At 62.8% G+C, this 57,671-nt stretch carries 53 protein-coding genes (2 of these 53 cut by a window edge); 19 read left to right on the top strand and 34 right to left on the bottom strand.

From position 1 onward, the window contains the following. From AC1L34_RS18155 to AC1L34_RS18125, 7 genes are all read left to right on the top strand, one after another. On the top strand, window positions 1–1,019 hold the end of the coding sequence (locus tag AC1L34_RS18155; protein ID WP_424323143.1) for a nitrate reductase subunit alpha. It extends 2,686 nt beyond the left edge of the window; only the last 1,019 of its 3,705 coding nucleotides appear in the window; the start codon falls outside the window, past its left edge; its stop codon occupies window positions 1,017–1,019. Beyond that, window positions 1,019–2,728, top strand: a complete 1,710-nt coding sequence (narH, locus tag AC1L34_RS18150; protein ID WP_424296189.1) for a nitrate reductase subunit beta — start codon at window positions 1,019–1,021, stop codon at window positions 2,726–2,728. The genes AC1L34_RS18155 and narH overlap by 1 nt, the downstream gene beginning before the upstream one ends. Continuing rightward, window positions 2,725–3,420: a nitrate reductase molybdenum cofactor assembly chaperone gene (gene narJ / locus AC1L34_RS18145; RefSeq protein WP_480034994.1), complete on the top strand. Its 696-nt coding sequence runs from the start codon at window positions 2,725–2,727 to the stop codon at window positions 3,418–3,420. The genes narH and narJ overlap by 4 nt, the downstream gene beginning before the upstream one ends. Beyond that, the gene (gene narI / locus AC1L34_RS18140) at window positions 3,417–4,163 is read left to right on the top strand and encodes a respiratory nitrate reductase subunit gamma (RefSeq protein ID WP_424296191.1); all 747 of its coding nucleotides are present in this window, start codon (window positions 3,417–3,419) and stop codon (window positions 4,161–4,163) included. The genes narJ and narI overlap by 4 nt, the downstream gene beginning before the upstream one ends. Further along, a complete protein-coding gene (locus AC1L34_RS18135) occupies window positions 4,163–5,410 on the top strand; it encodes an MFS transporter (protein WP_480034993.1) in 1,248 nt (415 codons plus the stop codon). Before narI ends, AC1L34_RS18135 begins: the two co-directional genes overlap by 1 nt. Further along, window positions 5,407–5,739, top strand: coding sequence for a cupin domain-containing protein (locus AC1L34_RS18130; protein WP_424296195.1), 333 nt, complete (start codon window positions 5,407–5,409; stop codon window positions 5,737–5,739). The genes AC1L34_RS18135 and AC1L34_RS18130 overlap by 4 nt, the downstream gene beginning before the upstream one ends. 239 nt (window positions 5,740–5,978) lie before the next feature. Continuing rightward, the gene (locus tag AC1L34_RS18125) at window positions 5,979–6,350 is read left to right on the top strand and encodes a DoxX family protein (RefSeq protein ID WP_424293867.1); all 372 of its coding nucleotides are present in this window, start codon (window positions 5,979–5,981) and stop codon (window positions 6,348–6,350) included. A gap of 69 nt (window positions 6,351–6,419) precedes the next feature. Here AC1L34_RS18125 and AC1L34_RS18120 read toward each other — a convergent pair whose 3' ends face one another. From AC1L34_RS18120 to AC1L34_RS18065, 12 genes are all read right to left on the bottom strand, one after another. Beyond that, window positions 6,420–8,123 carry a purine-cytosine permease family protein gene (locus AC1L34_RS18120; protein ID WP_424323562.1) on the bottom strand — a complete coding sequence of 568 codons (1,704 nt, stop codon included), beginning with the start codon at window positions 8,121–8,123 and terminating at the stop codon, window positions 6,420–6,422. Window positions 8,124–8,231: 108 nt separating this feature from the next. After that, window positions 8,232–9,251, bottom strand: coding sequence for a HoxN/HupN/NixA family nickel/cobalt transporter (locus AC1L34_RS18115; RefSeq protein WP_480034992.1), 1,020 nt, complete (start codon window positions 9,249–9,251; stop codon window positions 8,232–8,234). After that, the gene (locus AC1L34_RS18110; RefSeq protein WP_424293870.1) at window positions 9,212–9,835 is read right to left on the bottom strand and encodes an urease accessory protein UreD; all 624 of its coding nucleotides are present in this window, start codon (window positions 9,833–9,835) and stop codon (window positions 9,212–9,214) included. Before AC1L34_RS18110 ends, AC1L34_RS18115 begins: the two co-directional genes overlap by 40 nt. Window positions 9,836–9,921: 86 nt before the next feature. Further along, complete coding sequence (ureG, locus tag AC1L34_RS18105; RefSeq protein WP_424293871.1) at window positions 9,922–10,653, bottom strand: urease accessory protein UreG; 732 nt, start codon at window positions 10,651–10,653, stop codon at window positions 9,922–9,924. Further along, window positions 10,646–11,296 (bottom strand): urease accessory protein UreF, encoded by a 651-nt coding sequence (locus tag AC1L34_RS18100; RefSeq protein ID WP_424293872.1) that lies wholly within the window; start codon window positions 11,294–11,296, stop codon window positions 10,646–10,648. Before AC1L34_RS18100 ends, ureG begins: the two co-directional genes overlap by 8 nt. Beyond that, a complete protein-coding gene (locus AC1L34_RS18095) occupies window positions 11,296–12,993 on the bottom strand; it encodes an urease subunit alpha (RefSeq protein WP_424325274.1) in 1,698 nt (565 codons plus the stop codon). Before AC1L34_RS18095 ends, AC1L34_RS18100 begins: the two co-directional genes overlap by 1 nt. Next, window positions 12,993–13,322 (bottom strand): urease subunit beta, encoded by a 330-nt coding sequence (gene ureB / locus AC1L34_RS18090; RefSeq protein WP_480034991.1) that lies wholly within the window; start codon window positions 13,320–13,322, stop codon window positions 12,993–12,995. The genes AC1L34_RS18095 and ureB overlap by 1 nt, the downstream gene beginning before the upstream one ends. An 8-nt stretch (window positions 13,323–13,330) precedes the next feature. Next, window positions 13,331–13,633 carry an urease subunit gamma gene (locus AC1L34_RS18085; RefSeq protein ID WP_424293875.1) on the bottom strand — a complete coding sequence of 101 codons (303 nt, stop codon included), beginning with the start codon at window positions 13,631–13,633 and terminating at the stop codon, window positions 13,331–13,333. Between the two features lie 122 nt (window positions 13,634–13,755). Continuing rightward, complete coding sequence (locus AC1L34_RS18080) at window positions 13,756–14,781, bottom strand: sulfate/molybdate ABC transporter ATP-binding protein (RefSeq protein WP_480034990.1); 1,026 nt, start codon at window positions 14,779–14,781, stop codon at window positions 13,756–13,758. After that, entirely contained in the window at window positions 14,778–15,584 is an 807-nt protein-coding gene (locus AC1L34_RS18075; RefSeq protein ID WP_424293877.1) for an ABC transporter permease, read from the bottom strand. Before AC1L34_RS18075 ends, AC1L34_RS18080 begins: the two co-directional genes overlap by 4 nt. Further along, on the bottom strand, window positions 15,581–16,339 hold the full coding sequence (modA, locus tag AC1L34_RS18070) for a molybdate ABC transporter substrate-binding protein (RefSeq protein WP_480034989.1): 759 nt from the start codon (window positions 16,337–16,339) through the stop codon (window positions 15,581–15,583). The genes AC1L34_RS18075 and modA overlap by 4 nt, the downstream gene beginning before the upstream one ends. Continuing rightward, window positions 16,336–16,743 carry a TOBE domain-containing protein gene (locus AC1L34_RS18065; protein ID WP_480034988.1) on the bottom strand — a complete coding sequence of 136 codons (408 nt, stop codon included), beginning with the start codon at window positions 16,741–16,743 and terminating at the stop codon, window positions 16,336–16,338. Before AC1L34_RS18065 ends, modA begins: the two co-directional genes overlap by 4 nt. 180 nt (window positions 16,744–16,923) lie before the next feature. Here AC1L34_RS18065 and AC1L34_RS18060 point away from each other — a divergent pair, with 180 nt between their 5' ends. From AC1L34_RS18060 to AC1L34_RS18040, 5 genes are read left to right on the top strand one after another with little or no spacing between them, the layout of a single operon-like run. Then, a complete protein-coding gene (locus AC1L34_RS18060; protein ID WP_424293880.1) occupies window positions 16,924–18,123 on the top strand; it encodes a molybdopterin molybdotransferase MoeA in 1,200 nt (399 codons plus the stop codon). After that, window positions 18,120–18,596: a cyclic pyranopterin monophosphate synthase MoaC gene (gene moaC / locus AC1L34_RS18055; RefSeq protein WP_480034987.1), complete on the top strand. Its 477-nt coding sequence runs from the start codon at window positions 18,120–18,122 to the stop codon at window positions 18,594–18,596. The genes AC1L34_RS18060 and moaC overlap by 4 nt, the downstream gene beginning before the upstream one ends. Further along, on the top strand, window positions 18,593–19,174 hold the full coding sequence (gene mobA, locus AC1L34_RS18050; RefSeq protein ID WP_424323145.1) for a molybdenum cofactor guanylyltransferase: 582 nt from the start codon (window positions 18,593–18,595) through the stop codon (window positions 19,172–19,174). The genes moaC and mobA overlap by 4 nt, the downstream gene beginning before the upstream one ends. Then, on the top strand, window positions 19,171–19,425 hold the full coding sequence (locus AC1L34_RS18045; RefSeq protein WP_424323568.1) for a DUF6457 domain-containing protein: 255 nt from the start codon (window positions 19,171–19,173) through the stop codon (window positions 19,423–19,425). The genes mobA and AC1L34_RS18045 overlap by 4 nt, the downstream gene beginning before the upstream one ends. Further along, window positions 19,422–19,658 carry a MoaD/ThiS family protein gene (locus AC1L34_RS18040; RefSeq protein ID WP_424293884.1) on the top strand — a complete coding sequence of 79 codons (237 nt, stop codon included), beginning with the start codon at window positions 19,422–19,424 and terminating at the stop codon, window positions 19,656–19,658. Before AC1L34_RS18045 ends, AC1L34_RS18040 begins: the two co-directional genes overlap by 4 nt. Window positions 19,659–19,670: 12 nt before the next feature. On the opposite strand, the gene moaA is transcribed toward AC1L34_RS18040, so the two are convergent. From moaA to AC1L34_RS18025, 3 genes are read right to left on the bottom strand one after another with little or no spacing between them, the layout of a single operon-like run. Beyond that, window positions 19,671–20,675: a GTP 3',8-cyclase MoaA gene (moaA, locus tag AC1L34_RS18035; protein ID WP_424293885.1), complete on the bottom strand. Its 1,005-nt coding sequence runs from the start codon at window positions 20,673–20,675 to the stop codon at window positions 19,671–19,673. Further along, window positions 20,672–21,100 (bottom strand): molybdenum cofactor biosynthesis protein MoaE, encoded by a 429-nt coding sequence (locus AC1L34_RS18030; RefSeq protein WP_424293886.1) that lies wholly within the window; start codon window positions 21,098–21,100, stop codon window positions 20,672–20,674. The genes moaA and AC1L34_RS18030 overlap by 4 nt, the downstream gene beginning before the upstream one ends. Beyond that, a complete protein-coding gene (locus AC1L34_RS18025; RefSeq protein WP_480034986.1) occupies window positions 21,100–21,582 on the bottom strand; it encodes a MogA/MoaB family molybdenum cofactor biosynthesis protein in 483 nt (160 codons plus the stop codon). The genes AC1L34_RS18030 and AC1L34_RS18025 overlap by 1 nt, the downstream gene beginning before the upstream one ends. Window positions 21,583–21,863: 281 nt before the next feature. On the opposite strand from AC1L34_RS18025, the gene AC1L34_RS18020 reads away from it, so the two are divergent. The 4 genes from AC1L34_RS18020 to AC1L34_RS18005 all read left to right on the top strand — a co-directional run bounded on the left by AC1L34_RS18020 (window position 21,864) and on the right by AC1L34_RS18005 (window position 28,385). Beyond that, window positions 21,864–24,032 (top strand): glycosyltransferase family 2 protein, encoded by a 2,169-nt coding sequence (locus AC1L34_RS18020; protein ID WP_480034985.1) that lies wholly within the window; start codon window positions 21,864–21,866, stop codon window positions 24,030–24,032. A 58-nt stretch (window positions 24,033–24,090) separates the two neighbouring features. Beyond that, window positions 24,091–26,046: a radical copper oxidase GlxA gene (glxA, locus tag AC1L34_RS18015; RefSeq protein WP_424323572.1), complete on the top strand. Its 1,956-nt coding sequence runs from the start codon at window positions 24,091–24,093 to the stop codon at window positions 26,044–26,046. Beyond that, a complete protein-coding gene (locus AC1L34_RS18010) occupies window positions 26,028–27,077 on the top strand; it encodes a glycoside hydrolase family 6 protein (protein WP_424294270.1) in 1,050 nt (349 codons plus the stop codon). The genes glxA and AC1L34_RS18010 overlap by 19 nt, the downstream gene beginning before the upstream one ends. A 129-nt stretch (window positions 27,078–27,206) precedes the next feature. After that, window positions 27,207–28,385, top strand: coding sequence for a glycoside hydrolase family 6 protein (locus tag AC1L34_RS18005; protein ID WP_424294271.1), 1,179 nt, complete (start codon window positions 27,207–27,209; stop codon window positions 28,383–28,385). A gap of 37 nt (window positions 28,386–28,422) precedes the next feature. On the opposite strand, the gene AC1L34_RS18000 is transcribed toward AC1L34_RS18005, so the two are convergent. Then, on the bottom strand, window positions 28,423–29,130 hold the full coding sequence (locus AC1L34_RS18000; RefSeq protein WP_424294272.1) for a trimeric intracellular cation channel family protein: 708 nt from the start codon (window positions 29,128–29,130) through the stop codon (window positions 28,423–28,425). Between the two features lie 126 nt (window positions 29,131–29,256). Between AC1L34_RS18000 and AC1L34_RS17995 the strand changes: the two genes are divergently transcribed. Next, window positions 29,257–29,496 carry a hypothetical protein gene (locus AC1L34_RS17995; RefSeq protein ID WP_424294273.1) on the top strand — a complete coding sequence of 80 codons (240 nt, stop codon included), beginning with the start codon at window positions 29,257–29,259 and terminating at the stop codon, window positions 29,494–29,496. Window positions 29,497–29,522: 26 nt separating this feature from the next. On the opposite strand, the gene AC1L34_RS17990 is transcribed toward AC1L34_RS17995, so the two are convergent. The 11 genes from AC1L34_RS17990 to AC1L34_RS17940 form a co-directional block, all read right to left on the bottom strand. Continuing rightward, a complete protein-coding gene (locus AC1L34_RS17990) occupies window positions 29,523–30,206 on the bottom strand; it encodes a DUF6629 family protein (protein WP_424294274.1) in 684 nt (227 codons plus the stop codon). A 214-nt stretch (window positions 30,207–30,420) separates the two neighbouring features. Continuing rightward, window positions 30,421–30,606 (bottom strand): type Z 30S ribosomal protein S14, encoded by a 186-nt coding sequence (locus AC1L34_RS17985; protein WP_424294275.1) that lies wholly within the window; start codon window positions 30,604–30,606, stop codon window positions 30,421–30,423. A 17-nt stretch (window positions 30,607–30,623) separates the two neighbouring features. Next, complete coding sequence (gene rplE / locus AC1L34_RS17980; protein WP_424294276.1) at window positions 30,624–31,202, bottom strand: 50S ribosomal protein L5; 579 nt, start codon at window positions 31,200–31,202, stop codon at window positions 30,624–30,626. 1 nt (window position 31,203) lies between these two features. Continuing rightward, window positions 31,204–31,521, bottom strand: coding sequence for a 50S ribosomal protein L24 (gene rplX / locus AC1L34_RS17975; RefSeq protein WP_424294277.1), 318 nt, complete (start codon window positions 31,519–31,521; stop codon window positions 31,204–31,206). Window positions 31,522–31,524: 3 nt separating this feature from the next. Next, window positions 31,525–31,893 carry a 50S ribosomal protein L14 gene (gene rplN / locus AC1L34_RS17970; RefSeq protein WP_424294278.1) on the bottom strand — a complete coding sequence of 123 codons (369 nt, stop codon included), beginning with the start codon at window positions 31,891–31,893 and terminating at the stop codon, window positions 31,525–31,527. Window positions 31,894–32,138: 245 nt separating this feature from the next. Further along, window positions 32,139–33,191 (bottom strand): hypothetical protein, encoded by a 1,053-nt coding sequence (locus tag AC1L34_RS17965; protein ID WP_424324592.1) that lies wholly within the window; start codon window positions 33,189–33,191, stop codon window positions 32,139–32,141. Continuing rightward, window positions 33,188–34,462: an ATP-binding protein gene (locus AC1L34_RS17960; RefSeq protein ID WP_480034984.1), complete on the bottom strand. Its 1,275-nt coding sequence runs from the start codon at window positions 34,460–34,462 to the stop codon at window positions 33,188–33,190. Before AC1L34_RS17960 ends, AC1L34_RS17965 begins: the two co-directional genes overlap by 4 nt. After that, window positions 34,459–34,752, bottom strand: coding sequence for a response regulator transcription factor (locus tag AC1L34_RS17955; RefSeq protein WP_424294289.1), 294 nt, complete (start codon window positions 34,750–34,752; stop codon window positions 34,459–34,461). The genes AC1L34_RS17960 and AC1L34_RS17955 overlap by 4 nt, the downstream gene beginning before the upstream one ends. A 345-nt stretch (window positions 34,753–35,097) precedes the next feature. Continuing rightward, window positions 35,098–36,150, bottom strand: coding sequence for a hypothetical protein (locus tag AC1L34_RS17950; RefSeq protein WP_480034983.1), 1,053 nt, complete (start codon window positions 36,148–36,150; stop codon window positions 35,098–35,100). Beyond that, window positions 36,147–37,382 carry a sensor histidine kinase gene (locus AC1L34_RS17945; protein ID WP_424294282.1) on the bottom strand — a complete coding sequence of 412 codons (1,236 nt, stop codon included), beginning with the start codon at window positions 37,380–37,382 and terminating at the stop codon, window positions 36,147–36,149. Before AC1L34_RS17945 ends, AC1L34_RS17950 begins: the two co-directional genes overlap by 4 nt. 20 nt (window positions 37,383–37,402) lie before the next feature. After that, window positions 37,403–38,098 (bottom strand): response regulator, encoded by a 696-nt coding sequence (locus AC1L34_RS17940; protein WP_424294283.1) that lies wholly within the window; start codon window positions 38,096–38,098, stop codon window positions 37,403–37,405. A 237-nt stretch (window positions 38,099–38,335) separates the two neighbouring features. On the opposite strand from AC1L34_RS17940, the gene AC1L34_RS17935 reads away from it, so the two are divergent. Together AC1L34_RS17935 and AC1L34_RS17930 are read left to right on the top strand one after the other, a co-directional pair. Next, on the top strand, window positions 38,336–39,043 hold the full coding sequence (locus AC1L34_RS17935) for an acetoacetate decarboxylase family protein (protein ID WP_424294290.1): 708 nt from the start codon (window positions 38,336–38,338) through the stop codon (window positions 39,041–39,043). Between the two features lie 102 nt (window positions 39,044–39,145). Continuing rightward, on the top strand, window positions 39,146–39,655 hold the full coding sequence (locus AC1L34_RS17930) for an MTB12 C-terminal domain-containing protein (protein WP_424294284.1): 510 nt from the start codon (window positions 39,146–39,148) through the stop codon (window positions 39,653–39,655). A 40-nt stretch (window positions 39,656–39,695) separates the two neighbouring features. On the opposite strand, the gene AC1L34_RS17925 is transcribed toward AC1L34_RS17930, so the two are convergent. The 7 genes from AC1L34_RS17925 to AC1L34_RS17895 all read right to left on the bottom strand — a co-directional run. Beyond that, window positions 39,696–40,805, bottom strand: coding sequence for a hypothetical protein (locus AC1L34_RS17925; RefSeq protein WP_480034982.1), 1,110 nt, complete (start codon window positions 40,803–40,805; stop codon window positions 39,696–39,698). Further along, window positions 40,802–41,980 (bottom strand): sensor histidine kinase, encoded by a 1,179-nt coding sequence (locus AC1L34_RS17920; RefSeq protein ID WP_424294286.1) that lies wholly within the window; start codon window positions 41,978–41,980, stop codon window positions 40,802–40,804. The genes AC1L34_RS17925 and AC1L34_RS17920 overlap by 4 nt, the downstream gene beginning before the upstream one ends. Next, window positions 41,977–43,086, bottom strand: coding sequence for a hypothetical protein (locus AC1L34_RS17915; protein ID WP_480034981.1), 1,110 nt, complete (start codon window positions 43,084–43,086; stop codon window positions 41,977–41,979). Before AC1L34_RS17915 ends, AC1L34_RS17920 begins: the two co-directional genes overlap by 4 nt. Then, a complete protein-coding gene (locus AC1L34_RS17910) occupies window positions 43,083–44,282 on the bottom strand; it encodes a sensor histidine kinase (RefSeq protein ID WP_480034980.1) in 1,200 nt (399 codons plus the stop codon). Before AC1L34_RS17910 ends, AC1L34_RS17915 begins: the two co-directional genes overlap by 4 nt. A 54-nt stretch (window positions 44,283–44,336) precedes the next feature. Further along, on the bottom strand, window positions 44,337–44,750 hold the full coding sequence (locus AC1L34_RS17905; RefSeq protein WP_480034979.1) for a hypothetical protein: 414 nt from the start codon (window positions 44,748–44,750) through the stop codon (window positions 44,337–44,339). Window positions 44,751–44,968: 218 nt separating this feature from the next. After that, a complete protein-coding gene (locus AC1L34_RS17900; RefSeq protein ID WP_424323153.1) occupies window positions 44,969–45,196 on the bottom strand; it encodes an MbtH family protein in 228 nt (75 codons plus the stop codon). Between the two features lie 53 nt (window positions 45,197–45,249). Next, window positions 45,250–57,671 carry the 3' portion of a non-ribosomal peptide synthase/polyketide synthase gene (locus AC1L34_RS17895; protein WP_480034978.1) on the bottom strand. It continues 19,099 nt past the right edge of the window, so the window shows 12,422 of its 31,521 coding nt (coding positions 19,100–31,521); its start codon lies beyond the right edge, outside the window — the gene reads right to left on this strand; its stop codon occupies window positions 45,250–45,252.

The raw sequence follows: 57,671 nt of genomic DNA, 5'->3' as shown, positions 1-57,671 counted from the left end.
ACAAGCTCGCCTCGGTTGGTCCGCTGGCCGACAAGGCTGGCTTCACCGTCAAGAACATCACCTACGACATCGCCTCGCAGATCCCGAAGCTGGCGGCGGCAAACGGGGTAATGCCACCGGGCACCGGGGCCGCCTCGGGAAGGCCCGCCATCGACACCGACGCGAAGCTGGCCGAGGCCATCCTGATGTTCTCGGGAACCACCAACGGGGAACTGGCGGTCGACGGGTTCAAGAAGCTGGAGCGCCGCGTCGGTAAGAAGCTCGTCGACTTGGCCGAGGGGTCCGAAGAAAAGCGCATCACCTTTGCGGACACCCAGGCCGGACCGGTGCCCGTCATCACATCGCCGGAGTGGTCCGGTTCGGAGACCGGTGGTCGACGGTACGCACCGTTCACCGTGAACATCGAACGAGACAAACCGTTCCACACCCTGACCGGGCGGCTGCACTTCTATCTCGATCACGACTGGATGCTCGACATCGGTGAGGCCCTACCGATTTACCGGCCGCCGCTCGACATGCACAAACTGTTCGGTGAACCCAAGCTCGGGCCCGACGGCAGCAAACAGATCACCGTCCGGTACCTGACACCGCACAACAAGTGGTCCATCCACTCCGAGTACCAGGACAACTTGTTCATGTTGTCCCTCTCGCGCGGTGGCCCCACAGCGTGGCTGTCGCCGGAAGACGCCGAGTCGATCGACGTGCGCGACAACGATTGGATTGAGTGCACCAACGCCAACGGCGTCTACGTTGCTCGCGCAGTCGTCAGTCACCGCATGCCAGCCGGGGTTTGCTACGTGCACCACGCACAGGAGCGCACCATCGACGTGCCGAAGTCGGAGGCCACCGGCCGCCGCGGCGGCATCCACAACTCGGCGACGCGCCTGCTGGTGAAGCCGTCGCACCTGATCGGCGGGTACGCGCAGTTGTCGTACGCGTTCAACTACCTCGGACCCACAGGTAACCAGCGCGACATTGTCGCGACCATCCGTAAGCGGAGCCAGGAGGTGACGTACTGATGCGAGTCATGGCGCAAGTCGCGATGGTGATGAACCTCGACAAATGCATCGGTTGCCACACATGTTCGGTGACCTGCAAGCAGGCGTGGACCAACCGCGCGGGCACCGAGTACGTGTGGTTCAACAATGTGGAAACGCGGCCCGGGCAGGGCTATCCGCGACGGTACGAAGATCAAGACGAATGGCAGGGCGGCTGGCACCTCAATAAGAAGGGCAAGCTGCGCCTGCGTACCGGCGGTCGCCTGCAGAAGCTGTTCACCATTTTCCACAGCCCGGTGCAGCCCACGCTCGACGACTACTACGAGCCCTGGACGTACGACTACGAAACCCTCATCAACGCTCCGCTCGGCGACGACTTCCCGGTCGCCCGACCGAAGTCGTTGATCACCGGTGAGGACACCAAGGTCACGTGGTCGGCCAACTGGGACGACAACCTCGGCGGGTCTATGGAGCACGGCGACCTCGATCCGATTGTCGCCAAGATCCGCAAGGAGTCGGCCGACAAGATCAAGTTCGAGTTCGAGCAGACGTTCATGTTCTACCTGCCACGAATCTGCGAACACTGCCTCAACCCCTCGTGCATGGCGTCGTGCCCGTCGGGCGCGATTTACAAGCGCGAGGAAGACGGCATTGTCCTCGTCGATCAGGACCGGTGCCGCGGTTGGCGTCAGTGCATCACCGGCTGCCCGTACAAGAAGATCTATTTCAATCACCGGTCGGGCAAGGCTGAGAAATGTACGTTCTGTTACCCCCGCATTGAGGTCGGGCAACCCACGGTCTGCGCTGAGACCTGCGTTGGGCGGCTCCGCTACATTGGCATCTTCCTCTACGACGCGGACGCGGTTACCGAGGCTGCGGCCACACCCAACGAACAGGACCTTTACGAGGCCCAGTTGGAATTGATGCTCGACCCCGACGATCCCGAAGTCATCAGGCAAGCACGCGCCAACGGCATCCCCGAGGAGTGGCTGACCGCCGCCCGCCGGTCGCCGGTGTACGCGCTGGCCAAGAAGTACAAGGTGGCGTTGCCGCTGCATCCGGAATACCGCACGATGCCCATGGTTTGGTACATCCCACCGCTGTCGCCGATCGTCGACCTGCTGACCGAGCAGGGGCACGACGGAGAGAACCGCGACAACCTCTTCGGCGCCATCGAATCGCTACGCATTCCGGTGGAATACCTAGCGGAGATGTTTACCGCGGGCGATACCGACCTCATCGAATTCGTGTTGCAGAAGCTGGCCTCGATGCGGTCGTACATGCGGGATGTGAACCTCGGAAGAGAGACGAATCCGTTAATCCCCGCCAGCGTGGGAATGTCCGAAGAGGAAATGTACGAGATGTATCGCCTGCTGGCGATCGCCAAGTACGACGACCGCTACGTGATTCCGACCGCACATCACGAGCAGGCCCACAAGCTCGAAGAGACGGCCTGCCCCGTCGACTACGACAACGAGTTCGAGAACTACGGGTCGAGTGTGTTCGGTGAGGCGAGCGGTCGACCCGTGCCGGTGTCGGTGGAAACCTACGAGGCATTAAAGCAAAGACAGACCACCGACATTCCGGCGGGTGAGTTCACCTTGCGGGGCCGAACCAACCTGCTCAACTGGGACGGCAACGGCATGCCCGACGGGATGTTCCCCGGCGACGGTGATATTTCGGGCGGCGATATTTCAGGCGGCGATATTTCAAGCGGAGGCAAATCATGAGGCTCGGTGTTCGCAAACGCACGCCCACCAAATCCGACGGCCGCGTGGTGCATCAGATTGCCGCCTGGTGCCTCGGCTATCCAGATAGCCAGGTCTTCGACCGTTTTCCCCTGATGCGGGCCGCGCTCGACGAGCAACCCGACAGCGACGCCACCCGGGCGTTACTGAAATTCCTCGATCACGTCGACCGCACCGATCACGCCGAACTGGCACAGCACTACACCGACACCTTCGACCTCTCACGCAAACGAACGCTGTACCTGTCGTACTGGTCGGCCGGGGATACGCGACAGCGCGGTTCGGTGCTCACCGAGTTCAAGCAGTTGTATCGGGACACCGGATTCCTAGTGGACCTGCACGGGGAACTCCCCGACTATCTGCCGGTGGTGTTGGAGTTCGCGGCTCTCGCCGACCCGGTCCGTGGCCGCGAGGTACTGGGCGACAATCGAGCCGCAATCGAACTGATCCGATTTGCCCTACTCGACGAAACCTCCCCCTATGCCGATGTACTGGCTGCGGTCTGTGCGACGTTGCCCGGGCAGGCCCCACCCGATCGTGCCACCGCCCTCGCGATGGCCGCACCGAGCAGGGCCGTCGAAACCGTCGGTTTGGACCCCTACGATTCGCGCCTACTCCCCTTGTTCACAGGTGCCGAGGCCGGCACCCGCCAACCAGACGGGATGTTTCGATGAAAATTTTCCTGTGGGGCGTCCTGCCCTATATCGCCCTGCTGAGCGTGATCGGCGGAACCATCTGGCGCTACCGGTACGACAAGTTCGGGTGGACTACACGCTCGTCGGAACTGTACGAGTCGCGACTCCTCCGCATCGGTGGCCCGCTGTTTCACTACGGCATCTTCGCCGTGATCGCCGGGCATGCGATCGGCTTGGTGATCCCAGAATCGTGGACCAACAAGGTCGGTATCAGCGAGACCATGTACCACTGGGTCGCTGCCGTCGGCGGCATCATCGCCGCGATTGCCACCCTGGTGGGAGTCGCGATCTTGATCTACCGGCGCCGCACCGTCGGCCCGGTGTTCATGGCAACAACCCGCAACGACAAGCTGATGTACGCCGTGCTGCTCGCGGCTCTCATCGCCGGCACCTACATCACGATCGTCGGAATGATCGATCCCCACGGCGAGGGCGTCAATTACCGCGAGACCGTCTCACCGTGGTTCCGGTCGGTCTTCTACTTCCAACCCGATATCGACGCGATGAATGCGGCTCCCATCCGCTTCCAGATTCACATTGTGATCGGCATGGTCATGTTTATGCTGGTGCCGTTTACCCGCCTGGTGCACATGTTCACGGCACCCATCCACTATCTGTTCCGCCCCTACATCGTTTACCGCAGTAAGGACACCCGCCCCGCCCCCGGCAATGCTCCGCATCGTCGTGGCTGGGAACCGATCGGAGTGAAGGACCGCAACTGATGACGCAACAGACAACGGCCGCAGCACGTACCACCAAAGCCGATCAGACTCGCAACCTCATCCTCGCGACTCTCGCGTTCGCGATGACGTTCTGGGCGTGGAACTTGATCGCGCCGCTCGGGGTTTTCTACGCCGGGCCAAACGAACTCAATCTAGATTCGACCCAAAAGTCCATCCTGATTGCCGTACCGATCTTGGTCGGATCGCTGGGCCGGATTGTCGTCGGAGTCCTGACGCCCCGCTATGGCGGCCGGGTCATGTTCACCGCCTTGTCGCTGGTCTCAGCCCCGTTCGTGATCTTTGTGGCCATCGCAGGCGAGGTGAAGTCGTACCCGCTGATGTTGGTCGCCGGCTTCTTCCTCGGCATTGCAGGCACCAGCTTTGCCGCAGGTATTCCGTTCTTGAACAGCTGGTACGAAGCCTCGCGCCGCGGTTTCGCGACCGGTGTCTTCGGCGCAGGCATGGGCGGTACCGCCCTGTCGGCGTTCTTTACCCCGCGCTTCCGCGAATGGTTCGGCTACTTCCCCACGCACGTCATCATGGCCGTCGCCCTCGTTGTCGTTGCCGCGGTGTGCTGGATTCTTATGCGTGACGCACCGTCGTGGACTCCGAACACCGAGCCCTCCGTGCCGAAGCTCGTCAGTGCTATGAAGCTGCCGATCACCTGGCAGATGTCGTTCCTGTACGCGGCAGCATTCGGCGGCTTCGTTGCCTTCTCCACCTACCTGCCGACCTACCTGAACGACGTCTACGACATCACCGACCTAAAGTCGGCCGGTGCTCGTACTGCGGGCTTTGCGATCGCCGCCGTTATTGCTCGGCCGATCGGCGGCATCCTGTCGGACAAGTTCGGTCCACGTCTCATCACTGCGATCTCGTGTGGCGGTGCCGCACTCCTCGCTGTCTGGATGATTACAAAACCGAGCCTGGGTTCCGGTCTGGCTGCGGTCGACTTCATCCTCATGGCAGTGATGATGGGCATGGGTGCCGGTGCCGTCTTCGCTTGGGTGGCCGTCGCTTCGCCGCCCGCCCGGGTTGGTGCCGTTACCGGCATCGTTGGTGCGGCCGGAGGCCTTGGTGGCTTCTTCCCGCCGCTGGTGATGGGTGCCACGTACAACGCTGATACCCACTCGTACACCATCGGTTTGGCGTTGCTGGTGGCCTTCGCCGCCGTCGCCTGCCTGTTCACATTGTTCGGTATCCCCCGGAATGCCGACGAATCGCCGAAGAAGAAGGTGGCTGCATGACCGACGTCGACCTGTCAGAACTCGTGATCGAACTGCTCGCCGAGGCGCGCCAGGCGCATTCCGGACGGGCGGCCCGCACCGTTCGCGGCCAGTCCGAGCACCGTCTCCGTCTGACAGTGATCGGACTGCGCGCCGGCGCCGAACTGTCCGATCATGAGAGCCCCGGCGAAGCGACGCTGCAGGTGTTGTCCGGTCACGTCCGCATGACTTGTGCCGACGGCGACTGGGTTGGTTCCGCCGGTGCCCTCGTCGATATCCCTCCGGTAAGGCACGGGCTGAAGGCCGAGGAGGACTCGGTCGTGATGCTGACGGTGGCGCTGAGCACGTAGACCGTCACCCCACCCGAGGTTGGCCCCGCCGGAGCATTTCCCGGCGGGGCCAACGTCTGTCTAGGTCTGCTAGCCGACCCACTTCTGGGATCCGGCATACGACTTCAGCCGCGGACATAGCAGCCACATGCGCGAAAATGCCTGGAGCACGGCTATCGGTGCGCTGATTTAAGGCAGCATGGCTCCGATCGCTAAGGTGCATCTGCATCGGGCAGCTGCCAATCAGCTAGGAGACACCCATGAACATTGTCCTTTGGATCGTCGCGGTGGTCCTCGCCGTCATCTTCGGTGGTGCGGGAACGTTGAAGGCCACCCAACCGAAGGCAAAGTTGGCCGAAAGCATGGGTTGGGTCAACGACTTCAGCTCCAACGCGGTAAAGACGATCGGTGGACTGGAGATTCTCGCCGCCATCGGACTGATCCTCCCGGCAGTGACGAGAATTGCGCCCGTACTGGTCCCCCTTTCCGCGTCCGGCCTGGCGATTGTGATGGCTGGGGCGATAGCCGTGCACGCGCGACGCAACGAATCCCAAATGATCATGGTGAACTTTGTTCTTCTCGTCCTGGCCGTATTTGTTGCGTGGGGCCGATTCGGGCCGTACGCACTCTGACGGTCACGTCCCACCTCTAATAACTGTGTGCCTTTGCCCCGCGCGGGGCAAAGGCACACAGTTGTTGCGCTACTGCTGCTCAGGCAATACGTGCGCGCCGGTCTTATCGCAGGCGAGCGCGAGCGAGGAGATGTACTGCTTGGACCCATCAGCCGCAGGTAGGGCCGATGCCAGCATGTCCGGGCGCTCGAACTCCATCCCGCTGACACAGCACAGAAGCTTGGCATCGCTAGGATTGCCGAAGTCGTCATACATGGGCAGGTCGATGCCGTCGTCAGTGCGACGCAGGTAGTAACGCCCACTTGTGGCGATTGCCAAGATCGGCGGCAGGACAAACGCCAGAACGGCCGCAACCATCGGCGAGTACGGTGCGACGGTGTCACCGAACACCCCGAAGAACACCAGAATCGAACCACCGGCGGCGACGATCAGCGACACGAAGCCAACTGGATTCACCGCGTAGAGCATTCCTCGACGAAACTCCGGTGCCTTGGGGCTCAGCTTCAGCAGGTACTTGTTGACCACGATGTCAGTTGCCACGACAACAATCCACGCGATACCGCAGTTGGCGTAGAAGTTGAGGAGTTCACTCATGAAGCTGAACATGTTGGCTTCCATCAACACGAGGGCGATCACCAGGTTGACGACAACAAAGACCAGTCGGCCCGGGTACGTCTTGGTGACGCGTGTGAACGAGTTGGTCCAGGCCAGCGACCCCGAGTAGGCGTTCGTGACATTGATTTTGATCTGTGAGATCACCACCAGCACGACGGCGAGAGTCATAGCCAGCCATGCGGGCATCATGTCGTCGTAGATCTGGACGAACTGGTGCACCGGCTGATTCGCGATGCCGACGCTGTCGGCAACATTGGCGATCAGGTACACCGCTAGGAACAGGCCAACAATCTGCTTCACGGCGCCAAACAGCACCCATCCGGGCCCGGCGATGAGCACGGCGGCCCACCAGCGGCGCTTGTTCTCGGGGCTGCGGGGCGGCATGAATCGCAGGTAATCGATCTGTTCGGCGATCTGCGCGATCAACGACAGGCAGACGCCAGCACACAGCATTACGCCCGCGAAGTTGACGCCTTCACCGCGGGGTTGCCCATCGGCGTCGACACCAGAAAACGACAGGAACTGTGACACCGAATCCGGGTGCGCGGCAAGCAAATACACCAGCGGTCCGACCATCATGACCAACCACAGCGGAGTGGTCCACACCTGGAGTTTGGCCAGCGCCTTCATCCCGTAGATCACCAGCGGCAGCACAATCAGGGTGGAGACGAGATAACCGACTGGCAGTGGTATTCCGAGTCCGAGTTCCAAGCCCTGCGCCATGATGGAACCTTCGAGCGCGAAAAAGATGAACGTGAACGACGCGAAGATCAGGTTGGTCACGATGCTGCCGTAATACCCGAAGCCGCTTCCCCGGGTGATGAGATCGAGATCGATGTTGTAGCGCGCGGCGTAGTACGCCAGTGGTGCGCCAGTCACGATGATCACTACGGCAAACAGCGCGATGCCCCACAGCGCGTTGCCCGTGCCGTGCGCCATACCGATGTTGGCACCAACTGCGAAGTCGGCAAGGTAGGCGATGCCGCCGAGTGCCGATGTCGCGACCACCGCCGCGCTCCACTTGCGGTAGCTTCGCGGCGCAAATCGGAGCGTGTAATCCTCAAGGGTCTCGTTGAGGGCGTCATCCCTTCCGGTGCTGCTACCCGCGCCGTTGCTGGCGACTGTTGTCGCTGGGGGTTCTATCAGCTGTTCGGTCATCAATCCTCCACTCGCCGTTGCTTTCATGCTTGAGTTGAAAGCTATGGCTGCGGTGTCACCGGCCGACCTCGCTCCGGTTTCAGCGACGAAACCGATGCGTCCCTCGTGTTACGGCTCTGTGGCCGGAACCTCTCGGCCCACACCGACTCGCTTGCGGGTCAGTACAAAGACCGAGGCCCAGACAGCGAGGAGAGTGCCGGTGAGCCAGAAGCCGACGGCTCCCAGGTTGGCACTGCCGATCCAGGCAAAGGGTCCCGCCCAGCCGAGGGTGTCGTGGGCGACGGTGGAGAGTTGAACGGTCGCGATGGAGACGGCAACGATCGCCGAGATCCCGGTCATGATGGCGCCGTAACCCAGCGCCTTCGACCGTCCGGGCGACCACAGGTAGGCACGGCGCATTACCGCTCCCTGCACCGTGTCAATCAGCGACATCCCGGCGGCAAACAGGATCGGCAGGGTCAGGACGGCCCACCACGGCACGGCTCCAAACGATGCCGACCCGGCGAGAGCGAGGAGTCCGATTTCGGTGGCGGTATCGAACCCGAGCCCAAAGGTGAAGCCAACGGCGTACATCCGCGTGGGGCGGTCGACCACTTGCTCGAACCGCGACATGACCCGCCATACGGGTCCTCCGGCGGTATGCCCGCCACGCAACGAGGCGAAGTTCAGTCCCGCGATTGCCAACAAGAAGAGCGAGGACACCACGGGACCCCACACGCCCGCGACGGCGTGGACACCCGACGAGTCATCGGCAATAGCCTGCCCAAGCGCACCGAATCCGACAACCAGCGCCAGGCAAAGGAGAAACACCACCGACGAGTGTCCGAGCGCAAACCACAGTCCGACTGTCGATGCTGGCCGACCTCGGTCGACAAAGCGCCGCGTGGTGTTGTCGATGGCGGCGATGTGGTCGGCGTCGAACGCGTGCCGCACGCCCAGCGCGTAGGCGGCCAGGCCAACGGCGATCGCCGCTGGACCCGCTGCGCCGTAGCGGACATCCATCGGTACGACGAGGCCAAGGAGCATCCCCCAACCCAGCAGATGCAGGCCAGCAATTACCACGACCGCCCACAGGCGTCCGCTGTCGGTCACGGCCGTCGGGTGAGTTGAGTGTGCCAACTGTTCCACGTCTCCTCCAGGGAAAGTCCGTGCGCCGCCGAGCCGAGGGAACGTGCGAGCGCTCCGGGTCCGGCCAGTTCCATGGTGTGCTTTTCATCGGTCAGATCGGGGTCGATTCCAGCAATCAGAACCGATTCGAGGACGCGGTGGTCGCTGAGAATGCCGGGTTGAGGTCGGTCACCGCGAACGTCGAGCGACTCCACCAGCAGCGGACTTTCACCGAAAGTCACCGAGGTTTCCAAGAGCAACTGCCCGCCGCGTTCACCGCTCCGACCGAGGACCACGACTTCGCGGATCAGGGCTCGGGCGTCGTTGGCCATCCTGATATCCGTGCGGCGGTGCAGATTGGCACCGTCGGAAATGACGGTTTCCAGGCCTCGCCAGATCAGGGTGGATCCGGGCCCCAAACCCACGGTGGTAACCCACGACGATCCCTGCCCGTCGGCGTCGTAGGCGACGGTGCCGCCAACCTCAACCAGTTCCAGCGTGCAGCCAGCCCCAACCTCGACTTGCAGGCTGATGGCGTCTCCGCCGAGGACCAGGGCTCGCCCAGCGACCAGCGCGACGCGCGCCCCGCACGGGGTACGACTCAACAGCCGTGGGATTAGCTCGCCACTCCCGGACGACAGGTCAATAGACGCGCGGCCCGTGGCCGCGCGTACACCGATGCGGGCGCTGTTCAATGTTCGTGCGCGTGCGTATAGCCGCCTCCGGGATGCTCCTCATCGGCATGGAAGTGCGGTGCCATCGGCCCCGGGTCGACGGGTGAATGATGGCCGCTCTGATACGAAGCGAGGATCCCGAGGACCCAGGCCCGCAGCTCGTTGATCGATGCCTCGTCGGTCTTCGACAACGCGAGCACCGGGCGCCCTTCGCGGGCCTGACCGGCGTCGGCGACCATCGCCGCGACGTCGACCCCGACGTACGGGGCAAGGTCGGTCTTGTTGACGACGAGCAGGTCGGCACGGCCGATGCCGGGGCCACCCTTGCGTGCGACGTCACCGCCACCTGCCACATCGAGCACAAACAGCTGCGCGTCGACGAGGGCTGGCGAGAAGGTCGCAGTCAGATTATCGCCACCGGATTCGATAAGAATCAGCTCGAGCGGCGCGAAGTCGGCTTCAAGGTCATCAGCCGCGAGGGCGTTCGCGGTGATGTCATCGCGGATCGCGGTGTGCGGGCAGGCTCCGGTCTCGACAGCGCGAATCCGATCCGCGTCGAGCACGCCCGCCGACTTCAAGAATCGAGCGTCCTCATCGGTGTAGATGTCATTGGTGATGACGCCAATCTCAAGATCGTCGGCGAGGGCCTTGCAGATGGCGGCGATCACCGAGGTCTTGCCGGTGCCGACCGGACCAGCGACACCGAGTCGTAGGGCTCGAGATGGGGCTTGGGAACGAGGGTCAGGCACGGAACAACCTTTTCGTCAGGCGGGCGTGGGCACTGGCCCACAGCTCGCTATGCGGGGCACCCGCCGCGGGAATGTCGGCGGGATCGGTGAGGGCGGCCAATGTGGCCACCCGGGGTTCGACATCGGCACAGGCGTCGAGGATCCAGGCGGTGACCTCAACGGGGTCACCGGGTTCGAGCTTCAGGAGCGCACTGGCCGCAGTGGCGGCGTCGTCGTAGATGGTGAGCCGCGCCAGGTCAGCGGCGGGCAGGTCGGCGACGGCCGCGATCGCCCCGAGGACGACGGCCCGGCACGGGCGCTCGGGGAGGTTGGCGAAAACTGTTGCCGCAGGCCAGAGTCGGTCCGCAAGACGCAAGTAGCCGCGAGCCTGAGCCGACGACGCCGTACGGACCGCGGGTGCGGGAGTCCGGGCGGCCCACGCGCTTTGCACCGGCATCAACGGGGCTTGCGCGAGAACCGCATTTCGGGCAACGACGGCGGTGCCTGCCTCCACCAGCGATGTCGTCCGAGCTCGTGCCAACATGAGCGCCCGCGCCTCGACAGGCGGCATGCCACCGGCTAGCGCGGGCTCCATGCCCGCCGAGTAGGCATGGCCGCCCGACGGCAGTCGGGCATCCGCAAGGAGCATCGCGAGGGCTGACATCAGAACAGCGAGTACAGCTGGGTCAGCGGCAGGTGTGTGGCCGGGGCGGGAATCACCGGGTCGCCGTCGATGCTGATCTCGAACGTGTCGGGCCGGATCTCGATCTGCGGCAGCTGGTCGTTGAGCTTCATATCGGCCTTCCCAACGTGGCGCGTTGGCCGCACACCGGCGAGACGTCGTCGGAGCTGCAGCCGGTCCGCGAGGCCATCATCGAGTGCGGCAGGCGAAACGAAAGTCACCGCCAGGTCGGCCCCGTTCGATGCGCCGAATGCGGGTCGCTGCAGGACCGGTTGCGGTGTCGGAATGGAGGCATTGGGGTCGCCGAGCGCAGCCCACGCAATGGACCCGCCCTTGATGACAAGCTCCGGTCGGACACCGAAGAATCGAGGGTCCCACAGCACCAGGTCGGCGAGCTTCCCCGCCTCCACCGACCCCACCTCATGGTCAATGCCGTGCGCTGTCGCCGGATTGATCGTGTACTTCGCGACGTACCGACGGGCCCGCAGGTTGTCGGCAGCGCCACCCAACGAGCCGCGGCTGTCCTTCATGACGTGCGCCACCTGCCATGTCCTGGTGATGACCTCGCCGATCCGGCCCATCGCCTGGGCATCGGACGAGGTAATCGACAGTGCCCCGAGATCGTGAAGGATGTCTTCTGCCGCGATGGTCGTCGCACGGATTCGGGACTCGGCGAACGCCAAATCTTCGGCGACCGCCGGGTTGAGGTGATGGCACACCATCAGCATGTCGAGATGTTCGGCGACGGTATTCACCGTGTGCGGGAGCGTCGGATTGGTGGAACCCGGAATGACGTGCGGCAGGCTCGCGATCGAGAGGATGTCCGGAGCGTGTCCGCCGCCGGCTCCCTCCACGTGGAACGCATGAATACTTCGGCCATTAATCGCGGCGACAGTGGAGTCAACGAACCCGGCCTCGTTCAGTGAGTCCGAATGCAGCGCGACCTGAAGGCCCCAGTCATCGGCGGCCCGCAGGGCAGCGTCGATCGCGGCAGGCGTCGAGCCCCAATCCTCGTGCACTTTGAAACCGGCAGCGCCGCCCAAGGCCTGTTCCGCCAGGCCCTCCGCTGAAATCGTATTGCCCTTGCCAAGGAGCAGCACGTTGACGGGCAGATCGTCGAGCGCGCGATGCATGGCCGCAAGGTGCCAGGGGCCGGGCGTCACGGTGGTGGCTTTGGAGCCGTCCGACGGCCCGGTCCCACCGCCGACGATGGTCGTAATTCCGGTGGCGAGGGCTTCGTGGATCTGCGACGGCGACAGCAAGTGGACGTGCGAGTCGATGCCGCCCGCAGTCAGGATGTGCCCCTCCCCGCCAACCACGTCGGTCGATGGCCCAATCACCAGATCCGGGTGGACGCCGCTGGCAATATCCGGGTTGCCGGAGCGCCCGAGCGCGACAATGCGCCCGTCGCGGATACCGACGTCCGCGATCTCAATACCCCACCAATCGAGAACGATCACGTTGGTGATGACGGTATCGAGGGCACCTGCCGAGCGTGGCACTGCCGACTGGAGCATGGATTCGCGGACGGACTTGCCACCGCCGAAGACCGCCTCGTCGCCGCCGATTGTGCGATCGGCTTCGATTTCGATCCACAGGTCCGTATCGCCGAGGCGCACTTGATCGCCGGTGGTGGGTCCGTGGAGCGCCGCGTACCGTTCGCGGTCGATATGCACCATCAGCGGTTGCCTTTGATCGAAATTCCGGGAACTACCCGTTTGCCCTGCAACGCAACGGCATCGACCCGTTTGGAGGCACCAGGTTCAAAGCGGATCGAGGTGCCGGCCGGAATGTCGAGCCGGAAACCTTCAGCGGCACCGCGATCGAAGTCCAGCGCTGGATTGGTGTCCGGCAGATGGCAATGCGAGCCGATTTGGACGGGGCGGTCGCCAGTGTTGAGGACGACCAATTCAAGGCGTTCGTCGGCCCCTCGGTTCCCGTTGAGCTCAATGCTTCCGCGGCGGACCCGGACAGCGCCGGGACCTGCGGTGCGAAAAGGTGTTGGCACTGTTGTCCTCAGTCGATGGGGTGATGGATGGTGACGAGTTTGCGACCATCGGGGAAGGTGGCCTCAATCTGCACGTCGTCGATCATTTCCGCTACCCCCGGCATCACATCATCACGGGTGAGGACGCCTCTGCCTCGTTCCATAAGTTCGGCGACGCCAGCCCCCTCACGGGCCCGTTCAATCGCCCAAGTCGACAGAAGTGCAATCGTCTCGGGGTAGTTGAGGAGGACGCCGCGCTGGTGCCTATCGCGCGCGACCATTCCCGCCACCGCTAGCAGCAGCTTTTCGGCGTCCGCGGGTGATAGGTGCATGTGGTCTCCTCGGCACTCGGATGAGCTTGGATTACCCATGGTGCCACCGGCTTTCCACCGAAATCTGTTCGCGCCAGGTCACTTCACACGAACGTCATAAACACGCAACGCGGGGTAACACGCTACCGCCGCACGCGCATTTTCCGCGGCGTAAACCACAGGCGTTCGCCGACGGTGACGCGCTCGTCCGATTCGGCGACGAGGCCATTCTCGGCCTCGATTCGCAGTCGCCCGGCGTGCACCGACACCGACCGCACACGCGACTGCACAGCCCCCGACGAACGCGAGGCGGTGACCTCGTGGGGCACGGCAATGCCGAATGCTTCCGCCCCATCGTCGATCACCCCGTCTGCGGAACCAGGGACTTGGCCATCAGCGACGATCAATGCCCCCCGACGGCCCTCTCCCTGCTGCCAGCGCCCACGGATCACGCTGTACCCGGCGAGGGCGGCGGTGAATTGCGTTCGCGGACACGCAGCGAGCTCAGCGGGAGTCCCCTCTTCGACGACGCGACCGTCGTTGAGCACCAGACAGGAACTGGCCCACTGCCACGCATCCGACAGTTCGTGCGTCACCAGCACGCTGGTGGTCCCAGTGCGTGCGAGTTCGTCGGCCAGCATCCGCCGAATCATCGGTGCACTCTCGGCGTCGAGGGCGGCGAAGGGTTCGTCAAGTAGGAGCACTTCGGGTTCGGCAGCCAAGGCGCGCGCCACCGCGACCCGCTGCTGTTGGCCGCCCGATAGCTGCTTGGGCTTACGACCGCCAGCGTCGGGCAGTCCGATGCGATCGAGCCAACTGTCGGCGATCTCCCTCGCCTCACGTCGCGAGCGCCCCTGCGAGCGCGGCCCGAACGCTAGGTTCTCCACGACGCTCAGATGCGGGAACAGTCGCGGCTTCTGCTCCAGCAAGGTGATGCGACGGTGCTCGGGAGCCACGTGAACGCTGCCGTCGAGGTCGCGGTCGCCGAGCCGGATCTGACCCGCCGTCAACGGGACCAGCCCGGCGAGCGCCCCGAGGATCGTCGTCTTCCCCGCACCGTTCGGTCCCAGAATCGCCAGACAATCACCGGCCGCCACCGATACCTCTGCGGACACGGTGAAGTCGGCCCGTTCCACCTCGATCCGGGCGGTGAGCGCGCGGCCCGTCATACGATCCCCGCCCGCCGCCACGACCGCAGTCCCAGCACGATGACCGCAGTGCTCACCAACAGCAGAAGCGAGAGCGCGACAGCCGAATCCTGGTTGACGCCAACACCATTGAACGCCGTATAGATGGCAAGAGGCATGGTCCGCGTGACTCCCGGAGCGTTGCCGGCGAACAGCGCCGTGGCACCAAACTCGCCAAGGGCCCGGGCAAATGCGAGGGCGGCACCGGCAGTGAGGCCCGGCAGGACCAGCGGCAACGTGATGCGGCCGAGGACGCGCCACCGCCCAGCCCCGAGCGTGGCCGCAATGTGTTCGTAGCCGTCGCCCGCCGTCCGCAGCGCGCCCTCCACGGTGACGACATAGAACGGCATCGCGACGAAGGCCTGCGCGACGATCACCGCGGCGGTCGTATAGGGAAGGCTGTGCCCGGTGATTTCGAAAATTGGTTTGCCAATCAGGCCCGATCGCCCCAGCAGCGACAGCAGCGCCAGGCCCCCGACCATCGGCGGCAGCACCAGCGGAATCAGCACTAGGGCCCGCAAGATCGACGCCGACCGTCGACTGGCTCGGGCAATCAGAATCGCAAGCGGGGTACCGAACAGAATGCAGGCGACGGTGGCACAGGCCGCCGTCACCAACGACAATCCCAGCGCCGTCAACGACGCCGACGAAAACAAATCCGCGCCGAGGGTGTCCCAATGCACGCGGGAGATGAGGCCAATGATCGGCGCAACGAGGAGAGTCAACGCGAGCAGGGCCGGCGCATAGAGCGCCTTGGGGATCGGTGCCGCGCGAGATTCGGTCAAGGCAGGCCGAACCCGTAGTCCGCGAGGATTTTTCGACCCGCGGGCGAGAGGACGAAAGTAGTGAAAGCCTGCGCTGCCGTCGGCGACGGGGCTCGGGTGGCGACGGCAATCGGATACCGATTGATAGCGACAGCCGCGTTCGAGGGAGTGACGCCGGTGAGCGCGTTCCCAGCCGCGGTCACGTCCGTTTGGTAGACGAGTCCGGCATCTGCCTCGCCGTTGCGCACGCGCGTCACAACCGAGGTCACATTGGTTTCCTCGCTGACCGGTGCCACCTGAACGCCCGCAGCGTCGAGTAGCTTTTCCGAGGCCTTTCCGCACGGCACTTCGGGTGCGCACAGGACTGTCGCAATCCCGGGCTTCGCAAGGTCGGCAAGGCTTTCCACGTGTTTGGGATTGCCGGGCGCGACCGCGATCTGCAGCGTGTTGGTCGCGAAAACCGTTCCACCACTCGAGCGTCCCGCCGCAGTAACCGGTTCCAGGCTCGACTGGTTGGCGAAGGCAATAACGTCCACATCGGCACCCTCGACGATCTGCGTGGCAAGCGCCTGAGAACCGTCATAGACGATCGGTGCCACCGAATACTTTTGACCCGCTTCAGATTTGGTGAACTCGACCGACATCTCGTCGAACACTCCCTGCAACGACGCGGCGGCGAAGACGACCAGCGGCTGATCCTCGGGGCCGGTACTGGCGTTTCCGCAACCGGTGAGCAGCAGCGCAAGGCAGGTAACCAGCGCCGCTAACGGCTTCATGCGGCACCGCCCGGCGTTTCGACGACCACGTTGGTCGCCTTGACTGTCGCGGTCGCGAGCGAACCGACTGCCAGGCCAAGGTCGCGGACCGCTTCGGTCGACATCAGCGACACCACCCGATGCGGGCCGCAACGCATTTCCACCTGACTCATCACAGTGTCGGACTGCACCTGCGTAACGATCCCGACAAACCTGTTGCGGGCGCTGGTTCCACGTTGAACCGGATCGTCGGCGTTGGCGGCGTCGTCGTGGAGAAGGAAGGCGGCGAGGTCGGCACCGTCGATGGTGGCCCGTCCGGAGTCGTCAGTCCCCGAGGAAATTCGGCCGGCGTCGATCCATCGTCGTAGGGTGTCGTCACTGACGCTGAGGAGCGACGCTGCCTCTCGAACCCGAAATACGGTCATAATCAGTAAATCTAGCCGCATCTGCGCTCCTCCGCATCCGCCTCCTGCCCCTTTTCTGACATCTACGGGTCCGGAAACCGCCGTTGCGTCACGAAACGCCGCGATCGGTGACGGTCTGGTCGAAACGTGACAGAAAAGCGGAAAAGACCCGGAGGGTCTGCGGCGCGATACGCTGGCGACGTGATCACCGTCGACGAGCATCGTGCACGAATCCTTGGCGCGGTGGGGCCGTTGCCCGCCGCTGCGCACCGCACCTCCGACGCAACCGGCCTCGTTTTGGCTGCCGACATCGCCAACCGTTGGGCCGTACCGCTTTTCGACAACTCCGCAATGGATGGCTACGCCGTGCATGGCGCAGACGCGACGGTCGGCGCCACCCTGCGCATCGTGGGTGACGTTCCCGCAGGCAGCCCCGACGATCCGGCGATAGGTGCGGGTGAGGCTGTCCGCATCATGACCGGCGCACCGGTCCCGACCGCCGCCGACGCCGTGGTTCCACTTGAAGACACCGACCTCGGCACCGGAATCCTCGCAACCACACCGGAATCCATCACGATCACGGCGGCTCCCAAGCCCGGTGCCCACATTCGACGCGCAGGCGAAGATGCCCCCGCAGGTCGGGTGGCCGTCACAGCCGGAACCGTGCTGGGCCCCTGGCAACTGTCAGCCATCGCCTCCGCAGGCTTCGAAACCGTGCAGGCCCACCCGCGCCCCCGCGTCGCCATCATCTCCACCGGATCCGAACTCATCGCGCCGTCGGGCACCCCCACGCGCGGACAGATCCCCGAATCGAACTCGGTGCTGCTGACCGCAGCGGTCGAGCAAGCTGGCGCGATCGTGGCCGCGGTGAGACACGTCCTCGACGACAACGATTCTCTCCGCGCCACCATGGCCGAACTCGACGTGGATGCGGTCATCCTGACCGGCGGAGCCAGCGTCGGCGCGTTCGACGTCGTCAAGGCAGTTTTGGACGGCACCGGCAGCATCGAATTCACCACTGTCGCAATGCAACCCGGCAAGCCGCAGGGATTTGGCCTGTCCCACGGCATCCCCGTGTTCGCCCTGCCCGGAAACCCGGTAAGCGTAGCGGTCTCGTTCGAAATGTTTGTGCGACCCGCCCTGCGCCGCATGGGTGGTCACACCAACATCGATCGTCCGCTCGTCACCCGCCAAGCCGCGGTCGACTGGCGAAGTCGCGGTGGGCGCCTGCAGATCTTGCCCGCCATCTACGACGACAACACCGTCTCCCCCGCCGCACGTGGGGGCAGCGGCTCCCACTTGGTGACGTCCCTGGCCGACGCCACCGCGCTCGCACTTATTCCCGCCGACGTTGACCACGTTTCGCAAGGAGACCTCATTACCGTGATGGTGCTGTCATGACCGATCCCCAACCGTTTACTCACCTCGACGCGGCCGGACAGGCGCGCATGGTCGACGTGACGGAGAAGGCCCCCACCATTCGGAGCGCCACCGCCTCCGGCTTTGTCCGCTGCACTCCGACCATCGTCGAAGCACTTCGCGACGGCACCGTGCCCAAGGGCGATGTTCTCGCTGTCGCGCGCATCGCGGGGATCGCTGCCGCCAAACGGACTCCCGAGCTGCTCCCCCTGGCGCACGTCATCGGGGTGCACGGTGCGGCCGTCGAACTCCAAATTGTCGACGAAGGTGTCGCCGTGGAGGCCACCGTTCGGACCGCCGACCGCACCGGAGTGGAGATGGAAGCGCTCACCGCCGTCAGCGTGGCCGCCCTCGCGCTTGTCGACATGGTGAAGGGCCTCGACAAGTCCGTTGAGATCGAGAACATCCGCCTCCTCCGCAAAACCGGCGGCAAAAGCGGAGACTGGATCCGATGACGGCGGCGATCGTACTGGCCGGCGGCCGAGCGAGCCGCCTCGGTGGAACGGACAAAGCAAATCTCCAAATCGACGGCCAGCCGCTCATCAATGCCGTATACGCCTCGCTCGCCGAAGCGCACCCGGTAATTGCCGTAGGTCCGGAATCGATTGCACACCCGGGCGTGACGGTCGTGCAAGAGGAACCACCGTTCGGTGGTCCGGTCGCCGGACTGGCCGCAGCGTTCGTCGAACTCGACGGCATCCTGGACGCCGCAGCGGAGGTTTGGGTGTTGGCGTGTGACCTTCCGCGTGCGGCACTGATTGTCGCCCAGTTGCGCGAGATTCCGACGCCGGAAGCTGCCGACGCGGTGATTCTGCGGGACGCCGGTGGCCGCGATCAGTGGCTCGCCGGCCGATATCGAATAGCGTCGCTACGCAGCGCCCTCGATTCGCTGCCCGACGTTCGGGACGTGTCGATGCGACTGCTGGTGGCCGGCTTGAACCTGTACGGGGTTGACGACCGCCTTGGTGCCACCGAGGACCTCGACACGTGGGACGACGTAGCGCAGTATCAACATGAGGAGGACCATTCATGAGCACGTACCCACCCGGCCTGGATCGTTGGGTCGCCGAGCTTGCCCCCGCTTTGGGAATCGACGATCCGAGTGTCCCGACAGAACTCCTTTTGGATGTCACACGCGACGTCGCCCACTCGGTGTTGCGGCCCGCTGGCCCCATCACGACGTACCTGATCGGGGTGGCTGTCGCGAATGGCATGGCTGCCGAGACTGCGGCCGCGCGGATCCAGGAAGTCCTCGCCAAGCAGTCGGACCGGACCGACCCGTGATTATCCGCTACTTTGCCGGTGCCGCGGAGGCCGCAGGCCGCACCGAACAACCCCACGACGGCGGCCTGACCGTGTCAGCGTTGAAGGCACAATTGTCCGGCGAGTACGGCACTGAGTTTGCTCGCGTCCTCACCTGCTGCTCCGTCCTGGTCGATGGCACGCGCGCCACCGACGACACCTTCGCCCCGACGGGCGCCACCGTTGACGTGCTGCCGCCGTTTGCGGGCGGATAGCGCCGAAAGCGCCTATCCCCCGATGGCCGACATCGGCCGATCCGGCTGGAGGAAGCCGGGGTCGTCGATCCCGTGACCCGCGCGTTTGGCGGTCACCGATTCTCGGATCATCGCTTCGATGTCATCGACGGTCGCACCGGACCGCAAGCGGCCTCGCAGGTCCGATTCCCCCGTCGCGAACAGGCAGTTACGCAACTGTCCATCGGCGGTGAGGCGGACGCGATCACATGCCCCGCAGAACGGTGCTGTCACCGAAGCGATGACCCCGACCGTGGTGGTGCCGCCGTCCACAATGAACTGTTGGGCAGGATCTGACCCGCGGCCCGGTTTGGCAGTCAATTCAAATTCGGCAGTGAGCGCTTCCAAGATCTCTTCGCCCGTCACCATCTGCGCCCGTGACCAGGTATGTCCGGCGTCGAGCGGCATCTGCTCGATGAACCGCAACTGTGCATCGTGATCCCGCGCAAAGCGCAGCAGGTCGGCGAGTTCATCGTCGTTGACGCCGCGCATCGCGACAGTGTTGATCTTCAGCGGACGCAATCCGGTGGCCGACGCCGCGGCGATCCCGGCGAGTACGTCGTCAATGCGATCGCGCCGCGTCAATTTGGCGAAACGGTCAGCGCGCAGGGTGTCGAGGCTGATGTTGAACCGTTCCAAACCGGCTTCAGCCAGCGGCCCAGCCAAGTTCGACAGCCCAATCCCATTGGTGGTGATAGAGATTCGCAGCGGCCCCTGCTGGCCCTCGATGGCCGACAGTCGCGCCACAATGTCGACGATGTCGGGGCGCAGCAACGGTTCACCGCCGGTGAGTCGTGCCTCCACAATCCCGAGTCGGGCAAAGACTTCCACGAGGGACACCAGTTCGTCGGTGCTGAGCAAGTCCGGACGCGGTATCCACGGGACACCTTCGGCGGGCATGCAGTAGGTGCAGCGCAGGTTGCACCGGTCGGTCAGCGAAATCCGCAGGTCGCGGTGCACGCGGCCGAATCTGTCGACGAGACCGGTTGGGTCGCTCATGTCGTCACCCTTCCGAGCCCAACCCACGTGTGGGAGCCATCGCTCTCGAACTGCTTTTTCCACATGGGCAATTCGGCCTTGACGCGTTCGACCACTTCGCGGTTCACGTCGAACGCCTCGGCCCGATGCACCGATGACACGGTGGCGACAATCGCGACGCCGCCGACCGGCAGCGACCCCACGCGATGGCTGACCGCAATCCGCACATCAGGCCGATCGAGGCTGGTAACAATGTCCCGGAGGTACCTCTCGGCATCCGGGTGCGCACTGTATTCGAGTTCGGTAACGCGGCCCGCAGCGTCCGGATCATTGTCGCGCACGGTCCCGACAAAGACGGCGACTGCTCCGGCATCGGGCGCCGCGACGGCTGCGATGTGGGCGGCGACGTCCAGGTCGACGTCGGAGATGGCGGTGAGCGCGATCATCAGTGATCGCCCCCGGCTGCCTGAGCCACCGCATGCTCAGCGACCTGGAGGACCACCGGCACCCCGTCGCGGACGGCCCCCGTCGACCCAGCAAGGTTGACCACCAGCGCGCCGTCCCGCATACCTGCGACCCCGCGGGAGAGCATCGCCTGCGGCAGCGACGCGAGACCCGCGCGGCGAATTTCCTCGGCGATTCCCGGGAGTACGCGCGTCAACAGCGAACCGGTGGCCTCCGGAGTCACATCTCGAGGCCCAACACCTGTCCCCCCGGTGGTCACAACCAAGTCGGTCCCGGCGTCAACAAGATCGACAATGCAACGCGATATTGCCTCCCGGTCGTCGGGAACAACGCTCACCGTGGTCGTCCATCCGGCGGTACGCAGCAGCTCGGCGGCAAGCGGACCCGAAACATCTTCGCGCTCACCGGTGAACGACCTATCCGACACGGTGATGATTGCCGCTTTCCCTTTGATGAACTCCACAGTTCAAGACTGCCACGACCGGCAAGTTCCCGCATCGACATGCCCGACCGAGGCGCCGGTGACGCGATTGCGTGCCGCACCCGATGCTATCGGAACGGATGAACCGTCGAGGTCATGCCGCGTGTCCCAGTCCCGCTCATTCGAATACCCGACATATTCTGAACAAAACCGGCGTATTGCATACTGTCATTCTCAACAGTGATACGACGGGACATAAGTCGTTTTCCGGCGAATCGACGGGGAGTGCCTTCGCGGCACCGGAAGATTAGCTAAATCAGGGGGTGGAAGAAGTTACCGCGACCGGTTCTTACCAGGATGTCGTAACCGACGAGGATCAACCGGATCTGTCGTCCGACACCGCCACTGATCTCGACCTCGAGGACTGCCTAACGCTGGCCGTCGTCGAGGAGACATTGCGTCCGGCACCGCAGAGTTCCCCGACCGGCTCTGGCGACGAGGCTCCCGGCGGTACCGAACTCACGGTTCTCGTCGAGACAGAGATCAATCTGGATGGGCCGGACCTGGAGGTAGCCGTCCCGGACGGCGAAGCCGACAAGCCTGCAGACGCTGACCTCAACGCGGACCGCCCTGACAACGACTCGGACTCGACGGACGCTGAAGCTGATGCGATCATCGAATCCGCCGCAGCTTTCCCCACCATCTCCGCCGCAATTTCCCCAGAGGTGGCCAGGGCTCTCGTCGAGAAGGCGCACACCACCGGCGATCTCACCGACGACGACTCGTCGACCCTGAGATTGCGCCGGCCAAGCGGGAAGTTCCGCACGCTGTCCAACTGGTTGATCGCCGGACTCATGCTGACGATTTCCATCGGCTACGTCTGGTGGCTACTTGCCTCCGGGCCGCCGCTCGACTCGCGGATCTTCCGAGCGGTGTCGTGGGCTGCTGCGACGATCATCGTCCTGACCACCATCGTCGACGTCAGTCGGCTCGCGCTGGTCTCGATGCTCGCCATGTCGACGTCACTGGTGCGCTCCCCGATCCCTTCCCGGATCCAGCAGAATCTTCAGGTTGCCGTCTTCATTACTTTCGTTCCGCGATTGGAATCCCTTGAGGTGCTTGAACAGACCCTCATTGCGGCGAAGAAACTCAAATCAACGCCGGGCACCAAAGCCACCGACGACGACCGGCAACCACTGGTCGACATCTTTGTCCTCGACGAGGGCGACCCCGACGATCCCACTTCGGTGCAGGATCTCGTTGATCGACTCAACGCCGAGCAGGCAGGCAACACAATCCGGCGCATCAGTCGCCTCGGGATTAAGAAGTACAACCGCGGCGCCAAGTACGCCCCCAAGACCAAGCACGGCAACTTCAACGCCGCTTACGACGTCGTCAGCAATGATCCCGATCTTCCGAAGTACGACATTTTGGTTGGTCTTGACCCCGACCACGTGCCGCTGCCGGAACTGACAACCCGCCTCATCTGCTACTTCAACGATCCGGACATCGCCTACGTGTCTGCTCCGCAGGCATACGGCAACGCCGTCAACCGCACCGTGCCAAAGCTGGCCGAGTCGCAGCAATTCGTGTTCCACTCCCTCATCCAGTCTGCGGCCAACAGTTACGGCGGCCCAATGCTGGTCGGCACCAACTATGCGATCCGCACGGCGGTCTACGACCAGATCGGCGGTGCCCAACCGTCCATCACCGAAGACCTCGCCACCGGCCTCAAAGCACTCACGAAGCGGAACCCCGAGACCGGCAATGAATGGAAGGCCGTCTACACCCCCGACGTCCTGGCCCACGGTGAAGGCCCCGTCACCTGGGGTGACTACTTTAAGCAGCAAAACCGCTGGGCTACCGGCGCGATCCGGCATGCCATCGCTGGACCGTTCTTCTTGCAGATGATGCAGATGTGGCGCCACCCGCGTCGCGTCCTGCACTACCTGCTGCTGATGGCGTTCTATCCAGTCATGGGCCTCACCTGGGTTCTCGGGGCGATCAACTCCGGACTGTTCGCCTGGTACGGCGACAGTGGCACAGTCGTGAGCCCAGAACACTGGATCCTGTTCTACACCTGGACAATTGTCCTCCAAATCTTCTGCTTTATCTCGGCTCGCCGGTACAACGTCAGCCCCTTCGAAACCACCAACTCCTGGGGTGTCTTTGGCATGTTCATGAGTGTCGCCGCCGCACCGATTTACGCGGCGTCGATGGTTAAGTCGTTCCTCACCGCCAACCCCAAGTTCGATGTCACCCCAAAAGGCAAGAACAGCAAGAAAGATTCGCTGTTTACGTTCCGGCACAACATTTTCTGGGTTGTCGTATACCTGGTGATCGGGTACCTCATCTTTGACCGCGATCGAGTTGCCATCGAAACGTTGGCATGGCCGACGATCGCCGGTCTGCTCGCTGTCGCTCCCATCCTCATTTGGTTGGCGTCGCGCGTTGTGGCCTGGACACGCCGCACCCGAACTCGGAGTTCTTAGCCAATTACGAATAGCGCACACGAACTCTTGCGCTGAACCGCTACGCGAAAGGTCGGTTATGCCGTTCTTCAAGAAGGTTGCCAGTCGATGGTGGCGGTGGCTCATCACCGCTGTCGCAGTGCTGTCGGTTGCTGCTATTTCGGCACCACCCGCGACGACGCTCGTGCGCAACGTCCTGCATGAGCGTCTGATCAACTCAATTGACTACCTTGCCGAGAACGGCAAGTGGGACATCATCAATCTCGGCGACGACCAGGAAATCCAGGCCATCCACAGCACCGTCTTGCCAACGGGCAAGCTACTGCTGATTGCCGGCTCTGGTAACAACCGGCAGATGTTCGAGGCCGGCACTTTCAAGACCATCGTCTACGACCCCATCACCGGGTCGGTCAAGCAGGTTCACACGCCCGAAGACATGTTCTGCGGTGGCCACGCGCACCTTCAGCACGGCAACGTCTTGGTTGCGGGCGGAACCAAGGGCTACGAGAAGCTCAGCAAAAACGTCACCCACGCGGCCGGCGCGATGGTCGTGGTGAACGAAAACCCGGACCGGGGCTACACCATTCCGAAGGGAACGGTCTTCACCTCCACCAAGAACGGCAACAAGTACCGCTCGGATGCCGCGATCGTGCTACCTCCGGCTACCAAAGACCCGTGGACCTACGAAGTCACTCCGGTGGAGCGCAGGGTGTTCGTCAAGTCCGAAGTTGAGGGCGCCAAGGGCGTCATCATGACCAACCATTCGTTCGCCGTGAACATTGGCCTGGACTCCTACGACGCATCGAACGTTCACGCGTACGCACCCAAGCTCACAATGGAGAAGTACGAATACCAGGGCATCGACGATTCATTCGAGTTCAACCCGATCACCGAAGAGTACGAGCGCGTCGGCGACATGAAGTTCGCCCGCTGGTACCCGACCCTCACCACCCTGCCGAGCGGGAAGGTGATGGCGATCTCCGGCCTGGACAACGCGGGCACCATCCTCGACGGCGAGATCGAAACCTACGACCCCGCGACGCGTAGCTGGACCGAACGCCCCGAGATCAAGCGCTTCTTCCCCACCTACCCGGCGATCTTCTCCACGCTGCGGCCACTGGAAATGTTCTTTGCCGGTCCGAGCACCGGCTGGGGCCCAGCAACTAAGGCCCGCCAGCCCGGGTTCTGGAACCTGGACAACAACACCTTCCGCCCGGTTCCGGGTATCCGCGACCCTGAACTTCTTGAGACGGGTTCCGCTGCCTGGTTGGGCCCGGTAAATAAGCAGCGCATGGTGGTCGTGGGTGGCGGCGGGGTTGGCGACTCGCTTCGTACCACCGACCGCATCGACATTATCGATCTCAACGAGCCGAACCCGTCGTTCAAGCCGTTCGGGAGGCTCGAGGATCCCACGCGCTACCCGAATCTGGTTCCGCTGCCGAACGGTGAGCTTCTCATCACCCACGGTGCCAAGCGGTACCGGGGCATCGACAAGAGCGACACTCTCAAGGCGTACATCCTGTCGGAGAACGGCAAACTGCGGCGTATCGCTGACCCGCTCGTGGGCCGCAACTACCATTCGACAGCCAGCATGCTCGCGAACGGGCAGATCATCACCGCCGGTTCAGATCCACTGTTCTCCGACAACAAGAACTCCAAGCCCGGCAATTTTGAAAAGCGCCTGGAGATCTTCACCCCACCCGAGGTCTTCCGCGCGCAACGCGACGGTCTGGTGAAGCCGGCCGTCATCGACGGTCCAAAGCAGATGGCGCTCGGCACCCCTGGCACCTTCAAGCTCAAATCGAAGGCGGGCAACACCAAGATCACGTCGGTCCGGATGTTTGTCCCGGCATCGACCACCCACATCACCGACACGAATGTTCGCGCCGTTGATGTTCCGTTCACGCAGGATGGCGATAACTTCTCCATTGTGCTGCCCACTTCAACCGCACTGATGCCGAAGGGAAACTACATGCTGATCGTCAACGATGATCAGGGCCTATCGAGCGAGTCCCGATGGGTGTTGGTCAAGTGATTCGACGTCGCCTTTCTACGCTGGCTTTGACTATCGCCTGCGCGGCCCCCCTGGCATTGACCGCATGCGGCAGCGACGATCCGCGCCCGCCGAACCAACCGCCCCCGGGCAGGTTGGCACCGGTGGAAGCGGAGTACTCCCTGAAAACCACGCCGGTCTACTACGAGAACCTGCAGAAGGCTCTCGAGCAGTATCAGACGGCGTACGGGAATTACACGACCGAGGCCGCCGTCGAGGCAGTCAATGGCCTTCAGGAGCAGCCTGTCGCCGAGTGGGTTGTCGGCGACGGCGACGACGCCTCGATTGATCGAGCCTTGGAGGCGGCAAAGGGTACGGTTCCGGTGTTCGTGCTGTACCACATCCCGGACCGCGACCTTGAGCAATTCTCGGCTGGCGGTGCGGACACCGCAGCCGAGTATCAGAAGTGGGCCAGAGGGATCAGCAAGCGCATCGGTACGCGCAATTCGGTTGTGGTGATCGAGCCCGATGCGCTCGCCCACATTCCGGATATGCAAACCCCGGAGGAAGCCAGTCAGCGCGTTCGATTGTTGGCCCAGACGCTGAAACTGTTCGCCGAGAACAACCCCAATACCGCCGTCTACCTGGATGCGGGTAACAGCGGGTGGCGCACGGCCAATCAGACAGCAGACTTGCTAGGACGCGTGGAGCGCGCTGGCGCGGAGATTCCGGGCATCGCTCTCAATATCTCCAACTTCCGGACCACCGAGGAAACCCACAAGTATTCCGAGGCCATCTCGAAGGCCTTCGGCAGGCCGCTGTACACGCTGGTCGACGTCTCGCGAAATGGTGCGGCACCGCCTGATCGACAGTGGTGCAATCCCGGGTGGGCACTTATCGGCAAGACCACCGACAGGGTCTTCGACCCGCAGGAGCTCTTTGAAGATGTCTTCATTAAGCGCCCGGCCGAATCTGACGGCGTTTGCGGGGCCAGCACGCAGCCGGCGGGCCATTTCGACAACAACCTGATGTGGCTACAGCTGGGGCAGATGGACATTGCCGAGAAGCCCTAAGCAGTCGTAATCTCCCCTAGGCAGTCGTAACGTCATAGCCGACGAGAACCAACTCTCGTCAGCTATGAGCGTTTCAGGACGTGACTTGACCGCAACATTGCTGTTATTAAAGTTGCATATGATACCGATGTGGCTAATGAGACTGGTGTGACTTCAAGTTCCCGACGCCGATCCACTCGCGTGTGGACGATGGGCGTGACCGCAGCGTTGGCGGCAACGGCTCTCGTCGCGCCCGGCCCCGCCACTGCGCTCCCAATCCCCGCACTACCAATTCCCGCCCTGCCGCAGATACAACTGCCTTCCAACGGCAGCCTCGGCACCGTCGATGGCGGCGATAACGGCAGCGGCAACGGTAACGTTCCACCGGTCATCCCGGAAACGCCATCGACCACCCTCCCCTACCTCGTTGGCGCACGCGCCTCCTACACGGGGAACGTTGAACGCATGCTCGGTGCGACCGGTGACGCCAGCCTCAAGGCCCGGTTGCAGGACCTGCTCAAGACGCCGGTGGCCCAGTGGGTCGGCGGAGACGGCGTCCCCGAAGTCACCCGCCTCGTCGCCGAGGGCACCGCGAAGAGCTCGGTACCGGTCATCGCGCTGTACCACATCCCCGACCGCGACCTCGGCAGTCATTCTGGCGGCGGAGCCCCGAACGCTGCCGCTTACAAGCAGTGGATCGACCAAGTATCCGGCGCGATAGGCCCCGGGAAGGCCGTGATCATTCTTGAACCCGATGCGTTACCGCAAACCCCGGACCTGAGCGCAACCAAGCAGTCGGAGCGCATCGATCTGTTGGCCTACGCGCTCACCAAACTGGCGAGCAACACAGGCGTCACCACGTATCTCGACGCTGGCACGGCCGGCTGGCGTTCAGCGACTGCTACGTCAAATCTGATGAAGCAGATCGCGAACAAGGGCGCGAGCATCACGCACGTCTCCGCCAATGTCTCGAACTTCAAGAGCACAGCCGCCACCGAGACATACATCCGCGATATCGCGACAGCCTTCGGCAAACCACTCAAGGGCATGGTGGATACCTCACGCAACGGCGGCAACGTCACGAACGGTGAATGGTGCAACCCGGCGGCGCAACGGCTGGGCCAGCTCTCCGACGTCATCTTTACCCCGACGTCAGACATGGAGCAGGTCTTTGTGAAGACTCCGGGCGAGTCCGACGGCGTTTGCGGTGTCAGCCAAAAGACCGCGGGCGCCTTCGACGATGCCCTCCTCCTCTTGCAACTCGGTATCGCCGAAGCGCAAGCTCGCACGGCACCCAGCCCACGTCGGAACGCCGCAGCACCGCGATAGTACGGCGGCACCGCGATAGTACGGCGGTCTGTTCGCCCTACTCGCCGCGCCGGCTGCCCCAAGCTCGTTTCATCCAGCCGCGCTGCCGCGCGCGCGGGCCGTGCCATCCGAACCTCAGTGAAGCGATACGTGCCGCGACCACCAGTACCGCGCAGAGCGATCCCGCCCAGGCACTGTAAACGTCAAGGTGCAACAGCACAGCGGTGGCCGCGGCACCACCGAGCGCCGGAATCGCGTAGAGGTGCTCACCCGGCCGAAGCACTGCGGGCACCTGCCCGGAAAGCACATCGCGAATGATTCCGCCGCCTATGCCGGTGGTGATTCCCAGCATGGCTGCGCTCGGGGCCGCAAGCCCGAAGTCGTAGGCGACGACCGTGCCCGTGACCACGAAGCTGCCGAGGCCGACAGCGTCGGAGATCTCCAACGGCCACCGGGTGAGCCGTGTTGGCGGCTGCCAGAAGAAGATGACCAGGCCGGTGGCGACCGCGGCAGCCACCAGCCACGGATCGGCAAAGGCGGTCGGCGGCGTCTTCCCGATAATCACGTCGCGAATAATGCCGCCACCCAAGGCTGTCGCCGCAGCCAACAGCACAATGCCGACGATGTCGAGGTTGCGTCGCACCGAAAGCAGCGCTCCCGAAGCGGCGAACGCAACAATGCCGATCATCTCCCCCGCCCGATTCAGCGCCGAGGCCGCGTTATCCAGATTCGACGCCGCCAAGTGCACCGACGCAATCACCGACATCGATGTTCTCCTCTAGCGTTCGGTCCCAACAGTTCCTCGCTGACATTAGCTGAGGACCACCACGACGCTGCCGCCGATCCGGTGCGTCTCGTCGCGCCCGGCGCGCACTCCTGCAACACTGGGCAAATGAAAACCAAATGGTCTGACATGTCGACACCCGTCCGCGCCGGAATCATCGCAGTGGCCGCCGTCGATGCCGGCGTCCGAGTGTGGGCACTGCGAGATCTGCGCTCGCGCGACAAGAGTCAAGTGAACGGATCGAAGTTGCTGTGGTCGGCTGGGCTTTCCACAGTCAACTCTGCGGGCATTCTGCCAGCGCTGTACCTACTGCGTGGCCGCAAGGCTTCTGCCGCCGATGCCGAATAGGCAAGCGCAGGCGGACATAGCTTTGGCTATTCGGGTCCGCTGACCGTCACGACGTCGCCGCCTGCTTCCGCACGCTTGTACTTCTCGTTGGCAAAGTGCGCAAAAACGATGAGACTCAAGAACGCCGCGAACGTACACCAGATCGACGAGTACCCGGAAACATTCATGATCGCGGCGGCCGTCATCGCAATAAAGTTGCCGACGCCCATCGCGATAACGAACGGGAAACTGCTCATAGCCGGTGCGACGCAGGTCGCGAAAACATAGGGCACGGCGAGCAATGCGCTACTAAACGGAACGCCTAACTCGTAGTCGAGACTGTGGTCGACCACTGTCACACCAATCCCCGACTGCGTCGCCAGGTAGAGCATGTAGACACCGAGAAGGCCGCCAACGACCACCGGTGCCAGCAGCAGCCGACGACGTCGTGGGTCTTTCTCCATCAGCCACACCGACCAGGGGACGAGGACTGGGAGGACTGCCCAGGCAAACATCACCCACATGTGGACTCCCGGGCCGGATAGCGTTGCACCCTCTCGGTCGCCCAACTCCAGCCAGGTCCAGCCTTCGAGCGCCTGATGAATCCCGAAAAGCAGGGGAAGTGACGCGAACGGCAGTTGCCGCACATCACGAACCAGAGCCAGTGTTGCCACGCCCGCAGCCGTGATCACTCCGGCACCGACAAAACTGGCAGTCGCTGAGAAGCACATGGATCGAATCATTTCATGCGGATAGGTCCCAAACGCCCCAATCGGCCCGAAGCGCTCCTTCGCATCGCCAGTCCGCATCTCGCTGATCCAAACACAACGGTCCAAAAACAACGGTCCAAAACCAAAGGCCCAAAAACGAAGGCCCAAAAAAACAAAGACTCCGTCTCCCAGTGGGAGACGGAGCCTTCGTCAAAGTTTGCCTACCGGCGTGAAATCACCAGCTCGACTTCTGCACACCCGGCAGTTCGCCAGCGTGTGCCATCTCGCGGAAGCACACGCGGCAGAGGCCGAACTTGCGGTACACCGAATGCGGACGTCCGCAACGGTTGCAACGCGTGTAGCCCCGCACGGCGAACTTCGGCTTCTTGTTGGCCTTATTGACCAGAGCCTTCTTTGCCATCTCAGTTGTCCCTAATCTCAGTTCGTCGCTGCGTCGTTGCTCTTGAACGGGAAGCCCAGGGCACGCAGCAGCGCACGGCCTTCGTCGTCGGTGGTGGCCGTCGTGACGACGGTGATGTCCATACCGCGCGGGCGATCGATCGAGTCGATGTTGATCTCGTGGAACATCGACTGCTCGTTCAGACCGAACGTGTAGTTACCGTTGCCGTCGAACTGACGGTCGCTGAGGCCACGGAAGTCACGGATACGCGGGAGTGCGATCGACACGAGGCGATCGAGGAACTCCCACATGCGGTCGCCACGGAGGGTGACGCGTGCACCGATCGGCATGCCTTCGCGCAGCTTGAACTGTGCGATCGACTTGCGCGCGCGGCGGATTTCCGGAGCCTGACCGGTGATGAGCGCCAGGTCGGCGACTGCACCGTTGATCAGCTTGGCATCACGGGCGGCGTCGCCGACGCCCATGTTGACGACAACCTTGACAACGCCGGGGATCTGCATCACGTTGGCGTAGTTGAACTCTTCGTTCAGCTTGCCCTTGATTTCCTCGCGGTACTTAGCCTTGAGGCGCGGCTGGACCTTCTCAGAAGTGGTCATATCAGATGTCCTTCCCGGTCTTGCGGGAGATGCGGACATTCTTGCCGGTCTCCTCGTCGCGGCGGTACCCGACGCGGGTCGGGTTGCCGTCGGCGTCGACGATCATCACGTTCGACACGTGGATCGGAGCCTCTTGCGTAACGATGCCGCCCGAGGACGCACCGCGCTCGTTGGCCGAGGCGCTGGTGTGCTTCTTGATGCGGTTAACGCCTTCGACGAGGACGCGCTCGCGCTGCGGGTAGGCCTCGATGACCTTGCCCTTGGCACCCTTGTCCTTGCCAGCGACGACGATGACGGTGTCACCCTTATGGATCTTCATGGGTCAGATCACCTCCGGTGCGAGCGAAACGATCTTCATGAAACGCTTGTCACGCAGTTCGCGACCGACCGGTCCGAAGATGCGCGTACCGCGAGGGTCGCTCTCGTTCTTGAGGATGACGGCCGCGTTCTCATCAAACTTGATGTACGAACCGTCCGGACGACGGCGCTCCTTAACGGTGCGCACGATGACCGCCTTGACGATCTCGCCCTTCTTAACATTGCCACCCGGGATGGCGTCCTTGACGGTGGCGACAATAACGTCGCCCACGCCGGCGTAGCGCCGCGCCGAACCACCGAGCACACGGATGCAGAGGATTTCCTTTGCACCGGTGTTATCGGCGACGCGCACCCGCGATTCTTGCTGAATCACTGCGTAGTCTCCTTGACCTGGATACTGATGTCCGCCGGATTTCCGACCCGACGCACATGGTCTGTTACCGCCAAACAGGCGCCTGCCTGCAGTTTCTCCACACGAGTGGACATGCTGCAATGGGTTCGCCTGCCGACTTGCAGCGCACGCGCTGCAGGCAACCGCTCTAGTGTAGGCCAACCATGCCGGTCGTACCAAATCAGTTCGCTACTGTTTTAGCGTCTGGACCAGTACAAACGCCTCAGTTACGGCCGATTGCCGTGATCTGCGGCGGGCTCAGAAACCGATGGCACTGTGGCAAAGTCAATGCGACGTGCCTGTCCATCCTCGGCAATACCGATAGTCGCAAACCTGTCTCGTCGCTCCGGAAGCAGGCGGACAGTCACTTCGGCACCGGCTCGCGCGCCGACGAGGACACCGACCGCAGCGTCGCGAACCTTCGCGAGTTCGTCGGATTCGTCCGCCACGAGTTGCACCTCGCGATCGTCGAGCAAGGTGACCCGGACTCCACGGGATCGTGCGTCCCATGCGGCGTCGGCCAATTCGTTCATATCGAGTCCGGGCGCGCGAATACGGTCACGCAGTCCCGCTTCGACGAGCAGGCACACCGCGACTTGCTCGTCGGTGAGCCGTTGACCAGACGCAATGTATTCCAGCAGTGGCCGCACCTGCGCCTGCAATCGGTAGACGCGCGCATCGCGAACCTGACGAACGGCTTCGGTTTCCCGATCCCGCTCCCCCAGTCTGCGCAGCGCCGCAATTTGCTTGGCCCGAGGACGCGCCAGCATCGCGAATAAACTCGACATCGCAAGTACCCCGATGGTTCCCGGAACGAGCACCTGGGCAACTGATCCGAGTTCGGCCTCGCGGAACCACTCCGCGCCCACTACCAACCCGACGGCCAGGAACGCCCCCAACCAGGCCACACCGAGGCGTCCACGGACCGGCAGCAATCCGAAAGTCAACGCGGGGGCGGCACCGAGAGCGAGAATCGCAGCCCGGTAATCGAGGTCGCACGCCAAGACCGCCAGTCCGCTCGCCAAAGCACCACCAACTGCGGCTACCAGCGCATCCGCCAGCCTCATGGGGTCTTCGGGCGACCACAGGAGCAGAAACCACCCCAGTCCAAGTAGCGCGAAGCCCAACAAGTAGACAAAAGGCAGTTCCACGCCGCCGCTGGCAATGCCCAGAGACAAGAAGATCACCCACACGGCGCAGGCAATAACGACGGCAGCGCGGCCGCGCAGCCCAACAACTTCGCCGACGTCGATCCCCGCGGTCTCCTCGGTGAGGTTCACGAGACACCAACCCGGCGCGAAAGGTCACTCAACCAACGGAGGCTGACGGTCGTGCCCGCACCGGGACTACTGACAACAGCCGCCTCGCCCCCGGGGAGAACCCCGATCCGGTGACGAATACTCAAGGCCAGACCAAGTCGGTCTTCCGGCACCGCATCGGGATCGAAGCCAGTACCGTCATCGGCGATCACCACCTGCACCAGCGATCGACTGATACCCAAAAAGATGGCGGTCTGCGCATCGTCACCGGCATGCTCGGCACTGTTGCGGACGGCTTCAGCCGCAGCTTCCGCGAGGGCAGCCGCCACTTCGATCGGGCATGAAGTCGCGTCGTCGGCAACTTCCACCGTGACCGGTAGGTCACTGTCGAGTTCGGCGATCACCGCCCGCAGTCGTGCGACCACTTCCCTTCCGGGGATGTCGCTGAAGGCCGCCGGGTCGCCTCCAACCAGTCCCTCAAGTGCTGCCAGCGCACCCGCAGCTTGGGCAGTGACACGCGGGTCGTCACGGTCGGCACCGACGGCGTTGAATGTCGAGAGCACGTGATCGTGGATGAGGGCGTCCACGCGCGCCAGTTCAACATTGGCCACTCCGCGGGCAACTGCACGTTCAGTTTCGTCTCGCGATTCGTCAAGCTCGGACCCAATCTTCAAGACCCGGCGTGCGAGAAGCAGAAATACGGACGTGAAAGCGATCCCGAAGAATGCTTCTTCCACGGCTCCCCACACATCGGGATCGACGACATTGTTGACCGCGACTGCCGCACCGAGCAGTTTGCATGTGGCGAGGCTGAGGATTCCTTCCCACAGGGGACGAACGAGGATCACCGTCAGTCCCGCGAGGCCCGCGAAGTCCAGGATCCAGCTGGCCGGGGCGTCAGTTTGGCCGCGGCTGGCGACGAGCCAGAGCAGACCCGCCACGATCAGCCCGACGGGTGCCAAGATAGCCAGGGTGCCGACGGCACGGTGCCAAGGCTTGACCAGCGCCGATACCAGCATTGCAATGCCGAAGCCGAACGAGAGCACAGCCGCTACCGGCGGATACCAACCCGGCAGCAGATTGGCGGCTTCGTCGACCAACTGCGGAATCACGACGACCGCGTAAAGCACATAACCGAAGCCAATAAAACGGGCCAGCGCCAAAACGACCCGATCGCGCTCGCTAGCAGAGCGGCGATCGGGTCGGGAAAAGTGTCGGGCGGCCAGAATCCGTTGGTTACCGCCTCGGATTCCGGTCAGCGAGCGGGATTGTCTCGCGACAGTTCTAGTCACCACTCGTCAAGTGTGGTGTATCCGTCTTGCAAAGCGCGAGCCAGGAGGTGCGCTTTCGTCGGCGCGCCGCGGCCTACGGCGGTGTATTTGGCACGAATTCGCGAGATGTGAGTGCTGACAGTCGACTGAGAGATGAACAGGTTGGCCGCTGCATCTTCCTTCGACTCTGCGGCCATCCAAGCGAGCAGCACCTCAACTTCGCGCGTCGACAAGGACGGGCGGTTCGGTGCCGCAAGTCCCCGAAGCGGGGGAAGTGTCATGCTCGGACGCTGACGCCCGATGCGCGGCATCCGCACGTCCGCTACCGGAACGTCAATCTCAGCAATGCTCACCAGAATCTCCTCAGTACTTCCCCGACTGGCATTTGAAGTCACCCAAAGAGACTCCCTTCAGGTTCACATCAAAGATTACGAAGAGATTACTCAGGCGGGTAGACCCAGAAAGGGGGACACCGATTGGGGGACACCGGAACCAGCTCCAACGTGGTAGGCGATTCCCCCAGAATGGGGGACAAACCGCCCTGAACTTGACATATAGGACACAAATCCGGCAACTGAGATGAATCGGCACTGCCGTCTCACATCTTCTTTTCAGATTTGCTAACTGCGCTCAAGAAGTTGCTGAACATCCGAGCGTCAGATTCGACGACCCGCAGCGTCGAAGTCGTGACGCACCACGCTGCCGCCACGAGAGACGGAGAGCGTCGCGAACGCAGCCCGACCGTTCGGCAGCAGCCGCACTGTCACCTCATCCCCACTGACAGCACCAGCGAGTGCTGCGACAAGTTCCGATGACACTGCGGCAATTGCATCGTCCACGTCGGCGTCACCAATCCGGTCATAGTCGTCAAGGAGCAGCACCCGCACACCCTTCGCCCGCGCATCCCAGGCCGCGTCGGCAACCGTCGGATCGTCGAAGCCCGGGGCCCGAATGTTGTCCCGCAACTGCGCCTCGACGAGCCGGCACCGCCGAACCTCAACAACATCGAGGGTTCGACCGGAGGCAATCAGATCAAGCAGCGGGCGCGCACCATCATCGAGTCGGGCCATCTGCTGGTCACGTACCGCGAGCGCCGCTTCATCCGCGGCGAGCAGAGCTGTCTCACGTTCGGTCTGCCCTCGGAGTGCATAGATTTGCCTGGCCCGAGGACGGACGATCGCCGCAAATATCGTCGCCATCAATTGCACGGCCAGATTCGGCAGCTGCGCCGCGAGCAACGCCGGTTGCGGCCCGTAAAACTTCGCCGCCAACACCGCCACCAGCAGGCTCAAGCCAAAACTGATCCACGAAGCAAGCACCCGACCGCGGACCGCGAAAAACGCGGTGATGATGACGCTGGCACCGGTTAGGGTCGCGTACGCCATACCCGGCCGATGACTCAACGCGGGCACGGCCATGGCCACTGCCGCTGGCGGAGCCACCACAATCAAGTAGGTTGCCCACCTCACGACAGGATCGCCAGGTGCCGCCAATAGGACGAACACGGCGGCCAGCATCACCAGCATCGACGCCAAATACAGGACCGGAATCTCCACTCCCCCGGCGGCGAATCCGATGACGAGCGACACCGCCCAAATCCCGACGGCCAAGGTCGGCGCCCATCGGGTTTGCAAACCCATAATGGTGGAGGCGTCATTGCGTGGCGGTTGACGCCACCAGCCGAGTGCTCGAACGCCCAGTCCGCTCATGGCTGTTGCCACATCATTTGGACGGTCGTACCTTCGCCGGGAACACTGCTCAAGCGCATATCCGCGCCGTCCAGATTGCGGAGCCGCTGCCGGATACTCACTTCAATCCCGAGTCGTTCCGGCGGGACAGCGCTCGTATCGAAGCCGGCACCATTGTCCGCGACAGTGATCCGCAGAAGCCCGGCCCGCACCTCCACGAGAACCGCACACTCGGCATCCGGGCCGGCATGGCCAATGCTGTTGCGAACCGCTTCCCCGACTGCTTCAGCTAAGGCCTGCACTGCCGCGGTCGGGTACGCAGTATCGGGATCGGTGCTGTCGACGATCACCGCAACATCGTGGTCGACAGAGGCGACCACCGCGCGCAGTCGTGCCTGAACTTCGTTGGCGTCGATACTGCCGACAGACTCCGCACCGCTCGCGAGCGCCAGGAGCTCACTGGTTGCCCGCCGAGCTTGATAGGGAAGTCGGCTCTCTGTTGGATCGTTCGCCGCCGAGATCAGGGTGGCGATCACCTGGTCATGAATGAGGGCGTCGAAGCGCGCTCGCTCGGCACGCTGAGCCGACCGCGCCGCCGATTCCCCCGCGGCAGCAATCGCGTCAGCGCGGGTCGCATCGAGGATTCGGCCGGACCGCACTACCCTGCCGGATGCGAGCACAAAGCACAGGGTAAAAACGGCACCCCAGGATCCCTCGATCAGGACGTTGGAATCGATTAAGTCAGAACGCCCCGTATCGGTAACCCATGCAGCCAATGCCGAGCAGACGACGAGGACGCCCGTGGCTTCAGCCATCGGTCGAACCAAGACCCACGCCATGGCGGGCAGTCCGGAGAAACTCATCAGCCACGTCACCTGCTCGGCGTCAGCGGTAATGCCGTTCCACGCGACGAACCAAGTGATTGCTGCCAGCAGGTACCCGACGGCGCACAACGGTGCGATGACTGGGATATACCGGTGCAACCGGGGAACAAATGAGACCGCAAGCAACGCGAATCCCGGACCGAAAGCGAGCGCTATACCGACGGGGGTAAACCATCCGGCAACCATTCCCGCCGGCTGTCCGAACATCGGGATCGAGGTGAGGAAGTAGGCAACGAATCCGGCGCCAATGAATCGCGACATCGCGACGAGGATTTTTGAGTGCTCGCTCGGAGCAACTGCTTCAGCGGCCGACCGAGGTGTGGTTGCGCGAACTGCGGCAGCAGAATTCGGCACTACTGTTGCGCCCATGTGGACCTTGGATGGGTCTTCTACTCTTGCCCGCGGTTTGGCATGGGGAGCCAACCGTCTTCAACCGCACGCTTGAAAAGGTCGAGTTTGGTACGCGTCGGCCGACCAGCGTCGGCGTACTTTTGTCGGATCCGCTTGAGGTACTCGTTAACGGTGTCCGGTGCGACACCCAATTCGTTGCCGACACTGATCGACGTGCCACCCGACGCGTACAGGGTGAGGACGCGTTGAAGTTGCGGGCTCAGGTCCACGGCATCAAGGTTTGGGTCGCCATCAATGGCGGCTGCCCACTCGACGGTCAGGATTTCTTCACCGCTCCCTGCCGCACGTATTGCGGCAAGGATCTCGTCTTCGGAGGCAGACTTGAGAACAACGCCGAGAGCACCGGCGCGTGCCGCCGACCGCAGCAGGTCTGGGTGCTCGCCGGAGGTATAGACGACGGTGACGATCCCGAGTTCGGCGAGACGATTGACGTTCTCACGGGGGGTAGTGCCGTCATTGAGGCGAAGGTCGAGAATGACGACATCCAAGGCGGAAGTCTGCTCAAGAAGTTCGTTGACGGTCGCCGCTGAGCCGATGAGGTCGAGGTCGTCCTGGCGTTCGAGGATTCGTTCGATACCCCACACCGGCGACTGATGATCGTCAACCATCCCCACCCGCACCGCGCGGGGCTGCGCAGCGAGGACGTCATCGCGCTCGTCACTCAAGTTCGTCATCTCCCCTACTTCGTCATGCGGTGTCCGTGGCGTCGACATCGGGATCTGTCCCATATCGAATACTCGGACACTCAACAATTTATCGGACCCCTCCGACAAGAACCCTTCTTTCCTCCATTCGTAGGACGAAAGTCACCCAAATCGCCCCCTCAACCTCGTAGTGTGAGGTGAGTGACCCCAACCCCTCTCCACCGTGAGCCACCAGCTGTACACCGCGTCCTCGGCGTCGACATTTCGATGCCCGTGGAAATCCGCTCCGCACGATGCTTTGTTGCCGCATTCACGGCATCCTCGGCCGCGATTAACGCCGCCATCGCCGACCGTGGCGAGACCAATCTGCGCCCACTGGAGGTCCGACGCGGGCGTGGGCTCTGCATGCTTGTCTTTGTCGACTATGTCGACGGCGACCTTGGACCGTACAACGAGTTTGGGGTGTGTTTCCTGATGCAAGCTCCGGGCGAGAGCGCTTCGCCGCTGCGCGCCCTCCGATCTCTCGGCTCCGGCGACGCCCACGCCTTGATTCACGAACTCCCGGTCGACGGCGAGTTCACGATGGCTGCGGGGCGGGAGATTTGGGGATTCCCCAAGGTGCTGGCCGACTTCGACGTGGACCACGATTCGTCGGTGAAGCGCGGCACCGTGAGCTTGGACGGCAAGCTGATCGCCGACCTCATTATTGGGCGAGGCATCGGTTTACCCGACTCGTCGAACGACACTGTTTTGCAGGCCTATTCGCAACTCGACGGGATTACCCGTCGGACACCGTGGCGTTTGACCTCCACCTCCGGCACTCGCAGTCGCCTCGGTGGCGGCACACTCAAACTCGGCACGCATCCCATGGCCAAGGAACTACGGAAGCTCAAGTTGTCGCGCCACGCCCTGATGACGACATCGGTGGCAAACCTGTCGATGGTGTTCGACGACGCAACCGTAATGGGCCGGTAGCCGGAACCTGGCATCGGCCACTGAGCGAAGGCCGTGCTAGAAACCCCGACACCGGGTGTTAGGCTCACCTAATTAGTACCGCATGAAAAGACCAGGAGAGTCATGTACGCATCCCGTAAGTTTCGTCGCCCCGCCGCCGCCATCGCCGCCATCGCCGCAGCGGGTGCGATGCTGACCGCTTGCTCAAGTTCCGACGACAGCGCCGACGCATCGAACGCGGTAAACACCTCCGCTAGCGCATCCGTCGACGCATCGACGGCGACGGTGGAGGGCCTCGACGCCGCTGCCGCACAGACCATCATCCGCACTGCTGTCGATGGCAACACCCCGATTGACGAGTTGTCGACTGTTGCCGACACCTCGACTCCGGGCTCCGCCGAGGCCCTCAGCGTCTTCGCGAAGGCCGCCGCGCCTGCTGGCTATACCCCTGACGCCTTCACGGTGACCTCAGTCAAGGCCGACGGCGAAAACAAGGCCATCGCGGTTACCTCAATCAAGTCGCCCCACGTGCCCCAGCCGATCGAGATGGATCTCGCGATGGTCAAGCAGGATGGTCAGTGGAAGCTGGCTGGCGCTGCCGTCACCACCCTGACCTCGATGATGCGCAAGTAGTCCACGGGGTCACCGGTAACTGACCCGACGACGGCGCCCCTCACTTCAAGGTGGCGCCGTCGTTGTCGTATTCCCAGGCGGCACCGCCTGAATCCAATGATCGACACACGCGGCGGTTCACGTATGTGCCGTCAACGTGGGTGATTGTCGCCGCGGCATCTCTCCCCGATGGAAGCAATCGCGCGACTATCGAGCCGCTTCGCACCTCGCCAAGCGCCGAAATCAACTCAGCGCGGATCGGTTCCACGCTCGCGAAGTCGAGTTCGTCCGGGCTGGTGTCGTCGAAGATGGAGACGGCAATACCAGTCTCGCGGGCGCGTGCGACGGCACGTCGAACCCCGGGCGAAACCAGGGTCTGGCCACGCACCTCATCGCGAAGCGCCGCTTCCAGCAGCCGCGCCCGTTCCATGTCGCTGGGAGAAAGTTCGCCCCCTTCGGCAGCCTGCTCCAGGAGTGGTTGCACGTCTCGCTCCAACTCCAAGAGCCGTACCCGGCGCTGTTCGGCGGTCGCCGACGAGGCAGCTTCGGCTTCCACCGCAGCAACTTCCTTCAAATCGAGGACCCTGACGAATCGCAGCAGTGGGCGCATGAAGAACATGATCAATGTCGCGGGAACCAGGGTGAGGAACATCCGCAGAAGCACCTGCAGACCAATGCCCGATTGCCATTCCCAGACGATCACCGCATACACGCATAGGCCGATAACAAGCACGAAACCGGCCCAAGCCCAGCGAACTCGACCGCGGACGATCAGCAGACACATGGCGACAGCAAAAACCACCATAGGTGCACCTGGGCGCACCCAATTGCCTACGCCAAGCGGGATCGTCCACCACACGGCCGAACCGGACGCGGCACCGAGCACCACTGCCGTGATCGTCCGAGGTAATCCGATGGGATCCGTGCGGCCGGAGGCCGACGCAATGAGCGCCAAGACGAGACCGATGGAACCAATAATGGAGACGACGAACTTGGTGGTCGAAATGTCGAGTTTGGGAAGAGCAAGTCCGATGAAGACGTAGACAACGACCGTCGCGGCAACGGCAATGCGCACCCCCCTTCCGCGCAAGCCCAGCATCTCCATCATGGCGTCCGAGCCGGCGGGCTCAGTGTCCAGTTCGGCAACAGCCTGATCGAACGTTTGCGTCAAGGTCTGCTCCACTCAATTGAAACCATGGCACCTTCTCCCGCGGCTGAATCGACCCACGCGCCACCGCCCGGTTGTTCTCGGAGCCTGGCGATGATCCCCAATTCGATTCCAGCCCGATCTGCCGGGACGCGCCGGGGGTCGAAACCGCTTCCGTCGTCGACGATGCGAAGGCGAATCAGGTCGTCGTCGAACGCGCCGATCAAGGCCCGCGATGCCGCTGGCCCGGCATGTTGAATCACGTTGGTCACCGCTTCGACTGCTGCGTCGGCAATTGCCTCAGTCAGGGGATACGGGTATCGAGCGGCCGGGTTCATCAGTTGGATATCGACGAGGGTGTCGTCACCGAGCCCGTTTACCGCTTCCCGAAGACGTAGGACGGTGTCTGCCGCTGAAAGCTCGTGTGGCACCGTTGCCGGACCTGTCCGGCCGCTCAAATTTGCCAATGCGCCAGCCGCAGTCGCGCGATAGCGACTGCTCTCCACGCCTTGCCCAATCGTGCGCAACACTGCGATCACTTCGTCGCGCACCACCACATCGAGACGATCACGTTCGGCAGTCCGGGCCGCGTGTTCTGCGGCACGCGCAGTGCGGGCCAGCACTTCTTCTCTTCGGCGATCAGATTTGCGGACAGCGCCAATCACCGCAACTTCGGCCGTCAGCAGCACTCCAACGAGCGATGCCGTTAGCAGTCCGTTGGTGTAGCCGAGAATGCCGTGGTGACCCTCTTTACTGAGTTGCTGGGCGGTACTAAGCAGCAACAGCACGATGGCCAGATAGGCCATGGACACGCTAGCGCGGTACACCGTCACCAACGCAAAGGCCGGCAGCACGACAGTGTTTGCCAACCAGATCGGCGGAGTTCCGTACCAGGGCGGGAGTGCTTCGCCGTTCCAAGCACCCAACCAAAGGACCGTCCCGATCACGTTCGCGACAGCGAGCAGCAGTGCGGCCGGGCCGATCCAGCGACCCGACTTCTCCAGCGATGCGGCAATGAGCACCGGTGCCGCTCCAACCACCAGCGCCACACTCACCGGAGTCCACCAGTCAGCGACCAGCACCACGCTGTGGTCAAAAACGGTGAGAAACACTGCGGGGACGATCATCGTGGTCAAGGCCATGGATATGGCGATGACCCGACGCATCCGCATTTCGTTGAGTCCGATTGTTCGGGTCACGTCCACACCACCTTGCTGACACGTCCGTCGAGGCCGAACTCGATTCGACGACGGCGCGCATCAGGCGCGACGGTGATCGAAGCGACCGGCACACGGCCCGGCGGAGCGATTCGGGCGATCAGTTCTCCGCTGTTTAACCCCTCAAGTTCAGTAGTCAGCTTCGGCACCATGCGAGAGAGGAACGCTCGAACTATGTCGAGTGGCAAGTCGTTGAACGCACCGTCGTCGAGGAGCGTCACCGACACCCCGCGCGCACGCGCGGCCCACACGGCCCGTCGAGTTTGGCCATTATCGAGAGCGGGCGCGCGGATTCCGTCGCGGAGTTGAGCTTCAAACAGTCGGGCTTTCGCCACATGCGCTTCGGTCACCGCATCGGATTCGACGATGTCAGCAAGCAGGTCGCTCATGTGCAGTTCGATGCGGGCGATTCGTTCGTCTCGAGCGTGATCGGCAGCAAGTCGCGCCGACTGCACATCGGCGACTCGCCGACCGCGCGCCGCGAACGCATCAATCGATCCGAGGAATGGTGAAAGGGCGAAAGCACCGGCGGAAGCAGCGATGACGCTCAGCAGGTTGAGTGACTCCACTGGACTCCACCAGTCGGTGGCATCCAACGCCCGGGAAAACGACACACTCAGCACAATGCCCGTCACCGTACCGATCCACGCCGTCGCGATCCGGTTACGCGTGATCAGCACTACTTCAACGACGAAGGCAGTAGCGAGCAGTGGCGCGTAGCCGCGAATGACGACCGTCGAATCGACACTGATGGAAATCCAACACAGTCCCTGAGCCACGATGGCCAGACACATGGCTGTGGCCGCACGAACCAACCGGAGCCGCCCGGGGGCAGGTGCCAGCACCAGTGCGAACGCCGCCATGTAGAGGCCGATCGCACTGACCGCGGCAAACCAGAACATGCTGCCCGCCGACTGCGTCGTCCCAATAACGGTCATGACCGTTGTCAGCGCCAAAAAATAGACGATGAGGGTTGCCACCATGGGGATCTGCCGAACGTGCGGACCAGCGACGGTTTCCAAAGGCGCGGGCCGGGCAGCATGCGAACCCATCAGTGCAGTCGACTGGAGTCCTGTGTCGCCGATCATCTTCGTGCTTCCGGCCGGGACCATGTCAACTCAACGCGGGTCCCAGACCCGGGTGCACTCACTACGCGGCCTTTGCCTCCGTCAATCTGACCCATCCGTTCCATAATGCCTAGTGACACACCAATTCGAGCGTCCGACACAGCCTCCGGTTCAAAGCCGACGCCATCGTCGACGACCATGGCAGCTATTGAGTCATCGAGAACGTCGCAGAGCACAACGCATGCGGCGCCAGGCCCGGCGTGTCGGTGAACGTTGCGGATGGCCTCGCCAATCGCCTCAATGATCGCCTCCGAGACATTGGACGGGAACCGTGTGCCGGGGTCACAGTTGACTGCGGTCTCAATGTCGATTCCGTCGTCGAGATTTTCCACAAATAGCCGTAGCCGCTGGGCAAACTCGAGCGCCGCCACCTGATGAACGGTCGTGGCCGGCTGCTTGGACCAGTTCGAGAGGTCGTCAAGGATGCTGGGCACACTCTCGACAAGGCTCTCGTCGACCGGTCCGGGCCGCAAGGCAACGAGCGTGGCAATGAGGCGGTCATGAATCATTGCATCGAGGCGTCGTTCCTCAGCACTCCGGAGCCCACTGGGCAGGCTTGCGATGGTAGTCCGGAGGGCCGCAGTACGTTCTTCATCAAATCGAAGCGCACCGATGGCGACCGCCCACGAGATGACCTCGAATACACACAGAAGCGCAAGGATCCAGATGGCCGCGAACGCCTCCGTGACATTGGTGCCGCCTGCGGCGATCACCGCGGCGGCGAGACTTAATCCGCCCGCGACCACCACGTGAGCAATCGCCGCGGCGATGCGACCGCAGAAACCAAAGGCGCAGCCGATAACACCGGGGAGGAACACCACCCAGTAGTCCAGTCCCGAAGGCTCAGCGATGGAGTTGCCATTCCAAGCGACAAACCAGGCGAGGATTAGGGCAAGGTAGGAGATGGCACTGGCGAGGACAACACGCTCAAGGTACTCGGTGCGATTCCAGACACCGATAGCGATGAGCGCAGCCGACGACGTGACCACCACCGCGATGGCAAAAGTGAGCCACCCCCACCCGGCCAACAGTGCACCCTCCACGACACGACTCGGTGCCAGGAAGAAAACTGCCAGATAGGCGATCCCCAGGAGCAGACTGCCGACCCGTTGCACCCGGCACAAGACCGGCCATCGGGTCTTTCTCGACGGCGACACACGCCAACCTTACTGAGCGGACCCCCGACAAAACGCGAATAGGTGCCAAAGTGCCTAGACGACCGAACGAAAACCGCTCTTAATCGACGGAAGGTCCCGCCCGAGCCAGTCGACGATCTGCTGCATCGAACGCACAAGTTCAACCGGCGGCAACTTACTCAAACTCGGCAAGTTGTGCATGACGGCTGCGGTGAGGGCACTTTCCACAGACATGAACTGAGGATCACCAACACGGCGGTAGCCGTTGAGTGAGTCCACCAAGTCACCGAAGGTGACGCTTTCGTCGCCGAGACGGACTGCGGTCATCCACGGAGCAGCTTCAGCGCGATCGGCCAAGTGCACACTCAGACCCCGGATCCACTCCGTGCGTTCAACGCTCGCGTAGTTGTCCATGTCCGTACCCTTCGGGATGCTTCCGGTTTCAGTGCCGATGGCCATACGTAAACGCGCCAGTTGTGGCAAACGCATAAAGCCATCTGACAAGACAGCGTATCGGCTAGATCGACTGAACAATAGAAGCGCCTTCACACCCGACACGAATGTGCGGCTACGGCAACCAACTTGACATCACCAAACAGCCCTGACCTGGCGTTATTCGATCCAGAGCCCGTTGTTGACAGAAAGATTCCCACTGAGATTCTGGTCACACTAACGCGGGCGGCCCAAATTCCTGTCATCCGAATGTGCTAATGCCCCTTTTGTTCGCCTGTCTCCATCGCATCGATCAGACTCTTCGGACGCAAATCCGTCCAGTTCTTTTCGACGTATTCCAAGCACGCGGCGCGACTGTCCTCACCGAACACCTGGGTCCATCCAGCGGGGATTTCCGCGAAGGTTGGCCACAGGGAGTGCTGGTTCTCGTCGTTCACCAGGACGTAAAAGCGGCCGTCTTCGTCATCGAACGGGTTGGTCATACTCTTCCTTTCATCGGACGCACCTTGCGCCAATTCGGCTTAGATCTGTGAACTCATGCCCCGCTGGCTTCGAGCCTGTCCCCAAGGGCAGCCTCAATTGCCGGGCCTATTATCTCAAGGGCTTCGGGATTCGCCATACCCAGATGGTGCGTGTCAACGTCAACGTTCACGATGGAGCCGGTAACAAACTTCCGCCAGTCTTCGACGAGGTCGACACCATCTGGCTTGTCGCGGATTGCGGTGAACAGCAGCATCGCCCCGGTGTATCTGTCAGCACGGTGCTCCGGAACCATCCGATCAGAACGTTCGAAGCTATCCATCACCCGTTGCACCTGGGCCTCGCTGAGCAGGCCCGTACCGACGATGGTCTTTCGAATGACATCTGCCACGTCTTCGGGCTTCTCAGCGCGGACTGCCTCACCGAGGTTGAACAGTTCCCGCCAGCCACCGAGAAGGTCACCGACGAGCTCTGCGCTGCCTTCCTCTTGCGGAACGTCGCCAGCACCTGCAGAGTCTCCTACCGAATCGCCCTCCAATGACCTAACAGGCGAGGCATCCATGACCGCCAGGAACTCAACTTGCTCGCCGCGGCGTTGCAGTTCCACTGCCATGGCATGGGCGACTAGTCCACCGAGGGACCACCCGAGAAGATTGTACGGTCCACTTGGGCGGACACGTTGGATCTCATCGACGTAGCGCAAGGCGAGCTCGGACACCGATTCCACCTCGTCCTCGCCTGCCGCCACCGCCGGGTCTTGCAGTCCGTATATCGGCCGATCTGCGAGGTACGGTGCCAGGCCTCCGTAGAACCAGGCCAATCCGCCAGCCGGATGGACACAGAATAGCGGCGCCAGACTTCCCTCGGTACGAAGGCCGAGCAGGACCCCGTTGTTGCCGCTGTATCCCGAGTCAATTCGTCGAGCTAATCCCCGAACGGTGGGTTCGTCGAAGATCCACGCCAACTCAATGTCTGGGGCGATCTGCTCACGCAGCCGAGCAAGCACCTGCGTAGCGGACAGCGAGTTGCCACCTAGACTGAAGAAACTCGACGTCGCCGAGACCCTCTCGATGCCAAGGACTGCGGCGAAAGCCTCCGCGATGACCGATTCTCTTTGACCGTCCGGTTCGTCGAACTCCTCGGATGAACCACTGAAGTCTGCATCTGGAAGGGATTTCCGGTCGATCTTTCCTGCAGAATTCAGTTTGATCTCGTCGACAAGCATCCACACCGTGGGCCGCATGTACTCCGGAAGAGCACGGGCGAGGTCGACCTTAATTGCGGCAAGGTCAATCGGCGCCTCCGGTGTGCCAGATAGATACGCAACAAGGTGTTCACCTCCACCGGGGGCCTGAGCCACAGTGGTCACCGCATGGACGACGCCAGCCATGCCGCTGAGGGCGGCTTCAACGTCGCCCAATTCGATTCGTTGTCCGCGAAGCTTCACTTGGAAGTCAGTACGTCCCAGGTACTCGAGTTGACCATCAGCACCATGCCGGACGAGGTCTCCGGTTCGGTAAAGTCGCTGCCCCGGCCCACCAAACGGGTCGGCAATGAAGCGTTCGGCCGTGAGGTCCGGGCGTGCGGCGTAGCCTCGCGCGAGTTGAACTCCACCGACGTACAGTTCTCCGGGCGCACCCGGCACGACTGGATGGAGTCGATCGTCAAGCACATAAGCGGTGGAGTTCCACACGGGCACACCAATGGGAACTGTTACCGCATCCGCACTGGTCTCCACCTTCGCATACGTAATCTCGACGGCGGCTTCCGTCGGGCCGTACAAGTTGTAGAGTTCGGCGCTCGCGAAAGCCGCGCGCGTCTGCGCGGCGACCGCTGGCGGCAGTGCTTCACCTGTGGTGGAAACGTATTTCACCGTCTTTAGCGCGCTGATTCTCTCGATACCGGCGATCTCAAGGAATACGGACAGCATTGACGGTACAAAGTGCACCATCGTGGCACCGGTCGCAGCAATTAGATCGCAGAGGTACCGCGGGTCGAGGTGTCCCTCTGCTTCCGCGATGATCATCCGTGCGCCAACCATCAACGGCGCATATATCTCCGGAACAGAGCAGTCGAAGGTGTATGGCGTTTTCAGCACGACCGCATCGGTGTGATCGATCGGCAATTCATCGAGTCCCCACCAGAGGCGGTTGATTACCGCGCGATGGCTGAGTGTTACCCCCTTGGGCCGCCCCGTCGACCCCGACGTAAACAGCGTGTAGGCTGCGTTTTCTTCGCGCAACGGCGCGATTCGATCGCGGTCGGTAACCGGATCCGAATTCCCAATTCCAGCTGCGATCGCACGTTCGGCGTCGACGGTGAGGACAACAATGTCCGAGCCGATACCGGCCATCGGTGACGCCAGCGCGCCGTCACCGGAGATGAGGACCAGATTCGCGCCAGCCGTCGCAAGCATGTACTGCACTCGCTCAGTTGGCGCATCCGGATCAATCGGCACGTAGGCGCCGCCAGCCGCACCGATCGCGTGGATCGCCAGCACCATGTCGACTGATCGCGGCATACACACCGCGACGGCAGAGTCAGGCCCGATCCCCTCGGCAATCAATCGTCGTGCGAAATAGCTGACCCCGCCAGCAAACTCCGAATACGAAATTGAACGACCAGAGAATTCCAAAGCCGACGCCGCCGGGGTTCGGGCCGCTTGCGCGTACAGCAGATCGGGCAAGACCGATGGGGCTATCGGCCGCGTGCATCCCTCGCTGACACCGGTGGTCTCAGCGCTTTCGTCTGCGGTCCGCAGGTCGACGTCACCGACTGCCCGGGACGGATCCAGAGTGAGTTGGTCGAGCACTGTGACCAGCCGATTCGCGAAGCGCGATGCTGTCACTTCGTCGAACATGTCCACCGCGTAGATGACGGAGCCCTCCCACTCGGCCCCCTCTGGTCCGGTCCACAACCCGACAGTCAAGTCCACCTGCGCGACTGGGTCGCCCGGGTCCATTGACGATATCTGCAAGCCCGCAACCTCAAGCTCTGCGGAGTCGTTGGCACCGAGTCCCGCCCCATCTTGGTTGAACGAGAGCTGCACTTGCATTAGCGGGGCGAACGCCTGCGAACGGACCGGATTCAGCCGCTCTACGATCTGCTCGAACGGCACGTCAGCGTGAGCAAAAGCATCGAGATCAACTTGCCGCACTTGCCTTACTAAATCGTCGAACCGTGTCGAGTTGGCGACTTGGGTTCGCAGAACCAGGGTGTTCACGAACATCCCGATCATGTCGTCCAGCACTGCCTGTCCGCGTCCGCCGACGTGCGTGCCCACCGCGATATCGTCCGTTGCTGACAATCGAGCAAGGACCACGGCCAGGGCCGCGTGGACCACCATAAACGGCGTCGCACCGAGCACGGTCGCGACATCATTCACGCGGCGAACAACATCTGGGGTGAGGCTGAACTTCACTCTCGCGCCTCGCATACTCGCGACCGCTGGCCGTGGTCGATCGGATGGCAGCTCAAGTACGTCAGGCAGACCACTCAGTTGCAGGAGCCAGTAGTCCAACTGCTTCCTGACGAGGGAATCGGGGTCGTCGATCGAGCCGAACTCGCGGTGTTGCCATAGCGCGTAGTCCGCGAATTGGACCGCTCGGGGCGCCCACCCGGGTTCCTGACCGGCTGCTCGCGCCGAATACGCGGAAATCACCTCGGTCAGCAAGGGCGCAAGCGACTGCCCGTCGCCAGCAATGTGGTGGATTACAACCAGTAGGTACGAGCCGCCAGACCGTTCACGCAGCACCCGCACCCTGATCGGTAGATCGGATCCAACATCGAATCCGCGATGTACCGACGCAAGGAATTCATCCATTGCATCGATCTCGGCGAAATCGAGTAGCTCACCGATCTCGTCGACTCGACGAATCTGCTGATGCCCGGCACCATGCTCGTCAGTGGCGTAGGTCGTCCGCAGAATTTCGTTGCGACGGATCAGATCGACGACGGCATGTTGCAGCGCCTCGATGTCAAGTTCACCCGCAATGCTCACCGCCAGCGGGATGTTGTACGCCGCGGAATCTGGCTCGAGCTGATTGATGAACCACATCCGTTGCTGCGCGAACGAAAGCGGAACCACAGCGGGCCGGGGGTCAACGGCGACGACCGCCGCCAGACCTCGGCCGCGGCCGCGAACAGCGGCAACTAGTGATCGAACGTTGGGAGCGTCAAAGACATCTCGAACAGAAACCTCAACCCCCAACGCATCGGCGACGCGGGCCGAGAGGCGCGCGGCGAGAAGCGAGTTGCCGCCGAGCTCGAAGAACGACGCGGTAACCCCAACGTCGTCTCGTCCGAGGAGATCGGCGAAGACTGTTGCCACGGCGAGCTCGTCCGATGTACCCGCCCGAACGTGCTCACCCAGTTCGGCGGTTGGCAGTGGCAGCGCGGCCCGGTCAATCTTGCCGTTCGCGGTGAGTGGCAATGCTGGCAAAGCGATCACATCGTCCGGCACCATGTAGCCGGGGATCTGCAGTGCGAGCGCGGTCCGGACGCTGGCCGCGTCCACGACGGTCGTCGCATCGACCATCACATAGCCGAGCAGGCGATCACCGATCACCGGGTCGTGGGCGAGGCGCACTGCCGCAGCGGTAGCCTGCGGGACAACCGCGAGGAGCGCGGCCTCGATCTCTCCGAACTCGATACGGAAGCCGCGCAGTTGTACCTGCGCATCGCCACGTTGCAGGTACTCCAGGTCTGCACCTCGACGGCGTGCGAGGTCACCGGTTCGATACATGCGCGAACCATCTGATGCGAAGGGATCGGCAACGAATCGCGTCGAAGATAGTCCAGGCTGCCCCAAATATCCGGTAGCTAGTTGGCCACCACTGACGTACATTTCGCCAACGACGCCGTCCGGAACCGGATGGAGTCGATCGTCGAGGAGGTGAATCGCCAACGACGACAGAGGGCGACCGATAAACGAAGCATCACCCGCGCCAACCGCGCTGGGATCGATGGGACGGAAACTGACATGCACCGTAGTTTCGGTAATTCCGTACATGTTGACCAGTACCGCTTGGTCCCCGGGGTTGTCCCGGAACCAGCGACCAACCTGCTCGAAGCTCAGTGCCTCGCCGCCGAAGACCACATAGCGCAGACCCAGTTCGACGGGACTACGTCGCCGCGCTTCGGCCAGCTGGTAGAACGCGGATGGCGTTTGGCTCAGGACCGTGACCCGTTCACGGGCGAGCACAGACAGGAACGCCACCGGGTCGCGCGCCAGATCGCGGTCCACGATGACCAGGCGCCCTCCGGAGAGCAACGGTCCCCACATCTCCCATACCGAAAAGTCGAAGGCGTACGAATGGAACATCGTCCATACGTCGCAGTCCCGGAAGTCAAAGTCTTGTGCGGCACTGTCGATGAGCGTGACGACATCTCGGTGCGTCACCTCCACGCCTTTAGGGCGGCCGGTCGACCCCGACGTGTAGATCACATAGGCGCGTGAATCTGCCGGCACCGGCACCATCGGCGACACACTAGCCGTCGCATCGATAAGCGACTTAACGTCGGCGGTCGTAGCTGTCGCATCGAGGTGCGCCCACAACCCGTGATTGGCGGTCGTCGAATCAACGATGATCAACGACACCTGCGCGTCGCTGACAATGTAGGCAAGCCGCTCAATCGGGTTGCCCAAATCGAGCGGTAGATAGCCAGCACCGGCTTTGTGTACGCCGATAATCGCCGACATTAGATCCACACTGCGCGAGGTTGCGACACCAACCAGATCACCCGGCTTCACTCCGCGCGCGGTCAGCGATGATGCCACCGCGTCCGATCTCCGGTCAATGTCGGCGTAGGTAAGGTGCGTTGCTCCGGCGGTTACCGCTATTGCGTCTGTTCGCCGCTCAGCCATCTGCGAGAACAGCGATGGCAAAGTCCATCCGCTGTTCACGGTTTCGGTGATCGCGAGCGGCCGAGCATCAAGAGCCCGGAGTTCTTCCGGCGTGCGGATCTCGACATCGCCCACTGCCGCATCCAAGTCTGCGGTTAGGGCATCCAACAATCGGACGAAGCGATCGGCAAACAACGATGCTGTCGCGGTATCGAAAAGATCAGTCGCGACGATGACCGACCCTGCCCACTGCTGCGCGCTCAGCTCGACGTTCAACGTCAGATCGCGCTGTGCCGGAACTTCGGTCGGCTCCAGCCTGGTGAGGCCGATATCGCCGATCTCTACCGGTTCAATCGACTCCTGCAAAGCATTCGTCACCACGAGCATGACCTGCGTGAGCGGCGCGAATGCCTGGCTGCGGACCGGATCGACTGCTTGCACAATTGCCTCGAACGGCACATCAGAATGTGCAAATGCCGCCACGTCGCTCTCCCGCACCTGCGACAGCAAGTTCGCAAAAGATGTCGCCACGTCAACCTTCGATCGCAGCACCAAGGTGTTGACGAACATCCCAACCAACGGATCCAGGACTTCTTGTCCGCGTCCGGCAATCGGGGTCCCAACGGCCACATCGTGTTCACCGCTCAGCCGAGCCAAGAGAACACTCAGTGCCCCATGCAACACCATGAAAGGCGTGAGGTTTCGTTTGTCTGCTACGGCACGAACACGTGCGGCGAGCGCTTCCGGAATGGTGAAGTCAACACGTGCACCCCGCCCCGACGCTTGCTGCGGGCGCCGACGGTCCGCCGGAATTTCCAAGACGTCGGGCAGCCCCTCGAGCTGCCGCACCCAGTAATCGAGTTGTTGACCAACGACGGATTCCGGATCGTCCGGCGTTCCCAGGACTCGGTGCTGCCAGATCGCAAAATCAGCAAACTGCACCGGCAACGGCCGGAATCGAGGCAATTGGTTCAGTCGCCGTGCCGTGTACGCGGTCACAAGATCGCTGATCAACGGGCTCATAGATTCACCGTCCGCCGCGATGTGATGGAGCACGATCACGACGACATGATCGTCGGTCGACTGGCGGAATACCCGTACTCGGATCGGCCAGTCCTCTGCGAGCCGGAATCCACGAATCGAGGCTGCTTCAATCTCGCTCTCAGAGTCTACGACTGCCCAGTCGAACCGCTGGCCAACATCACTGATGGCATCGACCAGTTGGTACGGGGTTCCTCCCGCTGCCGGGAATCTGGTCCGCAACACCTCGTGCCGTCCAATAACGTCTACCAGCGCCTCGCGAAGCACCTCCAGCTGCAACGGGCCCGTGACTCGGAGCGCCGTCGGAACGTTGTAGGTACCGCTTGCCGGGTCAAGCTGATTAATAAACCACATCCGCTGCTGTGCGAACGACAACGGAATTCGGTCAGGCCTGACCGCTTCAGCCACGACCGGCGGCAATGCATCTCTGGCCTCGTTCGCTGACAGTCGGTGAGCCAACTGGCTCACGGTTGCTGCTTCGAAGACGTCTCGCACGGACACGACAATTCCGATTCGGTCGGCGAGTCTCGCCGCGAATCTGGCAGCGGACAATGAGTCACCACCAAGTTCGAAGAATCCAGCATCGGCGGAAATCAACGAGGGATCGAGATCGAGCACTTCCGCTGCGACATCAGCGATGACTCGTTCGGTGCCCTCCTGCGGCGCTCGGTATTCCGTCGCCGGAAGTTCCGGTGCCGGGAGCGCCCTCTTGTCCAGCTTTCCGACAGGTGTCAGCGGGAGTTCCGGCAAGACTGTGACGGACGACGGCACCATGTGAGCCGGGAGGCGAATACTCGCGAATCTCCGCAGATCCTCGACAATGGCCGAGTGGTCGGATGGCCCGTCGTTAATGAGGACGACGTACGCCGCCAATGCGGTGGCGATCGAACCGCCGACACCGACCACCACCGCGCTCCGAACGGCCGGGTGCTCGGCGAAGAGATTCTCAATCTCGCCGAGTTCGATGCGGAGTCCGCGGAGCTTGACTTGTTCATCCGACCGGCCCGAGTATTCGAGACTGAGCGCACCCGCCGGGGTCACTGTCCACCGCACGACATCTCCGGTGCGGTACATCCGACTGCCGGGTGTCCCGTGCAGGTTGGCGACGAAACGTTCAGCGGTCAAGGCGTGACGGTCAAGGTAACCGCGCGAGAGCGCTGGCCCCGACACATAGAGTTCGCCGGGAATACCGGCGGGCACCGGATTCAGTCGATCGTCAAGCACCTTTAGACTCACACCGGCGATCGGCCCACCGAGCGTTACCGGCTCTCCGACCTGCATTGCGGTGCCAATCGTAACGGCAATCGTCGTCTCCGTAGGACCGTATAAATCGCGCAATTCAGTATGCGCTGCCCAGCGGTCGGCGAGCGACTGCGGAACAGCCTCGCCTCCCGCACCGATCGATACCAAGGATGGCACCCGCGTTGGGTCCATCGTTGCTAGGACCGACGGCGTCAGGAAAGTATGCGTGATCTGGTAGTCGGAGATGAACCGTTCCAAGGCGGGCCCGCCGACCGCTTCGACGGGTCGGTACGCCAATGTGCCTGCGGCTACCGTTGCCAGCAGGTACTCCAGCACTGACGCATCGAAACTCGGGGACGCGAATCCAAGCACGACCGTTCCGTCGCTGGCCTGGAGTCGCAGCGCTTCCTGGTGCGCAAAGTTCGCCAAACCCGAATGCGACACCGCGACGCCCTTGGGGCGGCCCGTCGAACCCGAGGTGTAGATGATGTATGCCAGATTCGCGGAACCGAATGGCGCGGGCAACTCGTCCGGTTGCAACGGTCCGGCCGCGCGCTGCTCAATTGCGGCCCGGACCGCGGCGTCATCAATGCACGCCCATTCGAAGCCGTTTGACGGAAATTCACCCGCTGAAGTATCCGTCAGCCCGAGGATTGAGCCAGAGTCTTCCACCATGGCCGCCACCCGCTCGGCCGGGTAGTCGGGGTCAATTGGAACATAGGGCGCGCCGGTCTTCGCCACGGCCCAAATTGCGGTAAGCAACTGCACCGATCGACCGATCGCCAACGCCACGGGCCGTTCCACCCCAACACCTTGCTCGATAAGCCAGCGCGCAAGGCGATTCGATGCTTCGTCAAGTCCTCGGTAGGTGAGTGTACGTCCCGATCCGTCGAGAACCGCGATCCGCTCCGGCGCCCGGGTGGCCGCTGCACTAAACATGTCGGCGAGCACAATCGGATCAGATGCGGGACCACTGGTTGCAGGAAGGAGCCCGGAGATTTCTGCCTCTGCCGGGTCGATCAGGGCAATCTCACCAATCAGACATTCCGGGGCGTCACCGATGACGGTCAGTATCCGGACGAGAGTTTCCGACAGCGATCGCGCACGTGCTGGCGCGATCTGTCCGGAGAGGTACTTCAGGGTCAGGGAGATCGCTTGGCCGTCCCCGGGATGGGGTGCCGTGGATAGGGTCAGCGGGTAGTGTGTCGCGTCTGCGGCGTCCAGGCCGGTGATCTGGAGACCGTCGCCGTGCCCATTCTCGGTGCTCGCGAACTGCGCGGGATTGAGTGGGTACGACTCGTATACGAACAATGTGTCGAAGAGCGATGGATGCCCGGTCGCTTCGAAAATCGAAGCCAAACCGACATGCTGGTGCCCGAGCAACCCGGTCTTTGCACTCTGCAATGCGATCGCCGCATCCCTGACCGTGGTGTCCTTCCTGACCGTCACCGGTGAGGGCAAAGTATTAATGAAGAGGCCGATGGTCGTCGCCGCACTGGCGATCTCGGCGGGACGACCCGAGACCGTTTCGCCGAACACGACTGTCTCGGATCCAGTCAAGCGCGAGAGCAGGATCGCCCACCCCAATTGCAGCAGGGTCGACGTCGTAACGCCGAGTGTGCGGCCCACCTCGTGCAGCCTCGCCCCGGTCACCTCGTCCAATTCCGCCCGGATCTCGCGCGATTCTTCAGCAGGTGAATTCACCTCGCCCGTGCCAACGAGAGTCGGCCCTTCGACGCCTGCCAAGGCAGTGGTCCAAGCCTTGAGGTCAGCCTCTCGATCGGCCTGCCCCAGCCAGGTCAGGAAGTCGTGGTAGCCGTCGGCTGTGACCGCTGGAGCATCCTCGGTGCCATACGCCGAGTAAATCTCCCCCAGTAGCAAGGGACCGGACCAGCCATCGAGAATCAAGTGATGGTTTGTGACCACCAATCGGGCGTCATTGCCTGGCAAACGGACCAACATGAATCGAATCAGCGGAGCTGACGCGACATCAAACCGTCGATGCCTCTCGTCGGCGACCAATGCTGTCAAAGCCGAGTTCGGTTCCGTGGATTCGCGAACGTCCTCCACCACGAGTCCGATGTCGAGTCGATCGGCGATCACGCTCACCGGAGTACCGGATGAGGTGCGAACAAAGGCCGCTCGCAGGGCTGCGTTTCGGTTGACGACCGCGTTGAGCGCACGCTCCAGTCGCGACTCGTCGACGGCTCCAGCCAGGTGCAGCACAGCCTGAGTTACATAAACGTCGGTGTCATCCCCAACAATCTCGGACTGGAAGAACAGACCGCGCTGCAGTGGCGACAATGGCCACAGCGACGTATCTGGGTACCGCCGCAGAATCTCGTCGATCTCGTCCTGTCCAAGATCCTCGCCCGGAACATCCATCGGACTGGGACCAACTCGACCGTCTACGTCAGCAACGCGTTCGGCGATCCGAGCCAACTCCTCCTGCCAGGCTACGGACAACTCCGACAGCGCAGTTCGATCGAGCACTGCGGCGGGCGCTGCAAGGTGTAGGTCGAACTGCCGGCCAGCTTCGGAATGCTGCACGGAGACGTTGATTGAGACCGGGTTGAGCGCCACCATCGCGCCACCTCTGGTCGACGGGAAGACCGGACCTCCACCGATCGGATAGATCTGTGTCGCCTTCGTCGAATCTCCCGTCTCGCCCGTGACGGTCGATGTTCCGATACCCGAGAAGTTGAATCCAATTTCGGGTAGCGGGTAAGTCGCGATGCTCGATTCTCCGCCAAGGTATCGCAACGGCCCAAACGCTATGCCGCCGTCGGGTTGGGCCGCTCGTGCCTCGCGCGTGGCCTTCACGGTGCGGATAGGGTCGGACGACACCGCGACTGCTAGCGGTTCCAGCGTCGTAAACCAACCAACGGTGCGACTGATGTCGGCACCGGGCACCAGGTGTTCCTGTCGGCCATGACCTTCAAGCAGCAGGCTTACCGAGGATTGCCCGACAACTCCGTGCAGTCGGTGCACAGCCGAGGCGAGGCTCGCCACAAGCAGGTCCTCAACGCTCCCGCCGAATGCATCCACCACGTCACCGAGTGTCTGTTCAGTCAGGGTGGCAGGCACAAGCGTGGCGACCGATTCGACGGTCGACTCACGATCGCGAGTGCGGTCGAAACTTCCTGCCAAAATGCGGACTGAATGCTCGCCGGGCAACTGGCTGCGCCAGTACTCCTCCTGGTCGCCAGCAGCTTGGGCCCACTCCCCAAGGACACCGGCCCACCGCCGGAAGGAGGTACCCTCCGCTACGAGGTCAATCCGCTCGCCACTCGAGTGCTGAGCCCAAGCTGTCGCTAGGTCACCCAGGATCGTCTGCCAGGAGACGATGTCGACCGCTATGTGATGGACTGCGACGACAATTCGCCCCGAACCAGCATCGCTTCGGGTGCCAACGGCCGATACGACCACCCCGGTGCTCGGATCGAGGTGCCTAAGCGCCCGACGGTGCGCGTCAGACAGCGCCCGACTCCAACTCTCCGGCCGGTCAGCGATCCGAATGTCGTCGATCTGAACATGCGGCGGCTCGCTGGCGTTCCCGGCGACTAGTTCCCACGCGCCGTCGCGCTCGACCAATGTCGCGGCCAACATGGGATGCACTGCGGCGAGCTCACCCAACAGGGCACGCAAAGTATCGGCAGTCAAGGCCGGAGGCAAATTCAGTACAACGGCCTGCGAAAAATCGGCGAAGTCTTCTGGACTGTCTGATCGCTCAATCATCCATCGGACCATCGGCGGCAACTGCGCCACTAAGCCCTTGCCGCCACCTGCGTACTCGTCGAGCACAACTGCACTGTCGACGGCTAACCTCGCCAGGCCGCGGACGGTCGGGTTCTCAAAGATGTCGCGAGGGCTCAGCCGATGGCCTGCTGCCCGCAATGCCGATGCGAGTTGGATCGAAGCAATCGAGTCACCGCCCATGGTGAAGAAGGAGTCGGTTACCCCGACGCGGGCTTGCCCGAGAACTCCGGCGAAGACTCGGGCAATCGATGCCTCAGTTTCGTTGGTTGGTTCCACCGCCAAGCTCGTCGTCTCAATAGCCACCGGTTCAGGGAGACCGTCCCGATCAAGCTTGCCGAGGGTGGTCGTAGGCAATGCCTCAAGTGTGACGACTGTCGACGGCACCATGTAACCCGGGAGTCGGCGTTTGAGTGCGACGAGGAGTTCGTCGGTGTCGACACTTTCGCCAGCCGCAGGCACAACGTAACTGACGAGGAGCGTTCGACCGGCAGCAGATCGGCGATCAACCGTCACCGCCTGGCTCACAGTTACCTGCGCCGTGAGTGCCGCGTCGATCTCCCCCAGTTCTACGCGCTGTCCGTTGATCTTTA

It is taken from the genome of Gordonia sp. 34D (assembly GCF_056682775.1).
Note: the sequence above shows the minus strand (reverse complement) of the source record. Positions and strands in the feature narration are given on the sequence as shown.

Coding starts and splice junctions, on each gene's coding strand:
- narH (WP_424296189.1), top strand. CDS start 1,019: ATGCGAGTCATGGCGCAAGTCGCGATGGTGATGAACCTCGACAAATGC.
- narJ (WP_480034994.1), top strand. CDS start 2,725: ATGAGGCTCGGTGTTCGCAAACGCACGCCCACCAAATCCGACGGCCGC.
- narI (WP_424296191.1), top strand. CDS start 3,417: ATGAAAATTTTCCTGTGGGGCGTCCTGCCCTATATCGCCCTGCTGAGC.
- AC1L34_RS18135 (WP_480034993.1), top strand. CDS start 4,163: ATGACGCAACAGACAACGGCCGCAGCACGTACCACCAAAGCCGATCAG.
- AC1L34_RS18130 (WP_424296195.1), top strand. CDS start 5,407: ATGACCGACGTCGACCTGTCAGAACTCGTGATCGAACTGCTCGCCGAG.
- AC1L34_RS18125 (WP_424293867.1), top strand. CDS start 5,979: ATGAACATTGTCCTTTGGATCGTCGCGGTGGTCCTCGCCGTCATCTTC.
- AC1L34_RS18120 (WP_424323562.1), bottom strand. CDS start 8,123: ATGACCGAACAGCTGATAGAACCCCCAGCGACAACAGTCGCCAGCAAC.
- AC1L34_RS18100 (WP_424293872.1), bottom strand. CDS start 11,296: ATGTCAGCCCTCGCGATGCTCCTTGCGGATGCCCGACTGCCGTCGGGC.
- AC1L34_RS18095 (WP_424325274.1), bottom strand. CDS start 12,993: ATGGTGCATATCGACCGCGAACGGTACGCGGCGCTCCACGGACCCACC.
- AC1L34_RS18085 (WP_424293875.1), bottom strand. CDS start 13,633: ATGCACCTATCACCCGCGGACGCCGAAAAGCTGCTGCTAGCGGTGGCG.
- AC1L34_RS18080 (WP_480034990.1), bottom strand. CDS start 14,781: ATGACGGGCCGCGCGCTCACCGCCCGGATCGAGGTGGAACGGGCCGAC.
- modA (WP_480034989.1), bottom strand. CDS start 16,339: ATGAAGCCGTTAGCGGCGCTGGTTACCTGCCTTGCGCTGCTGCTCACC.
- AC1L34_RS18065 (WP_480034988.1), bottom strand. CDS start 16,743: ATGACCGTATTTCGGGTTCGAGAGGCAGCGTCGCTCCTCAGCGTCAGT.
- moaC (WP_480034987.1), top strand. CDS start 18,120: ATGACCGATCCCCAACCGTTTACTCACCTCGACGCGGCCGGACAGGCG.
- mobA (WP_424323145.1), top strand. CDS start 18,593: ATGACGGCGGCGATCGTACTGGCCGGCGGCCGAGCGAGCCGCCTCGGT.
- AC1L34_RS18045 (WP_424323568.1), top strand. CDS start 19,171: ATGAGCACGTACCCACCCGGCCTGGATCGTTGGGTCGCCGAGCTTGCC.
- moaA (WP_424293885.1), bottom strand. CDS start 20,675: ATGAGCGACCCAACCGGTCTCGTCGACAGATTCGGCCGCGTGCACCGC.
- AC1L34_RS18030 (WP_424293886.1), bottom strand. CDS start 21,100: ATGATCGCGCTCACCGCCATCTCCGACGTCGACCTGGACGTCGCCGCC.
- glxA (WP_424323572.1), top strand. CDS start 24,091: ATGCCGTTCTTCAAGAAGGTTGCCAGTCGATGGTGGCGGTGGCTCATC.
- AC1L34_RS18010 (WP_424294270.1), top strand. CDS start 26,028: ATGGGTGTTGGTCAAGTGATTCGACGTCGCCTTTCTACGCTGGCTTTG.
- AC1L34_RS18000 (WP_424294272.1), bottom strand. CDS start 29,130: ATGTCGGTGATTGCGTCGGTGCACTTGGCGGCGTCGAATCTGGATAAC.
- AC1L34_RS17995 (WP_424294273.1), top strand. CDS start 29,257: ATGAAAACCAAATGGTCTGACATGTCGACACCCGTCCGCGCCGGAATC.
- AC1L34_RS17990 (WP_424294274.1), bottom strand. CDS start 30,206: ATGTGCTTCTCAGCGACTGCCAGTTTTGTCGGTGCCGGAGTGATCACG.
- AC1L34_RS17985 (WP_424294275.1), bottom strand. CDS start 30,606: ATGGCAAAGAAGGCTCTGGTCAATAAGGCCAACAAGAAGCCGAAGTTC.
- rplE (WP_424294276.1), bottom strand. CDS start 31,202: ATGACCACTTCTGAGAAGGTCCAGCCGCGCCTCAAGGCTAAGTACCGC.
- rplX (WP_424294277.1), bottom strand. CDS start 31,521: ATGAAGATCCATAAGGGTGACACCGTCATCGTCGTCGCTGGCAAGGAC.
- AC1L34_RS17955 (WP_424294289.1), bottom strand. CDS start 34,752: ATGCCGCGCATCGGGCGTCAGCGTCCGAGCATGACACTTCCCCCGCTT.
- AC1L34_RS17950 (WP_480034983.1), bottom strand. CDS start 36,150: ATGAGCGGACTGGGCGTTCGAGCACTCGGCTGGTGGCGTCAACCGCCA.
- AC1L34_RS17945 (WP_424294282.1), bottom strand. CDS start 37,382: ATGGGCGCAACAGTAGTGCCGAATTCTGCTGCCGCAGTTCGCGCAACC.
- AC1L34_RS17940 (WP_424294283.1), bottom strand. CDS start 38,098: ATGACGAACTTGAGTGACGAGCGCGATGACGTCCTCGCTGCGCAGCCC.
- AC1L34_RS17935 (WP_424294290.1), top strand. CDS start 38,336: ATGCCCGTGGAAATCCGCTCCGCACGATGCTTTGTTGCCGCATTCACG.
- AC1L34_RS17930 (WP_424294284.1), top strand. CDS start 39,146: ATGTACGCATCCCGTAAGTTTCGTCGCCCCGCCGCCGCCATCGCCGCC.
- AC1L34_RS17915 (WP_480034981.1), bottom strand. CDS start 43,086: ATGATCGGCGACACAGGACTCCAGTCGACTGCACTGATGGGTTCGCAT.
- AC1L34_RS17905 (WP_480034979.1), bottom strand. CDS start 44,750: ATGCGTTTGCCACAACTGGCGCGTTTACGTATGGCCATCGGCACTGAA.
- AC1L34_RS17900 (WP_424323153.1), bottom strand. CDS start 45,196: ATGACCAACCCGTTCGATGACGAAGACGGCCGCTTTTACGTCCTGGTG.